A 57,671-nucleotide genomic window follows, 5' to 3' on the forward strand; every position below is an offset into this window, starting at 1 on the left:
ACCGCAGCGCAGCCGAACAGGGGGGATCGATGATCGACAGCGTGTGCGGGATGGTCCGCAGCGTGCCGGCGCGTCTGGCACGCCGGTCGCGGATGCGTTTGCAGTGTTTGCGCGTGCAGCGGGGGCGTGTGCGTCATGCACGCTGACCTGGACGCGTCCGCCGAGGACATCGCGGCAGTCTTCGCTGCCCAGCAGCCGGTGGCCGCTGCCTGGCGCAGTTCCACCGCCGCACAGCGGCGCGAGCGCCTGCGCGCGTTGCGCAGCGCGCTGCTGGCACGGCGGCAGGCCCTGTATGCCGCCTTTGCCGGCGACTTCGGCAAACCGGCGCTGGAGGTGGAGCTGAGCGAGCTGTTGCCGGTGGTCGACGAAATCGCCGCCGCCATCGCCGGGCTGCCGCGCTGGATGCGCCCGCGCAAGGTGGCGCCCACGTTGCTCACGCTGGGCACGCGCGCGCAGATCGCCTATCAGCCCAAGGGGCGCTGCCTGATCATCGGGCCGTGGAATTATCCGGTTGCCACCGTGCTCGGGCCGCTGGTGTCGGCGCTGGCGGCAGGCAACACCGCCATCCTCAAGCCGTCCGAATTCACCCCGCAGGTCAATGCGGTGCTGCGCGCGCTGCTGGCCGAGGCATTCGACCCTTCCGAAGTGGCGATGGTGCAGGGTGGCGTGGCCACTGCGCAGCGCTTGCTGGCCTGCCCGTTCGACCATGTGTTCTTCACCGGCTCGCCGGCAGTGGGGCGTCAGGTCATGGCCGCCGCCGCCGCCCAGCTGGCCTCGGTGACGCTGGAGCTGGGCGGCAAATCGCCGGCCATCGTCGACCGCAGCGCCAACCTGGAGCGCGCCGCGCAGGTGCTGGTGTGGGGCAAGCTGGTCAACGCCGGGCAGACCTGCATCGCGCCCGATACGCTGTTCGTGCATCGCGAGGTCCGCACGGCGCTGCTGCAGCGGTGCCGCGAACTACTGGCGCAGCGCTACGGCAACAGTGCTGCGGCGGTGGCCGCCAGCCCCGATCTGGCGCGCATGATCCATGTCGGCCATGCGGCGCGCCTGGCGACCCTGATCGATGAAGCGCGCGCGGCCGGTGCCGAGCTGGTGGCCGGCGGCGAGCATGACGTAGCGCAGCGTTTCATCGCCCCGACGGTATTGGCTGATGTCCCGGAACACGCGCGCATCGCGCAGGAAGAAATCTTCGGCCCGGTGCTGCCGGTGGTGACCTTCGACCACATCGACACGCTGCTGGCCGGGCTCGACGCCGCCGCCAAGCCGTTGGCGCTGTACCTGTGGAGCAACGATGCCGCACAGGTCGCCCACGTGCTGGCGCGCAGCAGCTCCGGCAGCGTGGTGGTCAACCACTGCCTGCAGCAGTTCATGCACACCGGCTTGCCGTTCGGCGGCATCGGCCAGTCCGGGATCGGCAGCGCGCATGGCGTGCATGGATTCAAGGCGTTTTCGCATGAGCGTGCGGTGTTGCGCGGCGGCCGCCTGCTGATCGCGCGCGCCTTCTTTCCGCCGTATCGGGGCTGGCAGCACCGCGTGGCCACCGCATTGACCGCCTGGCTGGCCCGCCGATGACGCGTGCGGCACAGATCGCCCGCGACGCAGCGCGTATGATGTGGCCCTGGCAAACACCGGCCGTGCAGGCGCATGGCGTGGCGGTGGCATGGCGCTACTGCAGACGATGGACGCCGCCTGGCCGGCGCGATGCAGCAGCGATGCAACGGCGCAGGTGCAGTCGCGGTGGTCTGGCCGACGCATCACTCCGTGTTCGAGGAATTCCCTGCCCATGTCCACGACCAAGTCCCGTCCGCGCGCGCCGCTCAAGGCGCCCGCGCCCAGGCTGACCGGCAACAAGCTCCCGGCCCAGCATCGCGCGACCGAGACCTACGAACATATCTTGGCGGTGACCGCGCAATTGCTCGGCGATGTCGGCGTGGAACGGCTGTCCACCAATCTGGTCTGTGCGCATGCCGGACTGACGCCACCGGCGTTGTACCGCTACTTTCCCAACAAATATGCCTTGTTGTCCGAGCTCGGCACGCGCCTGATGCAGCGGCAGAACGCGCTGGTGCCCAAGTGGATCACGCCGCAGGCTATGTCCGGTTCGCGCGACCAGGTGCAGCAGGCGCTGACCGGCCTGGTGCTGGACACCTACCGGGTGACCAAGGCCACCGAGGGCGGGGTCTGGATCCTGCGCGCGCTGCGTGCGGTGCCGGCCTTGCAGCAGGTGCGGCTGGACTCGCATGCGCAGGTCACCAAGGCGCAGGTGCGCATGCTCGCCGATTTCTTTCCCGATGCAGACCCGCGCCAACTGCGTCTGGTCAGCCGCATCGTGGTGGACCTGATCTATGCGACCGTGGAGCTGCTGTTCGATGTGCGGCTGAGCAGCCGCGCGGTGGCCGAGACAGTCGGCACGATGATCGCCGGTCACGTCGAGCAGTTGCGCGATGCAACGGCCGATGCGCCGACGGGCAGCGCTGCGGAGCATCGGCGGCGTGCGTCACAGGCGCGGCGTTCAACACGCGCCGGGTGATGGGCCGGCAGCGACCGCGTCGTCAGGGCATGGATGGGCGCACTTTCCAGGCGCAGGGGTAGCTGGCCGGTTGTCATGTGACTGCCTGCAGGCGCTGGATGGCGCGGGCAGGCACGCGCCACAGGCAACGCTCAGGGCACCGGCGGTAGCACGAGCAGATCCTGCAGTTCCGGTCCGCCGCCGCGGTTGCCGCTGCCTGCGGCGATGTAGAGATCCTCGCCCACCTGTGCCGCCTGCGTGCCGTGCCTGCCGCGTGGCAAGGCCGGATCGGTGTCCCATCGCGCGGTGGCCGGGTCGTAGAACTCCACCTCGGCATGGCCGGCGACCTGGGCCGTGCTTTCGCCGCCCAACAGCATGACCCGGCCGTGATACGCGATGGCCGCCGCGCCCGCGCGCGGGGTCGGCAGCGTGGCATCGGCCACCGACCAGGTGGCCTGGCGCAGATCGTAGATATCCAGCTGCGGAATCGTTTGCGACAGCGTGTCGCCGGTGTCGTGCGAAGAGCGGCGCCCGCCGCCCGCGTAGAGCTTGCCGTCGAGCACCACGGCCTGGAAGTGGTCGCGCGCATGCGGTGCATCGGGCAGGCGCGTCCAGCGCTGGGTCCGCGTGTCGAAGGCATCCAACCAGGGCACATAGCCGCTGTTGTGGCCACGCGTATTGCCGCCCACCAGATACAGCACCCCGTCGTGCGCGACGGTACCGGCCGAACCGCGGCGGCGATCGGCAGGAATTTCTGCGCCCACCTGCCAGCGGTCGGTGGCCGGGTCGTAGATCAGCAGATGCGTCAACGCCGCTTCGTCGGGATAGTCGCCGGTAAACCCGCCCACCAGATAGAGCTTGCCTGCCCAGACCGCCGCCTGGGCGTGGTTGACGGCCAAGGGCGGCGCGCTGCCGCGCGACCAGCGCCGGGTGCGGGTATCGAAGATATCCAGCGGGCGTTCACCGCGACCCCCGAGCACATACAGGCGCTCGCCGATGGCGACCATGCTGTTTTCGTGGCGTGCATGCGGCTCGCCCTGCGCCTGTACCGCGCGCCATTGCTGCTTGCTGGTTGGCCCGGCTGATTCGAGGTCACTGGCCTGCCCGCGGGCAGGCACGCTTGCGGTCACCACGAGCAGGAACACCACGCAGAACGACATTGCCAAGCGATGCATCGGTGTTCCTTCGGTTGCCGAGAGCCGCCAGTCTACGCACCGATCGACGCACCGCCACGGCAGGAAGCGGACGCAGCCGCGACGCATCTAGCGATCACGACAGTGCAGCGCTGCCATGGTCGGCGATGGCAGTGGTCGATCAACTGCACTGACGCAGTGCCGCCGTAGGCGCAGCGCGCTTCATCAAACGCAGCGTCTTGGCCGCATGCGAGTGACCAGGTGGACGCCGCCTCTTCACGTCCGACAGCAGCGCGTATGCAAACACTACCGCTACCGCAATGACAGGAGACCTGCGTGACGCGTTCCTCGACAACTTCCCGTTCGGCGACAACGCCGCCCAAGAGCGTCGCCGCTGCAGCGGCGCGTGGGCTGCGCCTACGCGCGCAGCACGGCCGTGGCGGTACTGCCGTTGGTGTGGCGCGTGCGCGCGACCTGTCGGCGCAAACCTCGCTGTCTGCACAGACCATTGGACGCATGCATGCGTACTTCGCGCGACACAGCGTGGACAAGCGCGGCAAGGGCTGGGCGGATGCCAAGGCGCCATCGGCTGGCTACATCGCCTGGCTGCTCTGGGGCGGCGATGCAGGCCAGCGCTGGGCAGCGCGCGTGTACGCGCGCCTGCACCAGGCAAGCCCGACCAAGGGCGCCAGCAGTGGAGATGGCTCGAAAAAGACTGCTGTAAAGAAGACCGCAACCAAGCAAGCGGCGGCAAAAAAAACGGCGACCAAGACGTCGGCAAAAAAGACAGCTGCGAAAAAGACCACGCCGACCAAGCGCGCCACGAAAAAAACGGCGGCCGCAAGCGCCTCCGCCAGAAAGACTGCATCGTCCAGGGTCGCAAGCAAGGCAACCAAGAAAGCTGCAGCAAAGAGCCGCGCGGCTGAGAAGAAAGGCGCGACCAAGAACGCGCCATCAAGGCGCACTGCGGCGAAGAAGAGCACCTCCACAGCTGCGAAAAAGCGTGCAGGCAAGACGTCCGCGCCCTGGAACACGTCCAGCCCGAAGGGCGCTTCGCGCTCCAAGCCACTGTCGCCATCGCAGAAGACCCAGGCACGCAAGCGCGCAAAAGCCGCGGGCCGCCCATATCCGAATCTGGTGGACAACATGGCCGTCGCCAGCAAGCGCAGCACGACCAAGCGAGCGAACAAGTCCAGCGGCACGAAAAAGCCTGCGGGAAAGAAATAGCGGTATCGGTCGCGCGCCTTTGTGCATGCTGGGATCAGAGGTGTGCGGCACATGCCCGACTTTGCATGCCGCTGGGTCTGAAATAGTGCCGACTAGACTATGGGGCGGTGACGCTTGCTGTCGCCCCGGCATCGGTCCGAGCAGTACTTCACCGCATCCCAGACACGCTCCCACTTCTTGCGCCAGCGGAACGGCCGCCCGCACTGCACGCAGATCTTCTCTGGTAGATCGTTTTTTTTTTCGCATCGCCATAGGCTGGGAGGAACTGGGAAATACGTCGATGAAGCGGGATGCAAGCATAGCGATCTCCAATGCAAAACGCCGTCTCGACTCGGGCGGCCAACACAACTGCGGCGCAGCCGCCAGACGGGCGCGGTGTGTGCTCGGAATCGGCATGGCCCACTCCTACACTGCGGTCTGAAGGCCTCGTCCGCATCACCGGGCGACCGCTCGCTACGTTTTGCTAGCCGCGCTTCATGCAGGTAGCTGCACAGAGCACGGTAGTACATGGAGTGGGAAGACCGCCGCATACGCTTTGCTATAGTGCGCAGCAAGCGGTGTGGCGGCACGTCTCCGGCATCGCAAGGCGCCACGCTCACACTCTCAAACAAGGACGTTCGTGAAAGCATTGTTGCTGGTCGTGTCGGCGCTCTTGTACGTTGCCGCACTCTGCCTTCCTGCACTGCATGGCGGTGCCGAACATGTGAGCGGTATCGTGCTGCTCATGCTCGGCTGGATTCAGGTGCTCGATGGCCAATGCGTCGCCTGGTTAGCCAACCTGTTGTTCTTCGGTGCGTGGCTCTGTTACCTCTTCAAATCCGATAGGACGGCATTGGGCCTGCTGCTGTCGGCATGCCTGATCGGCATGGATACCTTTCGTGCCACCCGCTATCTGAAAAACGAAGCCGGGCACGAAGTGATGATCGACCGGGTAGGCGCAGCCTTCTACGTGTGGGAGCTGAGCTTTCTGGCACTGGTGATCGTGGTGCTGGTGCGGCTGTCGAAGAAACGTGGCGTCAAGCGACCGAAGACGGTTTGATCCTGCAATCGCCTTTTGAAGGCGAGTGTGCGAACGAAGCTGCCACTCCCATTGAGCGCCCACACATGTGGCAAGCAAGTGCAACCGCACGTTGCTCTTCGCGCTGACTGCGGTGGTCATTGCCTGTATCGCTTCGAATGCGGAAGTTGCCGCCCGGGGTGCATGCGGCGGGGCGGCAAGCTGGCGCTGGCGTTGGGTGACCTCTTCAACTGCTGCGTTGGCTGCTATCTGCACCAGCTGAGCTGGTAGGTCAGACACATTGGCTGTGCAATTGCCGTCGCCGGCGTGCGATTCTAGGGTCCAGACCCGACGGAGGTTGGTCATGGACACCAGCACCAACGTAGACACGCAAACCATCCCGACCCTGCCGAGCCGTTCGATTCCGCAGACAGTAGCGTTCTATCGGCAGCTGGGCTTTGTCGGCGATGCGCATCCGCACGATGCAGGTTACGCAATCCTGCGACGTGGCGAGGTGGAACTGCACTTCTTCGCGCATCCGGATCTGGATCCGGCCGCCTGTTATGCAGGCTGCTACATCCGGGTAGGCGATGTGGATGCCGTCCACGCAGCGATGAAGCACGCCGCCTTGCCCGAGCGAGGCATTCCCCGGCTCGACCCGGTTGGCGACAAGCCGTGGGGCATGCGTGAGTTCGCCATTGTCGATGAGAGCGGCAATCTGCTGCGGATTGGGCAGGTGCTCGCGTCAGGGTGATGCATTGCATGCGCGAGGTGACGGCAATGGTCGCCCGCCTGATGGCACCCGCGCGCGCAATGAGATGGTGCCGTGCAGCGTCTTACACCTCACCCATCGATCCAAGTGCCCGTGTCACTTCCGTCGGGGTGGCCGTACCGAGCGCGGCATAAGCCGCCTGCAAGGACGCACAAAAACGCGCGTCTGCGGACAGTGATCCGAACACCGCCTCCAGTGTCAGGAAGGTAGCGACATCATGACCTGCATCGCCAGTGGCGTTGCGTCCAAGCGCGCTGAGCGCATCGTGCATTGGGTCGGTCAGCGGGACGCCGTTGTGCGCCTGCCTGCGGACGAAGTGCAGCCACGCCGCAACGGCCAGGCATAGGCGCTGGATCGGTCGGCCGGTAGCGAGTGCATCGCCGATCGTGCCGAGCAGTCGCACCGGGATTTTCTGCGAGCCATCCCAGGCAATCTGCGTGAGCAGGTGACCGATGGCGGGATTGCGAAAACGGGCCAGGATGGCGTCGCTGTAGCGTTGCGCATCGAAGCCCTGCATGGCCTGCAGGGTGGGCGCGATCTCCGCGCGCATCAACGTTTCCACGTACGCGGCAAGTTCGCGGTGACGCATGGCCTCGGCCACGGTTTCCAGGTCCAGCAGGCTGCCGAGATACGCCAGCGCCGAGTGCGGCGCGTTGAGCAGACGCAGCTTGGCGCGCGCGTAGCCGGCGATGTCTTCGCTCAGGGTGACGCCAACGCGCTCGAATGCGGGGCGCCCATTGCAGAAGCGGTCTTCGATCACCCACTGGCTGTAGCGCTCGCGCTGGATCGGCCAGGCATCGCGCACGCCAAGATGATCGTGTACGCGCATGCGCAGCGCGTCATCGGTGGCAGGCGTGATGCTGTCGACCATCGAGCGCGGGAAGGCTGCGTGCTGCGTGATCCATTGCGCAAGCGCCGGGTCACGCTGCGCGGCGAGCCGCACCACCGCGCGCTGCAGCAGCGTGCCGTTGTCGGTCAGGTTGTCGCAGCTCAGCGCAGTGAACGGCGCGGTGCCGTCGTGCCTGCGTTGCTGCAGCCCGGCGACGAGGTAGCCGATGGCGCTGCGCGGGCGCGCGGGATGGGCGATGTCGTGCACGATGTCTGGATGCGAGAGGTCCAGCGTGTCGCCGGCCAGGCAATAGCCCTTCTCGGTGATGGTCAGCGTGACCAGGCGCACTGCCGGGTCGGCAAGGCGCGCGAGCACGGCAGCGTGTTCGTCTGCGGCGCAGAGCACCTCGCCGATGGCCCCGATGACGCGTAATTGCGGGTGTTCGTCGAGCAGGGCGAGGGTGTACAGACCATCCTGTGGGCGCAAGGCATCGCGCACCTGCGGGCGATGCAGCGAAACGGCGCTGATGGCCCAGCTGGGGTCTTCGGCTAGCAGGTCATCGATGTAGACGGCCTGGTGAGCACGGTGGAAGGCACCTGCGCCCAGATGCACGATGCCGATGGAGGGGCTTGCCGGGTCATAGCTGGGCCTTGAAACCACCGGCGGCAGCGTGGCCAGGGTGTCGAGCGAAAGACGTGGTGCGTGCATCGTGTCGCCTGCGAGGTAGGGGTGTTTGGAGGGGCTGCGCCGAACCATCGCCCTGATCCGCCCCGCGCCCCGGCCCGCGTCGTGCGACGAGGGCGCTCCGAGGCACGCGCGCCCACGGCGCGCAAGCGATGCCCCTTCACCCCGGAAGGAGAGCGGCTTTCGGGTAATCGCGGCCGAAGGACTTGTCGATCCACGGCCGCATGGCGAGCGTGTCGGCTGCTGTTACTTGTCGGTCACGGTAAAGCGCTGCCTGGCGCGGATATCTGCACTGGAGGCGCCGATCTGCACTTCATAGGCGCCCGGGTCCACCGCATACGCCTTGCGTTGCGCGTCGTAAATGCGCAGCGCGTTGTTTGCGTTGAAGGTGAAGTGCAATTCGCGCTGCTCGCCCGGTTGCAGGGCGATCCGTTGGAATCCATGCAATTCCTTGCCGGCACGTTCGCGTTGCGGGGCGAGCGGATGCAGATACAGCTGCACCACCTCGTCGCCCGCGCGTTGGCCGGTGTTCTTGACCGTGACGGTGGCAGTGAGCGCGCCATCGGCTGCGATGGTGGTGCGGTCCAGGCGCAGACCGGAATAGGCGAACTGCGTGTACGACAGGCCGTGGCCGAACGGATACAGCGGCGTGCCGCCGAAGTAGCGGTAGGTGCGGCCGCGCATGGCGTAGTCGTCGAACGCTGGCAGGGTTTCGCTTTGCTTGTAGAACGTCACCGGCAACCGGCCGCCCGGATTGGCATCGCCGAACAAGACGTCGGCCACTGCCGAGCCGCCGCGCTGGCCCGGATACCAGGCCAACAGGATCGCCGGCAGGTGCTGCTGCGCCCAATCGATGGCCAGCGCCGAGCCGGTGGTCAGCACCGCCACCACCGGCTTGCCGGTGGCTTGCAAGGCTTCGAGCAGGTCGCGCTGCGGCTTGGGCAGGCGCAGGTCGGTACGGTCGCCGCCGGCAAATCCGGGGTAGTTCACCTTCATTTCCTCGCCTTCGACATCGCCGGTCAGGCCGCCGACGAAGACCACCACATCGGCGCTGCGTGCCACGTCCAGCGCCTCCTGCAAGGGCGGCTTGGCCCCGGGTTGCCGCCAGGCCAGGCGCACGGCGGCATCGCGCTCGGCTTCGAAGTATTCCAGCCGCAACTCGTAGGCACGGCCGGCCTGCAGCTGCACATCGACGCCATCGGCGTGCAGGCGGTCGGTGGTCGCCCAGCGGTCGATCACCGGCTTGCCGTCCAGGTACAGGCGCACGCCGTCGTCGGCGGCCGCTTCCAGGTGGTAGGCGCCGGTGGTCGGCGGGACCAGTTGGCCGCTCCAGCGGATGCTGAAGTTGTCCGCCGGCACCGCTTCGCCCGGGCCGGCTTCGCCACGCGCCAGCAGGTTGTCGGTCGGCGAGCCGCGGTCCCATTTGAAGCCGATTTGCGCATCCACGCGCACCAGGGCCGGCTTACCGGACAAGTCGCGATTGCGGAAATACTCGCCACGCAAACCGCGTTCGGGCGAGGTGGCCGACGGCCGCAGGTATTGCGGCTCGATCAGCGGCGTGGCGGCCGGATCGTCGCGCCCCTCGACCAGGTCGGCGCCGCGCGCGTACAGCACCTGCGCATTCGGGGCCGCGGCTCGGATGCCTTGCAGCACGGTGACCGGCGCGGCCGGCGTGCCGTAGTAATTGCCGAGCAGCGCCATGGTGTCGTCGGCGGTGGGGCCGATCACCGCGATGCGTTTGAGCTTGGCGCGCGACAATGGCAACAGGCCATCGTTCTTCAGCAGCACCAACGATTCGCGCGCGGTGCGGCGCGCCAGCGCATCGTGCGCCGGCGATTGGTTGACCGATGCGGGAATCTTCGACCACGGCAACTGCCCGGGCGGATCGAACATGCCCAGGCGCATGCGCGCGGTCATCAAGGTCGTCAACGCGGTGTCGATCTGCGCTTGGTCGATCAGGCCCTGGCGGACCGCCGCCGGCAGGGTGGAATACTCCTCCCCGCATTCCAGTTCGGTGCCGTGCTTGACCGCCAGCGCGGCGGCTTGTTCGCGGGTGGCGACGATCTTGTGGTGCTTCCAGATATCCACGATCGCCCAGCAATCGGACACTACGTAGCCCTTGAAGCCCCATTGCTGGCGCAGCACATCCTGCAGCAGGAACTTGCTGGCGCTGGCCGACTCGCCATACACGCGGTTGTAGGCGCCCATCACCGCATCCACCTTGCCGTCCTTGACCAGCGCCTCGAACGCCGGCAGGTAGGTCTCGTACAGATCGCGCTGCGAGGGACGCGCATCGAAGTGGTGACGATCGGCTTCCGGGCCGCTGTGCACGGCGAAATGCTTGGCGGTGGCGTCGAGCTTGCGGTAGCGCTCGCCCTGCGCATTCTTCGGCGCATCGGCGCCTTCGCCCTGCAGGCCCTGCACGAAGGTCACGCCCATGCGCGCGGTGAGGAAGGGATCCTCGCCGTAGGTCTCCTGGCCGCGGCCCCAGCGCGGATCGCGGAAGATATTGATGTTCGGCGACCAGAACGTCAGCCCTTGATAGCGTTTGTGCTGGTTCTGGCGCAGGAACTGATGGTGCTTGGCACGCGCCTCGTCGCTGATCGCGGTGGCGACCTCGTGCATCAGCGGCAGGTCGAAGGTGGCGGCCATGCCGATCGCTTGCGGGAACACCGTCGCCCCGCCGGCGCGCGCCACGCCATGCAGCGCCTCGTTCCACCAATCGTAGGCCGGCACGCCCAGGCGCGGAATCGCCGGCGCGGCGTTCTGCATCTGCGCGGCCTTTTCTTCCAGTGTCATGCGCGACACCAGATCGGCCGCGCGCGCCTCGAAAGAACGCTGCGTGTCCAGATACGGTGGCGGCGTAGCGGCCTGGGCAGCGCCTGCAGCGCACCCCACTGCGAGCAGGACACCGTGCGCGAGCGAACGAAGCGGAGCGGGCGGATGCGAAGGCATGGTCAGTCCTGTTGAGGGCGGTCGGGGTGCGATTGGGCGAACGGCCCGATCGTGCTGCCGACGAAGCCGCCGGCCTGTGCGGTGCTGAGAAAGCTGGCGTCGTCGTTGCGGCGTAGCGATTGCCAGCCGCGGCCATCGGCATCGAAGGCGAAGCTGTAGGCACCGCCATCGCCGCTGATTTGCAGCCGCAGCTGCGCAGTGGCCGGGATGCGGGTCTGCGCCAGCGTGGTGGTGACCGCGCCATCGCGCTTGTCCAGGAACACCTGCACGGCGTTGCCATCGCGACGAATGCCGAGCGCGTACCACGCGGTGGAATTCTGAAATGCGGCCAAGCCTGCACTGATGCCTGCCTGGGCCGGCACCTCCAGTGCGGTGCTGGCGGTGAAATGCAGATGTTGCTGGCGGCGTGCGAGAAACGCGGGCGTTCCGCTACCGTCCAGCCCTTGTGCGTTGGCGTGCAGCGTCAACCAGCCTGCCCGCGTACGCAGGTCGGCCACATCCTGCTTTGGCACGCGCACGGTCAGCCATTCGCGCTGCAAAGTGGCCTGATCGAAGTCGTCGTGCCAGACGAAGTTGCCCGACAACGGCGCCTGCGTGGCACCTGCCTTCATGCCAGTCGGCGCCTTGGCGATGTAGGGGATTGGCTGCCTGGCCGGCAGGATCGAGGGCCAGCCATCGCGCCACTGCACCGGCAGCAAAAACGTTTCGCGCCCGGTGTTGTAGCGATCGCCCGCGTAGGGACGGCTTGCGAGAAACACCGCCCACCACTGTCCGTCGGGCGTATCGACCAGATCCACGTGGCCGGCATTGCTGATCGGGTGCGCGCGCTCGGCCGGCAGATCGCGTTGGGTCAGGACGGGGTTGTTCGGTGCGGGTGCATACGGCCCCCACACGTTGCGGCTGCGCAACACCACCTGCGAATGCTGCGGCCCGGTGCCGCCCTCGGCACACGAGAGGTAGTACCACCCGTCGCGTTGATACAGGTGCGGGCCTTCGATCCAGATCGGCTTGCTGGCCAGATCCACGCCGCCATTGAGCAACACCTTGCGCGGACCGACCGGCGCATTCTTTGCGATATCGAAACGCTGCATCCAGATCGCGCGATGCCCCTCGTACAACGGCGTGCCTTCCGGCGGGCCGTTGTTGAGCAGGTACGCGCTGCCATCGGTATCGAAGAACAGGGACGGGTCGATGCCGTCGATGCTGGGCAACCAGGTCAGTGCCGACCATGGGCCCGCCGGATGGCTGGCACTGGCGATGAAATTGCCGCCGCTGTCGACCGAGGTGCCCACCACGTAGAAGCGCCCGTCATGATGGCGGATGCTGGCGGCATACATCCCGCGCGACATGCGCAGCCCGTCGTAATCGAGCTGCTCGCGGCGTTCGACCACGTTGCCGATCTGCGTCCAATGCACAAGATCGGTACTCTCGAACACCGGGATCGCCGGAAAGTACGTAAACGTCGAATTGACCAGGTAATAGCGCTCGCCCACGCGGGTGATACTGGGATCGGGATAGAACCCAGCCAGCACCGGATTGCGGTAATGCCCGGCCGGCAGCGGCGTGGCGAAGACCGCATCGTCGCCGCGGTACTCGAACCAGTCGAACGCGACATCCGCAGACGTTTGCGACTGCGCCTGCGCGTTCGCAGGCGCCGCCAAGGCCACCAGCAGGGCCATACACGTGGCAGATAACGCGCGCATCACCAGTCCCACATCGCGCCGTCTTCCAGTCGCGCGATCGGCAGCTGCTTGGGCACGTAGGGATACTTCGCTGCAAGCGCTTCGTCGATGTCCACGCCATGCCCCGGTGTCTCGCCGCAGTGCAGGCGGCCATCGCGGAATTGGCAGTCGTGCGGGAACACCGCATTGGCCTCGTCGGAATGGAACATGTATTCCTGGATGCCGAAGTTGGGCACCCAGGTGTCGAAGTGCAAGGCGGCGCCCATGCACACCGGCGACAGGTCGGTGGCGCCGTGAAAGCCGGTGCGCACCTGATGCAGCGCGGCGAAATCGGCCAGCCGGCGCACATGGGTGATGCCGCCGGCATGGACGATCGTGGTGCGGATGTAGTCGATCAGCTGCTGCTCGATCAGATGCTTGCAGTCCCAGATCGAATTGAACACCTCGCCCACTGCCAGCGGCGTCACGGTGTGCTGGCGGATGAGCTCGAACGCACGCTGGTTTTCCGCCGGGGTGGCATCTTCCAGCCAGAACAACCGGTACGGCTCCAGGTCGCGGCCCAGCCGCGCCGCTTCGATCGGGGTGAGCCGGTGATGCGCGTCATGCAGCAGTTCGATCTCGTCGCCATGGTCGGCGCGCAGTTGCTCGAACAGGCGCGGCACGACACCGAGGTAGCGCGGCGTGGACCACACGGTTTCGGTGGGCAGCTCGCTTTCGGCCGGTTCGTACGGCTTGCCGCCGACAGAAATGCCGTAGGTCTTCTTGATGCCGGGCACGCCGCATTGCGCGCGGATCGCGATAAAGCCCATCTCGCGGAAGCGGCCCACTTCGTCGCTGGTTTCGGCAATATCGCGCCCGTTCGCATGCCCATATACCAGCGCCCCTTCGCGTGAGCGTCCGCCAAGCAGCTGATACAGCGGCATGCCGGCCATCTTGCCCAGGATGTCCCACAACGCCACATCCATTGCGGCAATCGCGCTCATCGTCACCGGCCCGCGCCGCCAGTACGCGCCGCGGTAGAAGAACTGCCAGATGTCTTCGATGCGTCCGGCATCGCGACCAATCAGGTTCGGCACCAGGTGTTCCTGCAGGTAGGCGGCCACTGCCAGTTCGCGCCCGTTGAGCGTGGCATCGCCTACGCCGGTGACGCCCGAACGCGTGCGGATCTTCAAGGTGACGAAATTGCGCCCCGGGCAGGTGACGATGACGCGCGCCTCGACGATCTCGCGGTCGCGGGCAGAACCTTGCAGCGGTGCAGGGGAGTCGGAAGTCTGTGACATCGTGATCTCGCTCAGGGGGAAGAGGTGGCAGTGATGGGAAGTTCGAACGGGCCAGCCGGCAGGCCGCTGCGGTCGTACAAGGTGCACACCGGGCTGTCGGCCCAGCAGTAACGCACCCGCGTGGCCTGCACGCCGGCGGGAACACCCAGGCTGATCTCGCGCCCGGACAGCGTGGCACTGGCATAGCGGCAGCTGCCGGCCGCATCGCCGCAGAGCTCGAAGCCGATCGGCGCGTCGTTGCCGTAACTCACCAGCGTGATGTCGACATCGTCGAAGCCGATGCGCACGCTCTCGCCGGCGCGGCGTGCGCTGCGCGGCACCGGCCCGGAAGGCGCAATCGTCTCGCCATACACCACATGCCGCGCGACGCGTGCCAGGCGCCGGCCCAGCTCCTGTTTGTTGGCCGGATGGATGTCGTAGCGGTCGCCGATATCGATCGCCACCGCCAATCCTGCGTGCGCGTCGTTGGCGACGAAACGCCGCTGCGCTTCGCGCAATTGCGCCCAACCGCTGTCGGTCGGCTGGGTAGGCGGTGCGCCGTAATTGGCCAGCTGCACCACCAGCAACGGCAGGACTGCGCCGAAGCGCTGCCGCCAGTCGCGCTGCCAGGCCGTGAGCAAGGCCGGATAACGCGCTGCATCGCCGGTATTGGATTCGCCCTGGTACCACAGCACGCCACGCAGGCCCAGGTGTTCCAGCGGCGCGATCATGCCGTTGTACAAGGTGGTCAGCCCGGCCGCCGACGACCACGGTGCGCGCGGAGGCATGCCCACTGCCTGCGGCACGATGCGGTATTGCCAGGGCGCGTCCAGCGCCACGGTGCTGCCATCGGCAAATTGCAGTGCGCGCGATGGCGCGTCGCCCAGCAGCCCGTCGCGTCGATAGGTATTGAGCACATTGAGCACGATGCTGTTGCGCCCGGCATGCAGCCGTCCGCGCGGCAGCGCGTAGCGACGCGGCTGGTCCGCGCCATAGCTGCTGCCCACGCCGCGTCCGTTGACCCAGGTCTGATCCAGCTCGTCCACTGGCCCCAGCAACAACGTGGCGTCCTGCGCGGCCTGTGCCGGTGTCAGCTCCACGCTGGTGCGGTACCAGACCATGCCGTTGAAGCCGACCAGTTGCGGCACGCCCCAGTCGTCCCATGCGCCCAAGGCCGGCGGCGCGTTCTGCCAGTCGCCGGGCGCATCCGGCTGCCACGGCTCGCCTTCGCCATGCGCATGCCACCAGGTTTCCCACAGCGCGGCCCAACGCGGTGCGGCCGCGACCGGATCGGTTGCATAACGTGCCAGCACATCCAGTGCCGGACCATCGTCGCCAGCGGCACGCAAGGCCTTGTCGCCGATCCAGGCCTGCAGTTGCGAACCGCCCCACGATGCATTGATCAGCCCCATCGGCACGTCGACTTGCTTCTGCAACTCGCGTGCGAAGTAGTAACAGGCGGCCGAAAAATCCTTCACCGTCTCCGGTGTGGTGGGCTGCCAGGTTGCAGTGCCGCCGAAACCGCGTTGCGGTGTCGGGCTGGATCGCGCAGGCACCTTGAACATGCGGATGCTGGGGTGGTCGGCATCGGCAATCTCGCTGCGCGAATCCAGCGTGCGATGCACCTGCAATTCCATGTTCGATTGCCCCGAACACAGCCAGACATCGCCGATCAGCACATCATCGATCTGCTGCATCGCACCGTTGCCCGTGCTGGCCTTCAGGCTGTACGGGCCGCCGGCAGCGTGCGCGGGCAAGCGCGCTTCCCAGTGACCTTGCCGGTCTGCGCGAGCCTGCACCTGCGCACGCTCCAGTTGCACGGTGACTCGCGTGCCCGGCGCCGCATCGCCCCACAGGCGGATCGGCGCATCGCGCTGCAGCACCGCATGGTCCTGAAACACCGGATGCAGCAGCGGCGCATCCGCTGCGCTGGCAAGGTATGGCAGCAGCAACGCCGACAGCGTGCCGATCACTCTCTTTACGCGATATGCGCTCACTTCGGATTCCCCGGTGCATACGGAAATGTCAGTGCCTGGTAATACGCCAGCGGCTGCGCCGGCGGGCTGACGCCTGCAGGCAGCGAGCGCCCGGACACGCTCTGGAAATAGGCGATGCTGGCATCGCGCCACCACTGCGCCTCCCGTTGCTGGATCGCCAGGAAATCGGCGACCTGCTGGTAGCGCTGTGCATCGATCTTCCCGGCCAGACCCTGCCAGGTCGTGCGCATCGCAGTCACCTCGGCCACGCCATGGTCGTAACGCCACACCAGTTCGTCCCACAGCGGCCTGCCGGAGGCCATGCGGTGATCCCACGGCACATGATGGAACCACAGCAACAGCTGCTCGGGTACGCGCTGCACGTCGCCGAACACGCGCGCCACCGGCGGGGCATATTGCGCAACGGCATTGCTGCCGCTGGCACTGCGGTCGAAGCCAATACCATTGCGGTCGGCGCGGTGGTAATACACCGGGTCCCAGTCCGGACGTTCGCTGCCTGTATCCCACGGCGCCGGGCCGTAATGGTGGCCGCGCCCCATCAGGTGGTGCAGGCCGAGCGGGGTCATGTAATCCACCACCGCCTCGCGCGAGCGCAGCATCATGGAAACCACCGGCTCGACCACCGCCGGATCGTTGGAAAACGTCATGCGCGCCCATTCCTGCGCAATCGCGCGCGGCGACAGCTGCGGGTCCCACGCCAGCCGCCCGTATGCGTACCAGTTGGCCTGATCGAAGATCGAGCCGCTCCAGTTGCGATCGGCGCCGATATTGGCCACGCCGGCGATACCGGTCAGCCGTGTGCGTTTGCTGTCGGTAAACAAGCGGCCATCCACTGTCTTTGCAACGGTCGAGCCCTTGCCGCGCGTATAGGTGTCCGCTTGCAAGGTCTCGGAAAACAGCGGGCCCAGATAGGCCAGGTGGGTGGAAAAGCCCAGATATTCCTTGGTGATCTGGAATTCCGGCATCAATGGCGTCTTGCGCATCGCACCGAACAACGGGTGAAACGGCTCGCGTGGCTGGAAGTCGATCGCCCCGTTTTTCACCTGCACGATCACGTTGTCGGCAAAGGCGCCATCCAGCGGCACGAACTCGCTGTAGGCCTGCTTGGCGCGGTCGTCCGGCTGCTCATGCGAGTAGACGAAGGCACGCCACATCACCACCCCGCCATGCGGCGCCAGCGCATCGGCCAGCAGGTTCGCGCCATCGGCGTGGCTGCGTCCATAGTCCTGCGGACCGGGCTGGCCTTCGGAGTTGGCCTTGACCAGGAACCCGCCGAAATCCGGAATGCGTGCATAGATGGCGTCGGCGGTGTCGCGCCACCAGCGCTGTACCTGCGGGTCCAGCGGGTCGGCGGTGGTCAGGCCACCGATTTCGATCGGCGCGCTGAAGCGCGCGCTGAGGAACACACGAATCCCGTACGGACGAAACACCTTCGCCAGGGCGGCCGCCTTGTCAAGGTAGTCCGGCGTCAGGCTCCAGGCCTTGGCGTTGACGTTGTTGAGCACGGTTCCATTGATGCCCAGCGATGCATTGGCACGCGCGTAGTCGGTGTAGCGCGGATCCAGATAGCCGGGCAGCGTCTGCCAGTTCCACAGCGAAGCGCCGGCATAGCCGCGTTCCACCAGACCATCGAGATTGTCCCAATGATTGAGCATGCGCAGCTGCAAGCGTGGCGATGCGCGCACATCCACCGCTGTGAGCGACTGCCCGGTCTGCAGCAGACGCAACAGGTGGAATGTGCCGTACAACACGCCGATATCGCTGCCGCCGACAATGGCGGTGACCTGATGCCCATTTAGGTCGGCGCGACGAATCAGGTAGCCATCGCGGCCCAACTGGCCTGTATCGAGCCGCAGGGCGGCAATCTGTGGCGCGCTGGCGGCGCCCAAGACGATGGCGCCATCTTGCGTCACCGCGTCCACGCGTGGCGGTGTGCTTCCCAACAATCCCTGCAGGCCGCGCGCCAGTTCATCGCGTGCTGCGTGCACGGTGGGCGATTGGCCGACGATGACCAGTTCGCTGGCGTTCTGGCGCAATTGCGCGGCATTGGCCAGCGGTTGGTAGCGCAACCATAGATCGTAGCCATCTTCTGCGTGCGCGTTGATGGTGACCAACACGCCGCTGCATAACAGTGCCAGCCACATGCCGGCCTGCAGCGTAAATGCGCCGACACCCGTGTCATGCCGCGGCATTGCAGACCGGCTCATGCGGCATGCTCGAGCGTCACCGGCGCAGGCAGGCGCATATCGCCGCTCTGCCTGCTTCCCGGTACCATGGCTCGCACCGGCATACCTGCACTCGGCGTCCGCGTTACCGCAGCAGCGCCCGTGCATCCCGCAGCTTTCGCACGCATTTGAAGAGGCCACGCTTGGAGAAGGTCAGGAAATCGGTCCGCCGCACCAGCCGCGCGACCACCATCGACGAGGTGGCAGCGCTGGCAAAGGTCTCGCCGATGACAGTCTCGCGCGTGGTCAACAACACCGGCAGCGTGCGCGATGCCACCCGCGAGCGGGTCATGCGCGCGGTCGACAAGCTGGGCTACACGCCCAATCTTGCCGCCAGTGCACTGGCAGCCGCGCAGAGCACGCGGATTGCGTTGATCTACAGCGATCCCAGCGGCGCCTACCTGCGCGAGTTGCTGCTGGGCGTGTTGCGGGTGGCATCGCGTACGTCGATCCAGCTGGTGATCGACTGCTGGGATGACCTGGACGCCGATGCCGAACGCAAGGCAGCGCGCAAGCTCGCCAAAGGCGTTGCCGGTGTGATCCTGCCGCCGCCGTTGTGCGAATCCAGGGCCGCGGTGCTGGAGCTGGTGCGCGCCAAGGTGCCGGTGGTGGCGATCGCCTCCAACCATTTCAGTCCGGATGTGGCGTGTGTGCGCATCGACGAATTCGCTGCTGCCAAGGAGATCACCGAGCACCTGATCGCACAGGGGCATACGCGCATCGGCTACATCGCCGGGCATCCGAATCTGTCGGCCAGCACGCGGCGTTTCGAAGGCTTTCAGGCGGCGCTGGCCGACGCCGGTTTGCGCCTGGATCGACACCTGGTGCAGCCGGGCGACTACACCTACAAGTCCGGCCTGGTTGCCGCGGAAAAATTGCTGGCGCGCAAACGTCGCCCGAGCGCCATCTTCGCCAGCAACGACGACATGGCCGCCGCGGCAATCTCGGTCGCGCACCGGCGTGGCCTGGATGTGCCGCGCGACCTGTCGGTGGTCGGGTTCGACGACACCTCTGCCGCCACTGCGGTGTGGCCCGAAATCACCACCGTGCAGCAGCCCATCGCCGCCATGGCCGACGCCGCGCTGGATATCTTGCTGAAGACGATTCGGGCCAAGGAGCGTACGGCAAGGATGGTCGATCATGTGGTCGCGCACCTGCTGGTCAAGCGGGATTCGGTGGCCGCACCGACAGCGGACGATGCGGCCGAGTCAACGTAGCGATCAGACCACTGCATGCCGCAAGCCGGATGTGGTCGCCTCGCAGGCTTGCATGCAACACACCAAAATTGCCGGTGTGCGCTCATGTGTCTGGTGAGCACGCATCACGTCGGCAGCCAGTGCTGGCCGCCGCGGTGTGGTCACTGGCTCACCGTCGCCATGCAGACAGTCATGGCACGCGCCAGGTGATGCCAAGCGCGTGCAGCGGCAATGCTCAACGCGTCAGATACTGATTGATCAGGTTTTCGTGCGCTTCCTGGCGGCCGCTGATCTGCTGGGGCGCATTGCCGGCCGCATGCTTGGCCAGATCTGCCAGCGTGGTCTTGCCTGCGGCAAAGTCCGCGCCCGCGCCGCTGTCGAAGCTGGCGTAACGCTCGGCGCGCCATTGCTCCAGCGGCGAAGACGTCAGCAGTGCGTTGGCCACTTCCAGCCCGCGCGCGAACGCGTCCATGCCGCCGATATGCGCCAGGAACAGGTCCTGCGGGTCGGACGATTCGCGCCGCACCTTGGCATCGAAGTTCAAGCCGCCCGGTGCCAGCCCGCCCTGCCGCAGCACCACCAGCATCGCGCCGACGGTGTCGTACAGGTCGGTTGGGAACTGGTCGGTGTCCCAGCCGTTCTGCGGGTTGCCGCGGTTGGCATCGATGCTGCCGAGCAGGCCGGCATCAGAGGCAACCTGCAGGTCATGCTCGAAGCTGTGGCCCGACAGCGTGGCGTGGTTGGCTTCGATGTTGAGCTTGAAATCCTGGTCCAGGCCATGCTGACGCAAGAAGCCGATTACGGTGGCGCTATCGAAATCGTACTGGTGCTTCATCGGCTCCATCGGCTTGGGCTCGATCAGGAAGTTGCCCTTGAAGCCGATCGCGCGACCGTAATCGCGTGCCAGGGTCAGGAAACGCGCCATGTTGTCCTGCTCGCGCTTCATCTGCGTGTTGTGCAGGCAGGCATAGCCTTCGCGGCCGCCCCAGAACACGTAGTTCTCGCCGCCGAGTTCAACGGTCGCATCGATCGCGGCCTTGACCTGCACTGCCGCACGCGCCACCACATTGAAGTCCGGATTGGTCGAGGCACCATTCATGTAGCGCGGGTGCGAGAAGAGGTTGGCGGTGCCCCACAACAGCTTGACGCCGGTGTCGGCCTGGCGCTGCTTGGCGATGCCCACCATGTGCTTGAGATTCTTTTCGTACTCGCCGATGTCATCGGCATCAGGCGACAGGTCGATATCGTGGAAGCAGTAATACGGCACGCCGAGCTTGGTGAAGAACTCGAACGCCGCGTCGGCCTTGGCTTCGGCGCGGTTCAACGCGGTAGTGCCCACGTCCCACGGATACGCGCGCGTGCCCGGGCCGAACGGATCGGCGCCGTTGCCGCAGAAGCTGTGCCAGTAGGCCACGGCAAAGCGCAGGTGCTCGGCCATGCTCTTGTCGCCGATGGTCTTGTTGGCGTCGTAGACCTTGAACGCGAGCGGGTTGTCGGAGTCGCGGCCTTCGAAGCCGATCTTGCCGATGCCGGGGAAATATTCCTTCGCGCCGATGTAAACGGTGTTGCTCATGGGGTGAACTCCTGCAGAAAGGGGGTGTCATGGGGGAGGGGGTTGGCATCGACACACTGCGACGCCGGCACGCGCAACGACTAGTGGCGCCGCGTCGCTGCAGCGCATCTGTGCATGCGTGTACCGCTACGCACTGCACAGAATGTTAGCGCTATCAAAAAGCCGACTGAAAAAAGCCGCGCCATATAGCGAAGCCGAAGGTGTCATGCCGATCCCAGCTGAAACGGTCTTGCAGACTTTACCCAGCCCGCCGCCGAAAGGCTTGCTGCGCTGCGAGATGCGAGCTGTTGCGTGGCGGCGGGGTGCGGTGATGTCTGGTGGGTTGGGGCGTACGACCCTCACCCGCCCTTCGGGCACCCTCTCCCGCGCGCGGGAGAGGGGACTTGCAGAGCGATTGGACGGTCGCGTCTTCTTCGGCGGGCACCCGCGCGCCCGCACGGGCGGCGGGACCGTCAAGAGGGAGTCGCCAAGAACAGGAGATCGCCAGGAGAGGGCACTGACGCAGGAGATCGCTAGCAGAGGACACTGACGGAAACGGGCTGGGTGGAAGCGCTCCCCCCTTGGACGAGGGCTTGCTTCCTTCCCCCGTTCACGGGGGAAGGTGCCCGAAGGGCGGATGGGGGCAGCCACCTCCGGCCTCACGACCAAGTCTCAACCCCAATCCCCCCGGCAGCTACAATGGGCGGCTCATGACCGCTGTCCTGCCGCTGCCGCAACCCCTGGCCGACCCCGCGCCGCGCACCGCGCGCCCGCGGTTGCCGTCCGATCAGCTGCGCCTGGGCAAACGGCTGCAGCGCCAGGTGGGCCAGGCGATCGCCGACTTCGGCATGATCGAGGCCGGCGACAAGGTGATGGTGTGCTTGTCCGGTGGCAAGGACAGCTACACCTTGCTGGACATGCTGCTGCAGTTGCAGCGCAAGGCGCCGGTGCCGTTCACGCTGGTGGCGGTGAACCTGGACCAGAAGCAGCCGGAGTTTCCCGCCGAGGTGCTTCCCCGCTATCTGCGCGAGCAGGGCGTGCCGTTCGACATCGTCGAGCAGGACACCTACTCGGTGGTCAGCCGGGTGATCCCGGCCGGCAAGACGATGTGTTCGCTGTGCTCGCGGCTGCGGCGCGGCGCCTTGTACGCCTACGCGCAGGCGCATGGGGTGACCAAGATCGCGCTCGGCCACCACCGCGACGACATCGTTGCCACGTTCTTCATGAACCTGTTTCACCACGCGCGCCTGGCCGCGATGGCGCCCAAGCTGCGCAGCGACGACGGTGCGCATGTGGTGATCCGCCCGCTGGCCTATGTGCGCGAAGCCGATATCGCCGCCTACGCACAGCTGCGCCAGTTCCCGATCATTCCGTGCAACCTGTGCGGTAGCCAGCAGAACCTGCAGCGCCAGCAGGTGGGCCGCATGCTGCAGCAATGGGACCGCGACCATCCGGGGCGGGTGGAACAGATTGCGCGCGCGCTGGGCGACGTACGGCCCGAGCAACTGGCCGACCGCGCCTTGTTCGATTTCCTGGCGCTGGGCCGCCGCTCCGACGCCAGCGCGCCCGATCCCATCGCCTGGCACGCCGCCGGCGACAGCACACACGATAGCGACTGACGCGCCCGCTCGGTCGCCGTCGGTCTTCCACCTCCACGTTTGTCTTCTTCGGTCCAACGCATGTTCTTTCGCAATCTCACCCTGTTCCGTTTTCCCACCACGCTGGATTTCTCCGAGATCGACACGCTGCTGCCGCAAGTGCAGCTCAAGCCGGTCGGCCCGCTGGAAATGAGTTCGCGCGGTTTCATTTCGCCGTTCGGCCGCGACGAGCAGGAAGTGCTTTCGCACCGTCTGGAAGATTTTCTGTGGCTCACCGTCGGCGGCGAGGACAAGATCCTGCCCGGCGCGGTGGTCAACGACCTGCTCGAGCGCAAGGTGGCCGAGATCGAGGAAAAGGAAGGCCGCCGCCCCGGTGGCAAGGCACGCAAGCGCCTCAAGGACGACCTGATCCATGAGCTGCTGCCGCGCGCCTTCGTCAAGAGCTCGCGCACCGACGCCATCCTGGACCTGCAGCACGGCTACATCGCGGTCAACAGTTCCAGCCGCAAGAGCGGCGAGAACGTGATGAGCGAGATCCGTGGCGCGCTGGGCAGCTTTCCGGCGCTGCCGTTGAATGCCGAAGTGGCCCCGCGCGCCATCCTCACCGGCTGGATCGCCGGCGAACCCTTGCCCGAAGGCCTTAGCCTGGGCGAAGAGTGCGAGATGAAGGACCCGATCGAAGGCGGCGCGGTGGTCAAGTGCCAGCACCAGGAACTGCGCGGCGACGAGATCGACAAGCACCTGGAAGCCGGCAAGCAGGTCACCAAGCTGGCGCTGGTGCTGGACGACAATCTGTCGTTCGTGCTCGGCGACGATCTGGTGATTCGCAAGCTCAAGTTCCTCGACGGCGCCCTGGATCAGCTCGAACACAGCGAAGACGACGGCGCACGCGCCGAACTCGACGCGCGCTTTGCGTTGATGAGCGCCGAGATCCGCCGGTTGTTCCTGTTGCTGGAAACCGCGTTGAAGTTGAGCAAGGCCGAGTAACCGGTTTTCCAACTGTGGCGGCGTTGTCAGGCGCGATTCGATACATGAGTGAAAAGCGGTGAGTCGACGGTGCGGTGGGCTCACTGCGCGCAGGACACGCCGTGAGCCCTCTCTGAGAGTCGATGGCGGCATCCGCACCGCCATCGGTCCCGCCAGCGGTCAGTACACCGCGCCAAGGCGTTCTTGCGCTGCTTTCGTGAAGGGCATACGTGGGATGTGTCCTGCGACGGTGGTGGACACGGACCGGGCGCGACGCAGATCGGCTGCTCTGCGACTGATCCATCGGTTGGCCAATCGCGCCCAGGCAGGGCATCGATCACGGTCTGGCCATCACCGCGTGCGGCAGTCAACGCGTCTCACCGCCTGACACATCGCGGCGGTATCCTGTGCGCATGTTCAAGCCCGTCCGCCGCCTGATTGTTCCGCCCTCGCAGGTTGTCGAACGCGACTGCGTGCACGTGCAGCTGGACGGCCGCGATATCGCGGTGCTGCGCGTGCGCGACCCGCGTGCGCGACGCATCAAACTCAGCGTCGACGAGCGCGGCGCACGGCTGACCTTGCCGCTGCGCGCAAGCCTGATTTCCGGCGAACGGTTTCTGCATGCGCATCTGGACTGGCTGACCACGCAGCTGTCGCGGTATCAGCAGGTCGATGCGTTTCCTGCGCTTGAGCGTGGCGTACCCGGGCAACTGCCGCTGCGCGGCGCGTTGCTGCCGTTGAGCTGGCACGAAGGGCGCTACGCACGCATCGATATCACCGACGACGGGGCGCAGTTCCATGTGCCCACCCGTGTGGGCGATGCCGGCTTGCGCCGCACCTTGAAGGAATTCTACGAAGCGCAGGCGCGCGCCGATGTTGGTCGCTGGTTGCCGGGTTATCTGCCCGGCCTGCCGCGCGCACCGGCACGACTGCGGCTGAAGGTGATGTCATCGCAGTGGGGCTCGCTCGCACCGGATGGCTCGATGGCGTTGGACCTGGCGCTGGTGCTTGGTCGCCCTTCCGCGTTCGAATACGTGCTGGTGCACGAGCTCTGCCACCTGGTACAGGCCAACCACTCGCCCGCGTTCTGGGCCGAAGTGGAGCAACGTTTTCCCAGTTGGCGCGAAGAGCGCAGTTACTTTCACGAACACGGCCGCCAGCTCAAGGCGCAGCTGCGGCGGCTGCTGCAGGCGCAGTGACCCAGGCGTAGCGCGCGGCTGCGATGACGTGCCTTCGCGGCAGTGGCAAGGCTGCGGCAACAGCAACGGGCGATCGGTGCGGCCGGCATCAGCGAGTGGTCAACGCTGCAGCGAAGACGCCGCTAGCGCCACGCGTAGGAGGCAGCCCGGGCAAGTTGCCGGCAGGCCAGCGGCGACAGCCAGGCAACGCGTTTTGACAGGGCGTGTTCTGCAGCCGCAACGCCTGCGTCCAGGGTGCGCGCCGACATCCAGTGGTCGGCGTGACACGCCGCTGCCCACGCCTGGTCCAACAGGACGCGATCGCCTGCATCCAGGTCGGCAGCGGCGCGCACGGCCTGGAGAAAGGTCCACGGCGCATGCCACCGATCGAAGGATTCAAGTGCGCTCACGACACGGGCAGCATCGGCCATGGGTCTAGTTCGCCTGCACGATTCGCCTCTGCGCATCACACATGGCGCACATCATCCAAGAAGCCATTGATCACCGCCGCGACTGCTTCGGGCATTTCCATGTGTACGTGGTGGGTGCCGGGCAGCAGCTGCAAGCGTGCATCGCGCATCATCGCCACGCGGTGGTCGCGCAATGCGTCCGGGAAATACGGCTGCGCGGGCGTGGCGAAGATCGCCTGGGCGGGGCAGGCGATGGAGGCCAGCAGCACGTCGATCTGCGCTTCGGTCATGCGGATGGCGGTGGGCAGGGTCAGGCGCGGGTCGCTGCACCAGCTGTAGCCACCTTCCACCACGCGGACGCCGCGTTCGACCAGCAGCCGTGCAGCCGGTTCGGTGAGTTGGTTGGCCATCATGCGCGCGCGCACAGGCATCTCCATCGACGGAAACACCCGCAGCGGCCGCTCTGCCAACGTGCGTGCCGAGGCGACGGCATCGCGCAGGCGGGTGGCGGTGGTTTCCACGGGCTCGGCCAGTGCGCCCAGCGCCTCGATGGCGATCAAGGCTTCCACGCGCTCGGGCGCAGCGGCGGCCAGCAGGCTGGCAATGCCGCCTCCCATCGAGTGGCCGAGCAAGGTGAAGCGCTGCCAGCCCAGGGCATCGGCGACCTGCAACAAGATGGCGATCGCGCTGCTGAGCGTGTATTCGGCGCCTACCGGCAGCCAAGCGCTGTGGCCATGGCCCGGCAGATCCAGCAGCACCAGATCCAGCTCCTGCGCGGGCAGATGCGCGCTCAGCGGCACGAAGCTGGCCGCATTATCCAGCCAGCCATGCAAGGCCAGCACCCGGCGCGGGCCGCGATCTTGGTTGCGCAATCCGGTGACCCGGCCGATGGCGAGGTCGCACGCAAACGGCTCCAACCTCACGCGCGGCGCGCCACGGCGGCCAGCGCGTGCGCGTGCGCGTCGCTGGCGTTGAGGCAGGGGATGTAGCTGAGCGTGGCACCACGTTCGGCCAGCGTTTCGGCAAAGCCCAGCGCCACTTCTTCCAAGGTTTCCAGGCAATCGGTGGCAAAGCCCGGGCAGACCAGGTCGAAGCTGCGCACACCGCCTTCGGCCAACGCCCACAGCGTGGGTTCGGCGTACGGCTGCAGCCAGCGTTCGGCGCCGAAGCGCGACTGGTAGCCCATCTGCCACTCGTCCGCTCCCAGTCCCAGCGCTGCCACGATGGCCTGCGCGCTGCGTTCGCACTGCTGCGGATACGGGTCGCCGGCATTGGCCACGCGCTGCGGCAGGCCGTGGAAGGAGAACATCAACTTCTCGCTGCGGCCATGCACCTGCCAGTGCGTGCGGATCGACTCGGCGATCGCGGCCACCCAGCCGGCGTCCGCGCAGTAGTCCTGGATCACCTCCACCGCGATCTCCGGCGCGCTGGTGCGCCACGCATCCACCACGTCCTGGATCGAGGCGGTGGTGGTGGTGGAATACTGCGGATACAGCGGCAGCACCACGATGCGCTTGATGCCGCGTGCGCGCAGCCCTTCCAGCGTCTTGCGCAACGCCGGCTCGCCGTAGCGCATGGCCCATTCCACGTGCCAGTCGGGCATGACCGCTTGCAGGCCTTCGGTCAGGCGGCGCGTGTAGACCGCCAGCGGTGAGCCCTCCGGCAACCACACCTTGGCGTATTTTTCGGCCGATTTCGGCCCGCGGATCGGCAGGATCACCCCGTACAGCAGCGGCTTCCAGAACAGTGGTGGAATCGCGACCACGCGGCGGTCGCTGAGGAACTCGGCCAGGTAGCGGCGCACGGCCGGGGCGGTCGGCGATTCGGGAGTGCCCAGGTTGACGACCAGCAGGGCGGTATCGGGTGTCGTGTTCATGCGCACCATTCTGGCAGAGCCGGGCAGCGCTGCCGACAACAGCGCAACGATCGCTGCGATCGGCCCTGTCTTGTATGCCGGTTGCGCTCACCACCGATTCATTGCGCCGGCACTAACGTCGCGGCATTGCTATCTTTAACGGATTCTTCCTTGGAGCTTGTCATGCCTCGTTTGTCGCGCCTGGCCCTGTTGTTGTCGCTGACGTTGGTCGCCGGCCATGCCGTCGCCGGCCCGGAAGAAGACCAGCGCGCACGCAATGCGGTGCGGGTGCTGACCGAGATCATGAAGATCCCCGAGCAGGCCATTCCGGACAAACTGCTCGACGAGGCGCGCGCCATCGTGGTCATTCCCGACACGCTGAAGGCCGGCCTGGTGATCGGTGGCCGCCGCGGCCACGGCCTGATGTCGATGAAGAATCCCGACGGCAGCTGGTCGCAGCCGGTGTTCGTCAAGCTCACCGGCGGCAGCATCGGCTTCCAGGCCGGCGTGCAATCGTCCGACGTGGTGCTGGTGTTCCGCAATGACCGCAGCCTGGACAACATCGTCAACGGCAAGTTCACCCTCGGTGCCGACGCCGGCGTGGCTGCAGGTCCGGTTGGCCGGAACGCCGCCGCGGCCACCGACGGCCAGCTCAAGGCCGAAATCTGGTCGTGGTCGCGTGCCCGTGGCCTGTTCGCCGGCGTTGCGCTGGATGGTGCGGTCCTGCAGATCGACGATGCCGCCGACCTCAATGCCTACGGCAGCGGCGCGACCCCGCGCATGATTTTCGAAGGCCGCACCAACGAACGTCCGTCCACCGATGTGATCGCCTTCCGCGACCGGCTGGAAGAGGCGACCTACACCGCACGCGCCAATCGCAGCACCGACGCCGCCGCCGATGGCGCGCCGCCGGTACCGCGTCCGCAGACCCCGCCACCGGCGCAGGCACAGCAACCGGCCAACGTGCCGCCGCCGGCCAGCGAAGCCAGCACCGTACCGATGCAGCCGAGCACCACGCCGCCCGCCCAGCAAGGCTTCCAGCCGGTTTCGGAGGGCGAAATCCGCACCGAATCCCTAGACGGCAACCGCTGACGCACTGTCATCCCCCTGCGCGGTGCGCTGGGGTATCCTGCGCGTTCCATCTTTCAAGCAAGCGAGCAGATCATGGGCGGTTTCAGCATTTGGCACTGGCTGATCGTGCTGGTGATCGTGTTGCTGGTGTTCGGTACCAAGCGGCTCACCAGCGGTGCCAAGGATCTCGGCAGCGCGGTCAAGGAATTCAAGAAAGGCATGCACGACGACGACAAGCCGGCCGGCAAGCTCGGCGACGACTCCCGCACTGCCGAGCAGGCGCGTGAGGCGCAGGCCGAACGCGACCGCGACGCGCGCTGATCCGGAGCGGCGTCGGTGTTTGACATAGGTGTTGGCGAACTGACGCTCATTGCGGTCGTCGCCCTGGTGGTGCTCGGCCCCGAGCGTTTGCCCAAGGCGGCCCGGTTTGCCGGATTGTGGGTGCGCCGTGCCCGAATGCAGTGGGATTCGGTCAAGCAGGAACTCGAACGCGAACTCGAGGCCGAAGAGCTCAAGCGCAGCCTGCAGGACGTGCAAGCCTCGCTGCGCGAGGCCGAAGACCAGCTACGCACTACGCAGCAGCAGGTCGAGCAGGGCGCCCGCGCGCTGCACGAGGACGTCGGCCGCGATATCGACATCCGCGCCAGCGCCACGCCGGTGGCAACGCCGCTGGAACTGGCGCATGCGGATTTGTCTGCCAGCCTCAATGTCGATACGGCAGCAGGCGCCACCGAAGCGGCTGGAACTGCACACACCGCGCCGGTGATCGCGCAGGCTCAACCTATTGCGCCAGCGCCGCAGCAACCCTTGGTCCCGGCTCCCCACGACACGAGAGTGCCCGCGCCGCACGCCGCGCATCTTGCCAGCGCGCCTGAGGCGGTCGCCGTCGCGCCAGTCGATGCGGGCACACCGGCCGCGTCGATACCCAACGCGCCAGCCAAGATTCAGGAGAAACAGCCGTGAGCCTGTTCGACGACGCACAGGCCGAAAGCAGTCTGATCGAGCATCTGGTCGAATTACGCGCCCGCCTGGTCCGCGCGCTGATTGGCCTGGGCGTGGTGCTGCTGGCCCTGCTGCCGTTTTCGCGGGCGATCTATTCCTGGCTGGCCGCACCGCTGATCTCGCAACTGCCGCTGGGGCAGACGATGATCGCGATGAATCCAGCCGGCGCCTTCTTCGCCCCGCTCAAGCTGACCTTCTTCGTGGCGGTGTTCTTCAGCGTGCCGTGGCTGCTGTATCAGGCCTGGGCGTTCGTGGCGCCGGGGTTGTACCAGCGCGAAAAGAAGCTGGCGTTTCCACTGCTGGCCTCGGCGGTCGCACTGTTCTACATCGGCTGCGCGTTCGCCTATTTCCTGGTGTTGCCGGCGGTGTTCCACTTCCTGACCACGTTCAAGCCGGACGTGATCGCCATTACCCCGGATGCCAATTCGTACCTGGATTTCGTCCTGGCCATTTTCTTCGCCTTCGGTGCCAGCTTCGAGCTGCCGGTGGCCTTGGTGATCCTGGTGCTGCTGGGCTGGGTCAGCCCCAAGCAGCTCAGCGAAGGCCGCGGCTACGCCATCGTCGGCATCTTCATCCTGGCTGCCGTGCTCACCCCGCCGGACGTGGTCTCGCAGCTGATGCTGGCCATCCCGATGTGCCTGCTCTACGAGCTGGGCATCATTGCGTCTCGTGCGGTAGGGCCGAAGGAAAACTAGATGTCATGGAAAGCTCACAGAAAGCGCCCGTGAGGGACATGGCTGTTCTGTGCAGTCTCGCTGAGTTACCCGACGGCTCGCTGAGGGTGATTCTCGATGACGTCCGCAAAGGTCACGGGCCTGGCACGTGGGTATCCGAGAGCCTTTTTACCTTCAACGACTATCCTTCTGGTTGCCTCAGCGACTTGGCATCAGTGCCTGAGGCGGAGCTGGCAGACGTTGGTTATAACGTGTTGGCGCGCTTGCTTGCCAATAACAGGCTTGGCACCTAACAGCTCAGGCCTCTAGCGTGGCGGGGCCTTCAATTCAGCCAGCCGACGTTTGCTGACTTCATTGTCGCCCCACAATCCGGACTTATCGTCGCGGTCATGGAGAATCCCTATGACTTGCCTTGGGTCCTTATCGGCATCGCCACCGGCATTTTTTCAGGTTCATTGCATACAGCAGGCAGGTTCCGTCTGCTGATTCAGATGCTGGTACTCGCTCTTGGCACCTTACTGTGCTGGCGCCTGACGTCTCTGTCAGTCGCGTGGTCCTACGAACATCCCTTCAACCCCAACGATGGAGCAGCGAGGGCAGTTGCCCACTTGTTCGGCTGGATCGTCGGTCTTGTGTTTTTGATCTTGCCGAGTTTCTTTCTCACGCTGTTGGTACGCACCTCTTATGTGCGTCGCAAGAGGCGAGGCAGGTAGCAACATCCACGCAGCGCAATCGGTTTTCCATGCAACGTGCGATCGCGATTAAGTGCGCTCCTAAGGCTCGCAAGATCAAGCTGCAAACACATCCGGCCGGGATGGCGGGGCTGGTTGGGCGGCGGCGCCGTCGTGGGTGAACATCTGCTTCCATGCGGCGTAGACCGAGCCGGCGAATACCGGCATCAGCACCGCCATCAGCAGCAGCTGGGCCAGCCACATCGCCACGGTCTGGCCGGCGATCAGGCCGACGATCAGCGCGACGATCATGACCGCGAAATAGATCGCGAAAATGGCGATGAAGGCCAGCACGAAGAACACCAGCATCGCCGGCAGGTTGTGCAGGCTGGCGCGCAGGCTTTCGCGCAGCGCGTGGCCGCCGGTGCTGCGGTCGAACATCACCTGCGGCGGCATCACGAACAGCGCCAGCGTCATTGCCGCGAAGGTGGCGATGGTCAGCAGCAGCCACAGCAGGATGCGCCCGGCCGGCAGGCTGGCGGCCAGCTGCTCGATCTGCACCGGATCCGGCTGCGCGCCGGACTGGCTGATCTGGTTGATCTTGACCATCACTTCGGACAACTGCTGCAGCCCGCTGGCGCCGATCATCGCCAGCAGCAGCACGCCCAGCAGCAGGCCGGCGATCAGCTGCGGCAGCAGCGACACCAGCAGATGCGGCGCGCGGCCGTCCTGCAGGCCGTGCAGCAGATGCGACGGTTTGGCGACGCGGCCTTCGTCCACTTCACGGATGGCCCACAGCAGGCCGCCCATGAACAATGGCCCCGCCAGCACCAGCAGGAACTGCAGAGCCGGACCCAACAGCGGCACCAGCACCGAGAGCGACACCACCAGCGAGGCGGCCACGCTCCAGATCACCCCCATCGAGCCAAGCGCCAGCGGCGCCCGCTTCAACAGCGAGAAACCGGTCAACAGCCACTCTGCGCCGGCAGATGCCGGCACCTTACGAATTTCGCTCATTCCCATTCCGGATCGATACGCGCGCCGGACCATCCGGCGTCACGCGATTATCGCTGCTTTTACGTGTGCGCGGCGGGACGAGCGCTCACGGTTTGCAACCGGCGTGCATGATGCACGAAGCGGCGCAACAGCTTGCGGGCGATGGGGGCGGCGGTGACCTCGCGGGCGACCGTGCGGGCGCAACGCCCGTGGCGGGCGATGCAGTCGGCACGCGCCTGCACATAGCCGCGCATATGGTGGGTGGCGAATTCGGGGTGGAACTGGACGCCCCAGGTGGCCCGGCCCCAGCGGAAGGCATGGCAGCGGTCCTGCCGGGAGTGCGCCAGCACGATGGCGCCATCCGGGGCACGCACGACCGTCTGCAGATGGGTGGCATGGGCCGGGAACTGCGGCGGAAGCCCTGCGAATAAAGGATCCTGCTCAGCCGGCGGGTGCAGCTCCAGCGCGATGGTCCCGGATTCGCGCCCGGCCGGGTTGTAGTCGACCTCGCCGCCCAGCGCGTGCGCCAGCAACTGGTGCCCGTAGCAGATGCCCAGCAGCGGCATGCCCTGATGGGCGGCATGGCGCAGCCATTCGGCACTGCGTTCGCTCCAGTCGGCGCGGTCGGTGACGAAGGCCGCCGAACCGCTGACGATGATGCCGGCAAAGTCGGCCGGATCGGGCAGCGCGTCGCCATTGGCCACGTCGATGGCCACCGTTTCCTGCTCGGCCAGCCCGGCCGCCACGCGGATCCAGTGCGGAAAACGGCCGTATCGCCTCATCTCCGGCACGGGCTGCCCGGTTTCGATGATCAGGAACGGCAAAACGGACATGCGCGAAGATCCGGACACGACAGATGTCCCCGATTGTAGGCGGCAGCGACGCATCTTTTTCAAGCTGCGCTCCAAGACGCGCGCTGCCGGTCATTGCCAAATGACATGTGCTGATTCCCTCGCAGGGAGATGCCGATGATGGTAGCGGTGGTCGTCGACGGGTGCATGCCCTGATATCGGCCGAAAAACGCACCGCTGCAATGACAGTGCCCGCGCGCCGTCGCTGTGGTCAGGTCGAGGCGAGGTTCGGCTGGATTAGGATGGAAAAACATCGAATCGTGCATAACCACCCGAAGACGGTGCTTGACGGCTGCGCAGCACGTCGCCGCGCCGGCGTGCTGCATCCCATACGTTCAATCCTTCAATGCGTTGGGGCCATCGGCCCAACGCGCAGCGCGCGTCGCACACGTCGTCGATGCTTCGTATCGAACAAGTCGCTCGCGGGTAGATTGACTAAAAATTTCGGGCATGAAGACCCATGCCGCCAATCCAAATGCGTTCCGCACAAACCCGCCTTTCGCTCATGAAGAAAAGCCCAGGCTAACGAAGGATCAGGCAGCGGCCAGCACTAGCGGCACGCATCAACGGCTTGGACTGCCGCCTAGAAAACGGCGGAGGATGGAGTCGGATGACCCAGGGGCATCGACGCGCGACAGGCAGCCCTTGACGGCAAGTGCCGTAAAACAAAGAGCAACGCGATGCCAGCGAAGGTGCACGCGACGGGCGCTTTCGGCACTGGCAGCCGGCGACCGTCAAAAACGAGTGCATCGAGACCGAGCGGTACCCGGACAAGGTGAGCGCCGACGTCGGCGCCTCTTCGTCGCATCGTCGGCCGCAACGACCGACGCAGCATGGTTGGGACGCGCGGGAAAATGTTCGACCGAGCGAACGGCAACCCGACCGAATCGGAGGAAAACGATCGCGCGAAGAGCAAGAGCCCGCTCGGCAGTCAAAGCGGTCAGTCCATGGCACCAGGCTGACATCCGAACTGCGCAGGGCCGAAGAGCATCTGGACGCGGCGGCACAAAAACGGCTACAGGCGCAGCGACAGCAACAGCAGCGGCAATTGAGCGAGCTCCATGGAATCGGGCGGAATCACAACGCCAGCCTGTGCGTGTCGATGGCATACGACAACGAGCTGGCGCATTGCATGCGCGGCGAGATGGCGTTGCCCTTCCTGGAAGAAAGTCTCCATGCGCAAGTCAACGCCAATCGGCTCGACAAATACCTCCAGCTGGTTGCTAGTGCACAGCGCGCCAGGGGAGCAACCTTACGCGATATTGATCGTTGCACCGAGCTTGCGGCGCAGTACCTCTACCAGACCGGGTGGTTCGAAGGCGCATCGCTGAAGCAGCTGGCGCATGTGGGCAACAAGCTGAGCAAGCACCCGAACCAGCCCGCCTGCTTGGAGGCAATCGCGTGGATCGCCGGGCAAGTCGATCAGGCCGACGATCTGCGGGGGCTGGCTGGCTACCCGTCCGCCCTGCTGCTGAACGCCTTCGCAAAAAATACCGACAGCGGTCGGTGTGAACGCGCGGTGGCGCGTGTGGCACGTCACCTGCTGCGTGATGACCAAGCCTGGCACTCTCTGGGTGCGCAGAACATCAGCCTGGCACTCAATACCTTCAGCAAGTGGCCCGATCATCCGGATTGCCAGGCCGCGGCGCATCGGCTCGCCGCACGTGTCGCCAGCGACAACCGGTTGCGTTATGCGATGGATGCGCAGAGCGTGGCGACCACGCTCAACGCCCTGAGCAAATGGCCCGACACGCCGGCCTGTGCAGCCGCCGCCAGCGCGCTGGCCGCACGGGTGGCCGCCGATCCCTGGTTGCGCGACGGCTTCGACGTGCAGCAAGTAGCGACTGTGCTCAACGCGCTGAGCAAGTGGCCCGACAACGCGGCCTGTGCGGCCGCCGCTGGCGCGCTGGCCGAGCGGTTGGTCGATGAACCGGAGTTACGCCACGCCCTGACCGCGCATGGCGTGGCCACCGTGCTCAACGCCCTGAGCAAATGGCCCAACATGCCGGTCTGTGCGGCCGCCGCCAGTGCGCTGGCCGAGCGATTGGTCGACGAACCGGAGTTACGCCACGCCCTGACCGCGCATGGCGTGGCCAGCGCGCTCAACGCGCTGAGCAAATGGCCGGACATGCCGGTCTGCGCGGCCGCGGCCAGCGCGCTGGCCGAGCGGTTGACCGACGACTTCGAACTGTGCGCGGCGCTGGACGCTTCCAACCTGCCCCAAGTGCTCAACGCCGTGAGCAAATGGCCGCACCTGCCGGTCTGTGGCGAGGTGGTCGACGCGCTGGCCGAGCGATTGGTCGACGAGCCAGAGTTCCGCAATGCGCTCGACCCGCTCGGGGTGGCCAGTGCGCTCAACGCCATGAGCAAATGGCCCGAGATGCCGGTCTGCGCGGCTGCCGTCGACGCGCTGGCCGCACGGCTGGCCAACGAACCCGGGTTGCGCAGGGATCTGGATCCGCAAGGCGTCGGCAACGCACTCAACGCCCTGAGCAAATGGCCCAACACGCCGGTCTGCGCGGCCGCCGCCAGCGCGCTGGCCGAGCGGCTGACCGACGATGCCCGCTTGCGTCATGCCTTCGACCCGATCAACGTGAGCCAAGCGCTCAATGCCCTGAGCAAATGGCCCGGCACGCCCGTCTGCGAGACAGCCACCGACCTCTTGGCTGCGCGGCTGTCCAACGATGCCGCGTTGCGCAAAGGCCTGGACCCGCAAGGCGTGGCCGTCGCGCTCAACGCGCTGAGCAGATGTCTCGCCAGGCCGGCGTGCCAGTCGGCATTCGTGCTGCTCGCCGAGCGCGCAGGCTCGGCCGAGCAGCCGTGGCGGCACTTCCAGATGCGTGGGATCGCGGTGATGGCCAACGCGATGTCACGGCTGTTGCATCTGAATGATGAGGACGATGAACAGTTCCAGACGTTGGGTGTCGCCAAGCTGCAGGCGATGGCCGGGCACCTGGACCTGCACCGCGAGCGGTTTGCGTCCGCCTCGGCCGCCGATATCGGCGTGCTCTTCAAGGCCCTTGCATCGGCGCGGCTGCAACGCCAGATGCGTCCGCTGGGCGAGCCGGCGCTGGAGCGGATGTCGGCCCTCATCGGGGACGATGGATTACGCCAGACCAGCCTCGAGGCGATCGGCAGCCTGTGCATGGGACTGTTGCCGCTGATCCGCAGTCCGGAGCTCAGGCCCCGCCATCGGGGCCAGGCATTGCGCGTGTTCGATGCGTTGCAGCCCATCGTCGCGCGCAAGATCGACCTGTACCTGCGTGGCGGCGAGGAGGGCGCGTCGGCCGACATCGAAGAACATGCGACACGCTGCCCGGCGCTGACCTTCTACCAGGTGCTCAAGGCCTACGCGGTGGTGAGCCGGCAATGGAAAGCGCGCCATCTCGACGGCCCGCGCAAGCAACTGCGCCAGCGCCGCGACGAGCTGGTGAAGTGGGTGGACCTGACGCTGGCGCGCACGCGCGAGGCGATCGAGGCGGACCTGGGCGAGATGAGCTGGAACCTGATCGCGCAGATCGAGGCCGGCGAGCAGGTGTTCGACGCCCTGGACCTGCGCATGGCCAAGGAAGCGCCGACGATCACCCAGGCCCATCCACCGACCCGCTTCGACCTGGACAGTGGGCGCTTGAGCATGTCCACGGTTCCCGGTCGGCCGGTGGCGCCGGCACCGGGCCGCGGCAGCACGACCCATGTGGTGGTCGATCTGGTGGGCAAGGAGCTGTCGACCAATCGGTCCGAATCGGACAAGCCGTATTCGCTGTTTGCGCGCCTGACCGGACTGCCGCTGGTGGAGGTGCAATTGCCTGGCGACCTATCGACCTTCATGCTCGCGCGGACGTTCAACTACAACGGCGAGCCCTGGCGCTTCGACCTGTTCGGCGGCAGTCGCGCGGCGCGCAGCAAATCCGGCAGCAGCAGCCTGGTGATGTCCCAACGCAAGGAGTCGGCGTCGCTGTTGCCGGCGTTCCGCTATGCCGACACCGCCCCGGGCAGCGGCCTGATGCAGCTGGCCGCCAAGCTCGCTCCGCAACGCGAGGACTGGTCGCGCATGCAGCGCTCGCTGCTGGAGATGGTGCCCAGTGACCATGTCGTGGAGGGCACGCTGCGCCTGGGCGTGTTCGATGACGTCGAGGGTCCTGAGCATCCGTTCAAGCCGTTGGCGGTGGATGGCACTGCGCTGGCGCTGTGCCCCAACGATGGCTGCGGTTTCCTGAAACTGGAGGTGGCCTTGTCCATTCCGGCCTTCCGCAAGCACTACGAGGCCTGGCACGCCGTGCAGGCCAACCAGGCCACCGAGGAGCAGCGCGACCTGGTGGCCAAGGACAAGGGCCCTTCGCTGATGCCACCGCAGGCGCTGCATCATTACCCGCGCGATGCCGCGGCACTGGAAGAGGCGCACGCGGCGATGCAGGGCCGGTTGCAGACACTGGAGCCGACGGGCGATGACCCGTTGTGGGTGTACCGGCCGCTGATCAGCGGCGGCTACCAGGGCCAGCGGGTGCGGGCGGTGCCGTCGGCCGACGACAAGGTGCATCTGCCGCAGCAGCGCAGCCAGGCCTTCGACCTGGCCGGCGGCCCGTTGCTGCTCGGCAAGCCCCCCTACGACAAGGAGAATCTGCTGCCGGTGCCGGAGCAACGCATCGCCACCATGGCCAAGGGCGACGCCACCGCCGCGTTCCTCTCGCAGTGCTTCGGCATCCAGTACAGCTACACCGGTTTCGACGATCGCTCCGGTGTCGATCCGCAGATGCTGCACAGCAAGGGCATGCTGGTGGTCGTGCCCGAGAAGCAATGGCCGGCCGCGTTTGCCGACACCGACCTGGCCTGCTCCAAGGAAGATCTGAAGACGCTGTCGTGCTGGACCAACGGCCGCGACCGCGGTGCCTTGCCGCGCGACATCCTCAGCACCGGCAGCCTGCGGCTCAAGGACATCGTGGAGCCTGGGCGCCTGGGCGCACTGCCGATCGACGAGTTGCGCAAACGCGACATGGACACCGACGGCGACGACGCCTTCATCTACGCAGGCTACCCCAAGCTGGCCGCGCTGATTTCGCAGGTGATGGACCGCAAGGCCACGCTCGGTCGGCAAAAGTCCTTTAAGCCGCCGAAGACCGCCACGCCGGCCATCGACCCGGCCACCGGCCACTACCAGCCCGGGCGGCTGGCCGAGATCATGGCGCTCAAGCGCGGTCAGCGCATCACCTCGGCGGCGGCCACGCTGGCGGCGCGTTTCATGGCGCAACCGGACGCGCTGCGCGCAGCGATGGCGCGCGAGATGATGTTCGGCACCTACGATGGCATCGAGCGCGAGTTGCGCAACGGTTTGCGCGAGCTGCTCGAAGAGCCGGCCCGCGATCCGCTGGTGTTGGCCACGCTGCGCGTGCAGGCACGCGAAGCGATCGAGCGCGCGCATCTGCCCGAAGCGCGGGAAGCGGCCGCATTGCTGCACGCGCAGCTGCTTGCGCTTGAGACGGACCCGGCCGCCGACAGCGCCGCGCCGGCGTTGCCCGAGGCCGTGGCCGAAGCGTTTCCCGGCCTGGCCAAGGCCTACGCGGCCGCTTCTGGCGTCGAGGCGCGCATCCACGCCATCCTGGACAACTACCCGGTGCGCCGGCTATCGCATGCGCAGTTCCCGGACGGGCAACCCGGGCTGGTCCCCGGCGAGCCGGAACTGACCATGCGCAACCTGTTCACCATTGCGGTCAAGGTCGGCACCGATGCGCTGAAGTCCGACACCGGCACGGCGTTGTTCGCCAAGATCGTGGAGGCCTGCGAACGGTCCGAGCGCAGCTTCGCCGAGCGGATCCGTGTCCCGCCGTACAGCAGGGCGACCGCCCGGGCCATGCAGGATGGGCGCTTCGATCCCGAACAGACCAAGCTGCTGCTGCAGCGCATGCCGTCAATGGCCGCCGGCGTCATGGAAGACGCGCTGGAGGCGCTACAGCAGGCCGGCTGGATCGCCCGCTCGCAGCCGCCGGCCGAGCGGCTGCGCGCGGTGCAGCCGCAGGACATTGCGGCTGAGGCACAGGCCTTGCTCGGGCGCGCGCGCCAGATGGAGCCGCAGGTCACCGACATGCTGCAGCGCATTGCCGCCCGCCATGGTGGGCAACTGGCCGGCACGCAGCATCAACTGAAGTCCTACGGTTCGTTGCAGGAAAAGCTCAAGCAGCGGGTGGCACTGAAAAAGCAGACGCTGGAAGAAGCGGCGGCGGGCGTCAACGATGCGCTGCGCTACAGCGTGGTGCTGGAATCGCAGGACTTCACCGCCGGTCTGCGCGCCACGCTGGCTGCACTGGACGATGAGGGCCATGCACGGGTCAAGCTGACCAATCAATTCACCGATTACCCGCCAGTCTTCAAGGCCATCAATGTCACGCTGCGCAGCCCGGAGGGTGCGCTGTGGGAGATCCAGTTCCACACGCCGGAGACCTTCGCGCTCAAGGAGCGCTTCCACGATCTGTACAAGCGCGCCCATGCGCTGGCGGTTGGCGGGGCGTCGCGGGCCGAGCAACGCACCCTGCAGGCGCCTGCACTGGAGGCCTTCAAGCGCGTGGCCTCGCCGCCAGGATGCGAGGAGATCGACAACTGGCAGGAAGAGACCGTGCCGGCGTTGCCAAGCGCCACGCCCACGCCCGGCGCCGAGCAGACTGCCGGCACTGCAGACCCATCGTCGGCATCCGCTGTGTTCGACACCGCCGCAAGCAAGCAGGCGGCGCTGACCCCGGTGCTCGACACGCTGGCCGAAGGCTTGGGCGCGCGGCTCTGGGGCAACGTGCGCTACGACGCCAAGCAGGGTCGGATCGAGCAGGTGCAACAGGCCCCGTTCCAGAAATCGGTCGCCTCGATCAAGGACAAGATCCGGCGCCATCTACGCGCCGGCATGACTACCGAACAGGCCGCGCAGAGCGTGGGCGATGCGCTGCGCTATGCGCTTGAGCTGCCGCCCGAGGGTTTCGTGATCAAGGTGCTGGCGGCACAGGACGCACTGCGTCGGCAAGGAATCACGTGCGTGAAGCTGAAAAATTACTTCACCTCGGGAGACGGCACCTACCGGGGCATCAATGCCAGCTTCACCGACGCCGAGGGCTACGCGTTTGAAGTGCAGTTCCACACGGCCGAGAGCTTCAACGCCAAGGCGCAAACGCACCTGCCGTACAAGCGCATGCAGTTGGCGCAGACACGACTGGACAGGGAGCGGCAAAAACCTCAACCCGATCCGGTCAGGCAGGCAAAACTGACGCAGGAGATCGCCGCGCACCAAAAGGCCATGCACGAGATGACCGCCAAGGTGCGCAAACCCGCCGGGGTCGAGCGTCTGGGAGCGCGCGCATGAGGGCCAATCCATCTTCCGCAACGTGGACAAGTGCGACAGTTGGAAAGATCGAGCTGCGGGCCAGATGGCGTCTGCACCATGACGGCACGAGCGCCGAGTTGCACTGGTGCGGCAACATCGAGCGCGTGCGGCGCGCATTCGCGGCCGGGTGCGTCGGTCGCCGTCATGGCGATCGAGCGCTTGGCGTACGAAAACGGCGTGGAAACCGGACGTGTTTCTGCGTGCGTGCCCACCGACAACGTGCCTGAGCGAATGGGCGATCGGCAGGGATCGGTCCCACCGTGCGCAAAAAATTTTCTACGCAATCCCCGACCCTCGATGCCTTGCGGCCGCGGGAATCCCCCCGATCATGCACGCGCGTGCCGCCCGCCAACCACGCCCAAGCGGCGTGCTCACCAGCACGGAGGATTCGCTTACTCCCGCGGCGGCAGCACCGACAGCACTTCCTCGATGGTGGTCAGCCCGGCGGCGACCTTCTCCAGGCCGGTGCGGCGCAGCGTGCGCAGGCCTTCGCCGCGGGCCGCCTGGCTGAAGCTGGCTAGTTCGGTGTCTGGACGGATCAGGGTACGCAGGCGCGGGGTGACCGGCAGCAGTTCGTACAGGCCCACCCGGCCCAGGTAACCGGTGCAGCGGCATTCCAGGCAACCGACCGGCGCGTGCACGTTAAGCGTCTCCGGCAGCGCTTCGCCCGGCTCGCGAATCGCCGCCCAGTCGGCGTCGCTGAGCGTGTGCGGGCGCTTGCAGTGCACGCACAACGTGCGCACCAGCCGCTGCGCCAGTACGCCGTTGAGGGTGGAGGCCACCAGGTAATGCGGCACGCCCAGATCGAGCAGGCGGGTGATCGCCGACGCCGCATCGTTGGTGTGCAGCGTGGACAGCACCAGGTGCCCGGTGAGCGAAGCCTGCACCGCCATCTGTGCGGTTTCCAGGTCGCGGATTTCGCCGATCATGATGATGTCCGGGTCCTGGCGCAGCAGCGTGCGCACGCCGCTGGCGAAATCCAGGTCGATGTTCTGCTGCACCTGCATCTGGTTGAATTCCGGCGCGATCATCTCGATCGGGTCTTCCACGCTGCACACGTTCACGTCCGGCGTGGCCAGGCGCTTGAGCGTGGAATACAGCGTGGTGGTCTTGCCCGAGCCGGTGGGGCCGGTGACCAGCACGATGCCGTGCGGTCGCTCGACCAGCGCGCTCCAGCCGGCGGCTTCTTCGGGGCTGAAACCGAGCTGCTCGATGCTCTTGAACGCCGAATCCGGGTCGAAGATGCGCATCACGCACTTTTCGCCGAACGCGGTGGGCATCGTGGACAGGCGCATTTCCACCTCGCGCCCGCCCGGCGAGCGGGTCTTGATGCGGCCGTCCTGCGGGCGGCGGCGTTCGGCCAGATCCATACGCCCGAGCACCTTGATGCGGCTGACCACTGCGGTCATCACCGACGGCGGCACTTCCAGCACCTTGTGCAGCACCCCGTCGATGCGGAAGCGCATGCGCCCGGCCTCGCGCCGCGGTTCCAGATGGATGTCGCTGGCCCGCTGTTCGTAGGCGTACTGCAGCAGCCAGTCGACGATATGCACGATGTGGTGATCGTCGGCATTGACGTCGCCGGCACGGCCCAGTTCCACCAGCTGTTCGAAGCTGGGCAGGCCGGCATTGGGTTCGGTGCTGCGCGCATCGCTGCGCGCGCCGCGCACCGATTGGGTCACGCCGAAGAACTCCATCGTGTAGCGATGCAGGTCCAGCGGGTTGATCAGCGCCAGCTCGATACGGCGCCGGCTCAAGTGCTGCACGTCGGCCAGCCACTCCAGCGCCAGCGGCTCGCTGGTGGCGATCAGCACGCGCTCGGCATCCAGCGCCAGCGGCAGGATGCGATGGCGTCGCGCATACGCATGCGAGACCACGCCGGTGACCGCGGCCACATCGATGCGGGTGGGGTCGATGCGCAGATAGCGCAGCCCGGTGCGGGTGGCCAGCCATTCGGTCAGCCGTTCCAGGCCCAGCTCGCCGGCCGGCGGCTGGGCGGCATGCAATTTCAGATTGGCCAGCAGCACCAGCGGATGCACATCGCTGGCGGTGCGCGCGCCGCCAGCGGAGAACTGCACGCGCTCGTGTTCGTGCGGTACCACCATGCCGTCGGCCAGCAGGGCCGCGGCCACCGGGTCGAACATCAGCCGGCCGCGCGGCAGCAGTGCCACGGCGTTGTCCGGATCGGCGGTGCGCCGCTGTTCCATGCGTGTTCTTCCCCAGCAGCGGTGCTGCGCGGCAAAGCGCCGCGGGTCGGCCGGTATACTAGCGCACCCCTCCCGTACGGCCCTTGCTGCATGTCCGATTCCCGGCGCGTTCCAATCACTTTCCAGGGCCTGATCCAGACCCTCAACCAGTACTGGGCCGAGCAAGGCTGCGTGCTGATCCAGCCGCTGGACCTGGAAGTGGGTGCGGGCACGTTCCACCCGGCCACCTTCCTGCGCGCGCTGGGACCGGAGCCGTGGAATGCCGCCTACGTGCAGCCCTCGCGCCGCCCCACCGATGGCCGCTACGGCGAAAACCCCAATCGCCTGCAGCGTTATTACCAGTACCAGGTGGCGATGAAGCCCAACCCGGACAACATCCAGGACCTGTACCTGGGCTCGTTGAAGGCACTGGGCATCGACCCGTTGGTGCACGACCTGCGCTTTGTCGAAGACAACTGGGAATCGCCCACGCTCGGCGCCTGGGGCCTGGGCTGGGAGGTCTGGCTCAACGGCATGGAAGTCACCCAGTTCACCTACTTCCAGCAGGCCGGCGGGCTGGAGTGCAAGCCGGTGCTGGGCGAGATCACCTACGGGCTGGAACGGCTGTGCATGTACCTGCAAAGCTGCGACAACGTCTACGAGCTGGTGTGGACCTACGGCCCGGACGGCGCCGCAGTGACCTACGGCGATGTGTACCACCAGAACGAGGTGGAGCAGAGCACCTACAACTTCGAACACGCCAACGTGGCCGAGCTGTTCCATCGCTTCGACGCCTGCGAAGCCGAAGCCAAGCACCTGGTCGAGGTCGGCCTGCCGCTGCCGGCGTACGAGCAGGCCACCAAGGCCAGCCATGCCTTCAACCTGCTGGATGCGCGCCGCGCGATCAGCGTCACCGAACGCCAGCGCTACATCCTGCGCGTGCGGGCGCTGGCCCAGGGCGTGGCGCAGGCGTACTACGCGCAGCGCGAGAAGCTGGGGTTTCCTGGTGTCAAACGCTGATGCCGGCGCCTTGCTGATGCAATGCCCTTCCCCCGCATGCGGGGGAAGGTGCCCGCAGGGCGGATGGGGGCGGTCCGCCATCCGACCTGGCACCACCCTCATCCGGCGCTGCGCGCCACCTTCTCCCGCCAGCGGGAGAAGCACATCCTCCAGTCACCTTCGTCCGTTGACGGCAGAAGGAACAAGCAAGGTCCACCTGACATGAGCGAACACTTTCCCCTGCTGATCGAACTGGGTACCGAAGAGCTGCCGGTCAAGGCGCTGCCGGGCCTGGCGCAGGCCTTTTTCGATGGCGTGCTGAGCGGTCTGGAAAAGCGCGGCGTTGCCATCACCCGCGGCGATGCCAAGCCGCTGTCCACCCCGCGTCGTCTGGCGGTATTGCTGCCGGGTGTGGCCACCGAGCAGCCGGAGCAGCGCTCCGAAGTGCTGGGGCCGTATCTCAACATCGCCCTCGACGCCGAGGGCAAGCCGACCAAGGCGCTGGCCGGTTTCGCCGCCAAGGCCGGGATCGACTGGACCGCGCTGGAGCGCACCAGCGACGCCAAGGGCGAGCGCTTCGTGCATCGCGCGGTGACGCCGGGCGCGCGCACGGCCGACTTGCTACCGGAGATCCTGCGCGAGGCCATCGCCGCGATGCCGATCCCCAAGCCGATGCGCTGGGGCGCGCACGAATATGCCTTTGCACGGCCGGTGCAGTGGCTGGTGCTGTTGTTCGGCAGCGAAGTGATTCCGGCCGAATTGCTGGGCGTGCGCGGCGACCGCATCACACGCGGGCATCGCTTCATGCATGAGGGCGCGGTGTTGCTGGCGGCGCCCGGCGAGTACATCGATGCGCTGCGCAGCGCACATGTGCTGGTGGATCCGGACGCACGCCGTGCCCGCATCGTCGACGAAGTGCAGGCGGCCGCCACGCAGGCCGGCGGCAGCGCACGCATCAGCGACGACAACCTGGAGCAGGTGGTCAACCTGGTCGAATGGCCGGCGGCAGTGCTGTGCAGTTTCGAACGCGATTTCCTGGCGGTGCCGCAGGAAGCGTTGATCGAAACCATGGAGATCAACCAGAAATTCTTCCCGGTGCTGGATGACGGCGGCAAGCTCACCGAGCAGTTCATCGGCATCGCCAACATCCAATCCAAGGACGTGGCCGAAGTGGCCAAGGGCTACGAGCGCGTCATCCGCCCGCGCTTTGCCGACGCCAAGTTCTTCTTCGACGAAGACCTCAAGCAGGGCCTACAGGCGATGGGCGAAGGCCTGTCCAGCGTCACGTATCAGGCCAAGCTGGGCAGCGTGGCCGACAAGGTCGCGCGCGTGGCGGCGCTGGCCGAGGCGATCGCACCGCAGGTCGGTGCCGACCCGGTGCAGGCGCGTCGCGCTGCGGAACTGGCCAAGAACGACCTGCAATCGCGCATGGTCAACGAATTCCCGGAATTGCAGGGCATTGCCGGGCGCCATTACGCCAAGGCCGCCGGCGAGCCCAGCGAAATTTCGTTGGCCATCGACGAGGCCTACCAGCCGCGGTTCGCCGGCGACGACATCGCGCTCTCGCCGTCGGGCAAGGTGCTGGCGATTGCCGAGCGGCTGGATACCTTGGCCGGTGGCTTTGCGGCGGGGTTGAAGCCGACCGGCAACAAGGATCCGTTTGCGTTGCGGCGGAATGCGCTGGGGTTGGCGCGGACCATCATCGAGAGTGGGTTTGATCTCGATGTGCGCGGCGCACTGGCTGCCGCTGTCCATTCTTCCAGTACTGCGATCTTGTTTACCAAGGCAGCCAAGCAACAAGCTGACGCCGCCGTTGCCGAAGGTAAGGGTGTCAAAGTTGCAGAGGTACAGGTTGGGGGCGGTCACATGGCAAATGACCACGAAACCGCGGACGAAATCTTCGACTTCATCCTCGACCGCCTACGCGGCTACTACGCAGATAAAGGCGTCCCTGCCACGCACTTCAATGCCGTCGCAGCCTTGTTTTCCGCCGCGCCCGAAGGCGCCCCTTCACCGCACGGCGTAGGAGCGCACCTGGGCGCGACCCTTGGGTCCCTCTACGACTTCGACCGCCGCATCGACGCCATCGGCATCTTCGCCCAGCTGCCCGAGGCCGAAGCGCTGGCCGCAGCGAACAAGCGCATCCGCAATATCCTGCGCAAGGTCGAGGGCGAGATCCCCGGCGACATCGACACGACCTTGCTGCGCGAACCGGCCGAAGAAGCGCTGGCCGAAGCGGTGGAAGCAGCCATTGGCGACACCGGCGATGCCTTGCATCGTCACGACTATGTCGCCGTGCTCGCACGCCTGGCACGCCTGCGTCCGCAGGTGGATGCGTTCTTCGACAGCGTGATGGTCAATGCCGACGACCCGCAGCTGCGTGCCAACCGCCTGGCGCTGCTCAAGAAGCTCGGCGAGCGTCTCGGCAGCGTGGCCGCCATCGAGCATCTGTCCAGCTGATGTCCAGGCCGGCGGGCGCGCTGCACTGGCAGACCGCCCGGGCTGCGTTGGCGCGGCGCGACCTGGGCGTGGCAGCGTCTGCACTGCAGGCGCTGCTGGAGGCCGAACCGACGCATGTGGCTGCACGCGTGTTGCTGGCCGGCACCGTGTTGGCCAACGGCCGCATGCGCGACGCAGTGACTCAGCTGCAGCTGGCCGCCCGCGATGTGGGTGACGACGTGGCGATGCGTTGCCGTGTGGCGCAGGCCTTGTTGCGCGTGGGCGAACATCACGTGCTGCATGCGCTGCTGCGGCATCCCTCGGTGATGCAGTGCCGCGACGGCGCGACCTTGGCCTTGCTTGCCCACGTGCACCAATCCCTGGGCGAACACGTCGAGGCATTGGCGATGATGCAGCGCGCGCAGACTTGCGGATTCGATGGCCCGGACTTCCGTTTTTTTCTTGCGGTGCAACTGCAGTTCAACGGTCGCCTGGATGACGCCGCGCAGGCGTTGGAGCAGACCCTGGCGCTGTCGCCCGGCTACGGCCGTGCAGCGCTCACGCGTGCGCGGCTGCGCCGTCAGACCCCCGGCAGCAACCATGTCGCGCCATTACGTCAGCAGTTGCAGCTCGCCAGACCCGACAGTGAAGATCGTGCCGGGCTGGCGTTTGCGTTGTACAAGGAGCTGGAAGACCTTGGCGACACCGCTGCAGCCTGGGACGCGCTGCAGCACGGCAATGCCGTAATGCATGCACGTCTGCGCCACGATGCCGATGCCGAAGCCGCGCTGTATGCGCAACTGGGTGCGTTGGCTGCGCGGGGCGTGTTCGCAGCGCAGCAGGCTGGTAACGGACAAGGTCCGCAGCCGATTTTCGTGCTCGGCCTGCCGCGTTCGGGCACCACGGTGCTGGAGCGCATGCTGGGCAATCATTCGCAGATCGTGTCGGCCGGCGAGTTGAACGACTTCGGTCATCAGTTGCGCTGGGGCGCCGACCAGGCCGGCCGCAGTCTGCTCGACGCGCAGTTGCTGCAGGCGCTGCCCACGCTGGATTACGCACAGATTGGTGCGCGATATCTGCAACAGACCCAGTGGCGTGCCGGATCGGCGCGCTGGTATATCGATAAATTGCCGGCCAATGCGGTGGCGATCGGCGCGATTGCGCGCGCACTGCCGGGCGCGCCGATCGTGCACCTGGTGCGCGAGCCGATGGCGGTATGTTTTTCCAATTACCGCGCGCTGTTCGGCGATTCGTATGCCTACAGCTACGACCTGCACACGTTGGCACGTCACTATCAGGCGTATCACGGTTTGATGGCGCAATGGCGCGCGGCATTGCCGGGCCGGGTGATCGATGTGGACTACGCGCAGATGGTGCGCGATCCCTCCACAATGCTGCAGCAGCTGATGGCACATTGCGGGCTGGACGTCGAGCCGGGGCAGATCGACATCACGCGCAATGCCGCAGCGTCTGCCACGCTGAGCAGCGTGCAGGTGCGCGAGGGCGTGCACAGCCGCAACGTGGAGGAATGGCGCCGCTATGCAGTCCAGCTGGAGCCTTTGCGGCAGGCGTTGTCGCAGGCAGGTCTGCTCGATGCTGGCGTGCATTGACAGCGGCCATTAGGTCTTGGGCGGCGCACCAGGCGCGCTGCGAGCACGTTTCATCGGCCTCCAGTTCGATGCGCACCGAAGCACTCGCCCCGATGGACGGCGGTTGCGCCAGCCGGGTCTGCTTGCGCAACGCCATCACTGCACGCTCTGGCCTGCAGGCGGGCAACACTGCCGCAGCTGCCTCGCAAGTCCAAAAACGCCAGCGGCAGCCGTGTTGGCTGCCGCTGGAGGTACGCATGCACAGTGCTGTGAATCAATGCGCGCCGAAGCGCCAGTTCAATTCCAGCATGTAGGCGCGGCCGTAGCCGGTGTAGTTGAAGATGTTGTAGTACGGGTAGCTGGTGTAGGTGCGGTCACGCGGCGGGCGGGTATTGGCGATATTGTTGACCGTTGCCGTCAGCGAGATATCGTCGCTGATCGCGTAGTCCAGCGTTGCATTGAACGTGGTCCACGCGCCGACCTTGCGTGCTCCTTCCACTGCGTAGCCGTCGGTACTCTGCTGCGACAGAAAGTTCGGGGTGCGGCCGTAGCGCTGGCCGAACAAGGTGGTCGTCCACGCATCCTTCTGCCAGGTGACCGAGGCATTGGCGATGGTGCGGAACTCGGAGGAGAAGAACGGTTCGCTGAGCAGGTCGCGTACCGGGTCCTGGGGGAATTGCTGGCTTTCGTGCTTGAGGGTCACGTTGTACTGCGCGTCGAACACGAACAGGCCCCAGGATTCGGTCGCCAGGTTGTACGTCGCCTTGGTGAGCACACCGGAGATTTCCTCGTTGGAAATATTCACCGGATTGATGCGGATGCTACTCAGGCGATTGGGCACAGGTGCATCGGGCCCGGTCCGATCGATCCGCGAAAGCGCGTCCACGCAGGTAGGCGAATTGATGTCCAGGCTGCCCAGGCGGCACGCCGATTCGGTTTGCAGCAGATTGTCGGTGCTCAGATCGCTGACCTTCTGGTCGATCTTGATATTGTAGTAGTCGGCATTGACGCTGAAGCGTGCGCTTGGCGACCACACCACGCCGGCGCCCCAGGACTTGGCCGTGATCGACTTCAGATCGCGATTGCCGGCGCGGCGTCCTGAAATCGTGGTGCCAGCGTAGGTGCAATCGGCGATCGGCACGCCCGGTTCTTCCACCGTGCAACGGTAGTAATCGTTGACGCCCTGGAAGAAGCCGCTGTCGCCGGCAAAGCTGAAGGCCATGTCCGGCGCCTTGAAGGCGGTGGCGTAGTTACCGCGGAACAACAGCGAGTCGATCGGGCGGAATTCCAGTGCAGCCTTGTAGGTGAATTTGGAATCCCCACCGCCTCCCTGGTTCTTGTAGTCGTCGTAGCGACCAGACAGGTTGGCGGTCAACGTGCTCAGGATCGGGATCCGCGTTTCGAAGGCTGCCGCCCAGTTGTCGCGCTTGCCGCTGCCTTGGGTGCCGGTCAGCTGGTAGAAGTCGCCGGCGATGACGCGCGGGTCGGTCGGGTTGGTCCAGTACTGATTGCCTGCCTGCAACACGCCGGCGATGCCCACAGCGCCGGCAGGCAGGTTGAACAATTCGGTATTGGTCAGCTGCAGGTTGACGTTCTGGGTCCAGGTTCTGGACTTGGTACGGATTTCGTCGTTGAAGCTGCGGTACTGCGCCGGCGTCAATGCGCGATAGAAGTTGGCATCGGTGGGCGAGTAGATCGGGTAGCCGTAATACTCGCCTTGCGGTGCGCCAAGGAATTGTTCGCGGAAGAAGTCTTCGATGCGATCGGCCAGCGGCCATTGCTGGCGACTGTCGATGCGGTATTCCGAACGGGCGTAATAGGCGTCGTAGGTCCAGTTGCTGGCGCCCAGGCCGCCCTTCAGGCCAATTGCGATGTTGTAGGAATCGGCGGTCTGGCGCTGATTGTTGAAATTCAGATTGCCGGTTTCTTCCGGCGCAAAGATGCGCTGATAGCTTTCCAGCTGCTGGCTGTCCTGGTTGTAGAACAGACCGCCGGTGTCAGAAGAGGACTGCCAGAACTGCGAGCCACTGTTGACTTCGACCTTGGTGCGGTTGAGCAGCAGGGTCGAATACAGTTCGGCGTTGTCGTTGAATGCATAGCTCAGGTTGGCATAGCCGCTGGCGCTGCGCTCCTTGTTGAGGATGCTGGCATAGCCAGGCTCGGCACGGCTGCTGCAGAAATTGCCACGGTTGGCACGGTTGTCGTATTGCACCGAACCGTTGAACAGCGCGCCCAGCGCGGCGCAGTTGTCGGCACCGGGGTCGATGTAGGTGCGCGGTGTGTTGTGCAGCGCGATGCGCGAGCCGTAGCGCAGGGTCGGGTCCGGGTTGTCGTTGGTGGAATCGAAATCGCGCCGCTGAAAACCGTAGATCGGGTCCTGATTATTGAGCTGCAGCCCCACACGATATTGGCGCCGCCGATCTCGTTGCCGCCAGTGAGCTGAAAGCGCTGGTTGTTGCCGCCGCCACCATCGTAGGTGCCCATGCGGTAGTTCATCTGCACGCCGTCCATGCGCTTTTTCAGGATGATGTTGACCACCCCGGCGATGGCGCTGGAACCGTAGATCGAGGACTGGTTGCCGGGCGCCACATCGATACGCTCGACCATGCCGACCGGCACGCTGGCCAGATCGACGAAGTTGCTTTGGCCGTTGTAGAGCAGCGGGTAGTCGGCCATGGGCCGGCCATCGATGAGTACCAGGGTGAAGCCCGGATCCAGCCCGAGCAGGCTCAATGACTTGGCGCCCGGAGTAAAGCCGCCACTGAACTGACTGTCCTGCACGGAGCCAGTGGCCATCGGCTGCGAGCGCAGCACGTCGTAGACGTCCTTGAAGCCGCGGCGCTGGATGTCCTGGGCAGTGATCGAAAACACCGGGGTCGCGGTTTCGATCTGGGAGCGGGGGATCAACGAACCTGTCACGGTGACCTTGTCCAATTGGGTCACGTCACCTTGGTCCTGCGCCATCGCAAGCGATGGCATCGTTAAGGCGGTGCATACGGCGGTAACCAGCAGACGACGCTTCATGAAACGAACCTCTCTCTCAAGGTAAACGGGCAAGCAGCAATTGGGGGGCCGCTCGCAATCAGTGCCAACGAAACGTTAACAACACGCCGAATGTGACCACGTCACTCGGTCCCCGTATAGTCGGGTTTGCTTAGATTTTTTGTCCCTTCACGCCGAGGCTGGGTATCCTTTGACGATGCTTAAAGTCGCGTTTGCTCTTTCCTTGCTGTGCACCCTGTTCGTTCCGCTGCAAGCGGTTGCTCGGGCAACCATCGACAAGATCGAAATCAAGGGCTTGGATGGCGGCGGCGACGCCGAGATGATCGAGAACATCCAGGTCTCCCTGTCTCTGTATGAGGCCGTGGGCAAGGAGCAGGGCGAGTCGCGTCTGGAATATCTGTTGGCACAGGCCGAGCGGCAGACGCGCGAGGCGTTGGAGCCGTTTGGCTATTACTCGCCAACCATTACGCTGGCTGCACCGCGCGCCGGCGACAAGGTGACCGTGGTGATCACGGTGGATCGCGGCGAGCCGGTGCGGGTACGCACCTCGCATATCTCGATCACCGGCTGGGCCGAGCAGGACCGCTACCTGGGCCAGGACCTCAAGCAGTTCGAGCCGCGCGAGGGCCAGGTCTTCAGTCATCCGCAATACGAAGCCAGCAAGGTGCGCATCACCCGGCGCCTGGCCGAGCGTGGTTACTTCGATGCCGACTTCACCCAGCGCCGCGTTGCGATCACGCGTGCCGAGCATGCGGCCGACATCGATCTGAACTGGGACAGCGGCCGCCGCTACGACATGGGCAAGGTGCGCTTCGACTACGACTACTTCCGCGACGGCCTGTTCGACCCGCTGGTGTACTGGGAAGAGGGCAGCTACTACCACGAAGGCAAGCTTGACCGATTGCGCGAGTCGCTGACCAAGCTGGATTACTTCAGCACCATCGACATCCAGCCCAAGCCCGAAGAGGCAGACGACCAAGGCCGCGTGCCGGTGGACGTCAAACTTACCCGCGCCAAGCGCACGGTCTACACCGCCGGCTTGAGCTACGGCAGCGAAAGCGGCGCCGGTGTACGCGGTGGCGTGGAGCGGCGTTACGTGAACTCGCGCGGCCACAAGATGGACACGCAGCTGGATTACGCGCAGAACCGCAAGAGCCTGACCACCAGCTACCGCGTGCCGGCGTTCCGTTGGCTGGATGGCTGGTACACCGCCTCGGCGCGGCTGTACGACGAGCAGACCGAGTACATCGACCTGCGCAACGTCAAACTCACCGGCAGCCGCAGTGGCCAGATCAACGAGCGCTGGAGCGCGATCGCCTCGATCAACGCCTTGCGCGAGCGGTGGCGTTTCAGCAGCGGCGACGATTTCGAAGGCGCGGTGTACGAGACTTCCACCTTGATCTATCCGCAGTTGCAGGCCAACTACGTCAATGTCGACGACCGGCTGTTTCCGCGCAGCGGCGTGTCGGCGCAGATGTTCATCCGCGGCGGCGCCGAAGGTGCCGGCTCGGACACCAACTTCGGCCAGCTGTATGGCCAGCTGCGCTGGTTCCTGGGCGCCGGCGACAACAGCCGGTTGATCCTGCGCGGCGAAGGTGGCACCACCTGGACCAGCGACCTGGTGGCGATGCCGCCGAGCCTGCGCTTCTTCGCCGGCGGCGCGAACAGCATCCGTGGTTATGCGTTCCGCGAAGTCGGCCCGCGCACGCCCAAGCCCGACGAATTCGCGCTGGGTGCCAAGAACGTGGTCACCGCCAGTGCCGAATACGAGCATTACCTCAAGGGCGGCCCCTGGGGCGGCGCGGTGTTCGTCGATGGCGGCAGCGCCTTCGATGACCGGCCCGACTGGCATACCGGTGTCGGCTTCGGCCTGCGTTGGCGCTCGCCGGTGGGCCCGGTGCGGGTGGATATCGCGCATGGCTTGAACGACCCCGACTCGCAGTTTCAGCTCTACATCGATATCGGGGCCAACCTGTGAGCACGCCCACGCCGCCCTCCGCGCCGCGCCGCGCACGCTTCTATCGCCGGCGCCGCTTCTGGGTGGGCTCGGGCCTGACCGTGCTCGGGCTGGTGCTGCTGGCCTTGATCGCGATCTACTGGCTGCTGCAGACCGTGGCCGGGCGCGATGTGTTGCTGGCGCAGGTCACCGCGCGCCTGCCGGTGGGCGCCACCTTTACCTACCGCGCCGTCGAAGGCCCGGTGGCCGGCCCGCTGACCCTGCGCAATGTCGACTTCAAGTATCAGGACATCCACTTCACCGCCGAGCGCGTGTATCTGGAGCCGGACCTGCGCCCGTTGCTGGGGCGCAAGCTGCAGCTGGACGCGGTGCAAGTGAGCAATGCCACGTTGAACCTGGGCAAGAGCGAGGAACCGTTCACCCTGCCCAGCTGGCCCGAGTCGCTACCGCAGATCAACGTGCCGCTGGCGATCCAGGCCGACAAGATCGATGTGCAGAACCTGCGCATCACCCAGCTGCAGCAGCCGATGATCGTGCTGCACACCGTGCAGGGCGGGCTCGAGGTCGCCACCGGCGAGCTGCGCACGCGCGATCTGGTGATCGACACCGACATGGGCGACTTCCGCCTGCACGGCGATTACCTGCCCAACGACGACTACCGCGCCGACCTGACCGCCACTGCCGTGCTACCGGCCGCACGCGGGCGCACCCCGGCCAGCCTGGGGCTGGTGGCCCGCGGGGATCTGGACAAGATGGAAGTGGCCATTGCCGGCCGGGCGCCGGCGCCGCTGCAGGCCAGCCTGGTGTTCACCGGTCGCGACGACCCGACCTGGGCGTTCAAGGCGGTGACCGAGGCGCTGGATACCTCGCTGTTGATTCCGGCCGCGCAGGGGCAAGCCAATCCGCCTGCCACGCCGATCGCGCTGAACCTGGAAGCCTCCGGCAAGGGCGGCAACGCCGATCTGCACGGCAGCATCAAGCAAGGCGAACTGAGCGCTACGCTGCAACCCTCGCATGTCCGCCTGGCCGAGCAGGTCCTCACCTTCGAACCGTTGGTGATCGACACCTTCGAAGGCCGCACGCAACTGCGCGGCACCGCCGATTTCCGCGATACCCAGAATCCGAGTTTCCGCTTTGCGGTCAACGCCAGCGGCCTGCGCTTCACTCCGGCCGCGGATCCGGCCACACCGGACGCGCCGCTGGTGCCGGTGGAGCTGAAAGACGCACGCCTGGGCGTGGCCGGCACCTTGAAAGCCTGGGCTGCGATCGGCCACGCCGCACTGGAGCGCGATGGCCAGCAGGCCGAGCTGGTCTTCGACAGCCGTGGCAACGACCAACGTGCACAGCTCAAGCAGGTGCAGGCGAAAACGCCGGGCGGTGCGCTGGATCTCACCGGTGAAGTGGCCTGGGCGCCGGAGCTGCAATGGGATGTCAGCGCGCAACTGGCCAAGTTCGACCCGGGCTATTTCGCGCCGGGCTGGAACGGCAACCTGTCCGGCAAGATCGCCTCCAAGGGGCGGCAATTGCCGGCTCCTGCCGGCGGTGTCTCGCCGGGGTTCGAGGCCACTGCGGCCATTCCCAGCCTGGCCGGCCAGCTGCGTCAACGCGCGCTGTCGGGCAACGGCAAGTTCGCGTTGCGCGGCGAACAGGGCGAAGGCGAGCTGCAACTGGCGCTGGGCAATAGCCGCATCACCGCCAAGGGCAAGGTGGGCGACCAGCTCGATATCGCCGCGCAGCTGCAGCCGTTGCAGCTGGACGATGTCTTGCCTGGTGCCACCGGCGTCGTGCGTGGGCAGCTGCAGGTCAGCGGCAAGCGCGACGCACCCGACATCACCGCCGACATTGCCGGCAACGGCCTGCGCTGGGACACCTATAGCGCCCAGAGCATCAGCCTGCGCGGCCGGCTGCCGTGGCGCGGCAGCGATGGCCAACTGGCCTTGCAAGGTACCGCCATCGAAGCCGGTGTGGTGCTCGACAGCGTGCGCGTGCAAGCGCGCGGCGCGGTGGAGGCCCTGCGGCTGGATGCGGACATCGCCAACAGCATGGCGACTGTCGCCCTGCAGGGCGATGTGCGTCGCAACGGCGAGCGGTGGCAGGGTCAGCTCGCGACCTTGCGCATTGCCCCAGCCAAGGGCGATGCCTGGGCACTGCGCCAACCGGCGCAGTTCGGCACCGATGGCGCGGCGTTTACCTTGTCCGACACCTGCCTGGGTGCGGCCACCGGTGGCGCACTGTGCGCCAGCGCCAACTGGCCGCGCGAGGGCATGGTGGTGCATGGCGACGCGCTGCCGCTGTCGCTGGTGCAGCCGTGGCTGCCCAAGCAGGAAGGTCGGCAGATCTATCTGCGTGGCGAGCTGTCGCTGGACGGTAGCTTCAAGCCGCGCGGCAACGCCTGGGAAGGCAGCCTGCGCATCGCATCGCCCGAAGGCGGCATTCGTTTGGGCGAAAGCCGCTACGCTGCAGTGGCCGGCAATCCCAATCGCGGCGAGTTGCTGCGCTACGACCAATTCAGCGTGCAGGCCGATTTCAGCCAGCAACAGATCCAGGGCAAGCTCGGTATCGGCTTCCAGGGCGCCGGCTTTGTCGATGCCAAGTTCAATACCGGCTGGGATGCGTACGCGCCGCTCAACGGCGAGCTGTATCTGAATATGTCGCGGCTGTACTGGCTGGAGCTGGTGATTGCCGACGTGGTGCGGCCGAAGGGGCTGGTCGAAGGCCACGTGAGCCTGCGCGGCACCCGCGACAAACCACTGCTCGGCGGCGACGCCACTCTGAGCGATTTCACCGCCGAATATCCGTCGATGGGTTTGACGCTGAGCGAGGGCAAGGGCCGCTTCGATGCGCTGCCGGATGGCTCGGCCAAGATCACCGCCTCGGCCAAGTCCGGCCCCGGCACGCTCACCGTCGATGGCGGGTTGTCGTGGTTCGGGACCAGCACGCCGTTGCTGCTCAATATCCGCGGCGACAACGTGCTGGCCTACAACACCAGCGAGTTGCGCATCATTGCCAATCCGGACATGCAGTTCGGCATTAGCGACAACACCATGCAGTTGCGCGGCAAGGTCACCGTGCCCGAAGCGGACATCGACCTGGAACGCCTGGACCGTGGCACCTCGGTGTCCGAAGACGTGGTGGTGCTGGACCCGGTGGACCCGGAACAGACGCCCGCATCGCCCTTGGATATGGACCTGGCGATCGTGCTCGGCGACAAGGTCAACATGAGCGGCTTCGGCCTCAAGGGCGGGCTGAGCGGGCAGATGCAGATCCGCGCGCGCCCGGGCCGCGAAATGACCGCCAATGGCGGGCTGGATGTGCGTGGGCGCTACAAGGCCTATGGCCAGGACCTGACCATCACCCGTGGCCAGCTGACCTGGAACAACAACATCGTCTCCGACCCGCGCGTGAGCCTGCGCGCCGAACGCAAGATCGGCGATGTCACCGCCGGCATCGATGTCAGCGGCCGCGCCGAATCGCCGCGTGCCGACGTGTGGTCGGAACCGGCGATGTCGCAATCCGAAGCGCTGTCGTATCTGGTGCTCGGCCGCGGCCTGTCCACTGCCAGCAGCGACGAAACCCAACAGGTCAGCGCCGCCTCGGCCGCACTGTCGGCCGGCAGCAGCCTGATCGCCTCGCAGATCGGCGCCAAGCTTGGCCTGGACGACGCCGGCGTCAGCCAATCCAGCACGTTGGGCTCGGTCGTCGGTTTCGGCAAGTATCTCTCGCCCAAACTCTACGTTGGCTACGGCGTGTCGATGGTCGGCGGCGGCTCGGTACTGACGCTGAAATACCTGCTCAGCCGCGGCTTCGATATCGAAGCCGAATCGAGCACCATCGAGACCAAGGGGTCGGTGAACTGGCGGCGGGAGAAGTAGGCGGCTTCGAGCTGGCAGAAACTGCTGGTCGTTCTGCTGCGTCTGCGGCCGTTAGCGTGCAGCGCTTGTTGCATGGATAGAGGATTACGCCGCTTGCATCTGCTTTACCTGCGCTGCGCTGCGCACCGGCATCGATGGCGCGTTGGATTGTTTCGACTGATGGAAAACGCGCCATTACGCACTCTTTATGCTCGCGCGCTGGCGCGCGAATAGCGCCTTTATGCCCGTCAGGCCTACCTTGGCACTCCCGCACTGTGGTGCGTTGAGTCGAACACGATGTGTATCCTGATTTTGCGCGGTCCTCAGGCCGATCCGGCGCCGTTGATGCCGATGCCATTGCCTGCGTGTGCCGGGCGTGCGTTGCGCACGCTGGCGTGTGCCGATGTGGATAGCTTGATTGCCGAGCTGCATGCGGCCGGTGGCAATGCCGAGGTGGAGCTGGTATTGCTGGATTCGGGCGATCTGCCGTTGTCCGAGCGCAGTTGCGCGCGCGCCTTGCGCGCTGCCGTGGACGCGTTGCCCACGCCGTATATCGAGCTGCATTCCGATTCGGCGCAGGAGTTGGAGCCGTGGCTGCATGCGCAGCATGCGCCGTTGGCGGTGGTGATTGCCCCGCACGATGCGCCGCGTGCATATGCGATGTCGCTCGGCATTGCCGCGCGGTGCCTGCCGCCGATGCACGCGCCGCTGCGCGTTGCTGCCTGAGGAGGCGCGATGTCGATCATGATCATGCGTGGGCCGGAGGCGGCGATGCCGCTGGTGCGTGGGCCGCAGCCGTTGCCGCGCGCCGTCATTCGCCAATTGGTGGCGTGTGCCGGGGACGCGGGCAAGACGGTGGCATTGCGTGCCTGTGGCTCGGAACAGGAACTGCTGGATGCGCTGCGTGTGGCCGGCCAGGCGCGGATGGAGATCGCGCTGATCGATCCGGGCAGTTGCGTGGATAGTGCGCGGTTGCATCGCGTGCTGAGCGAACTGCCTTACCCCTATGTCGAAACGCACGACGACAGCGTGGACCGTCCGGAACGCTGCCTGCCGCACGGTCTGGGGCAGTGCATCGCCACGGTGCGTGGGTATTGTGCGCAGAGCTATCTGCTGGGGCTGGAGATCGCGCTGGAATATCTGGGCTGCACGGAGATTCAAGGCGATGTCCACGTCGGGACCTGAGCGGCGCCAGCTGCATTACTTCGCCGATTACGAGGGCTACTGCGACGGTCGGCCGGTGCTGTGGGGGCAACTGGCACATAGCGTGGACGTACCAGCCGATGGCGAACTGGACGCAGCCGCGCTGGTGCGCGCACTGCGCCGGCGTGCGGCCGAGGCGCACGGCCTGGAAGCGGGGCAGATTCGCTTATGCCAGGTCACGCGACTGTAGTTGCGAGCCTGGAGCAGAAAAGGCTACGCGCACCGGCAGGCGCGCCATTGGCGCCGGCCAGATGGCGGCTCGCTGTCGGTGGGTCGCCACGTTCTGCGTTCAGCGCGAGGACGTCTGTTGATCGCTGTAGATGATGCGTTGCCGCGTTGCCGCCGACTTCGTGGCGCGCCTGCAGTTGCACCTGAGCAACCGGCAGCGCCCACGAAGACACCGCCGCCCGAAGGCGGCGGTGTCGTGCTGACAGGAGCCGGTTATGGCCGCCCTGCAGATCCTGCTTACTTGGCTGCTGCGTTATCCGGCACGAACTTGGTCAGCTGGTTGGCTGTTGCCGCGACACCGAAGTTGTTTCGCGCATAGCCGGAGCCCCAGTACAGCGCACCGTTCACGATTGCCGGCGCGCTCATCACCGAGCCACTGGCCTTGTAGTTCCACAAGGTGGCACCGGTATCGCTGTCCAGGGCAACCATATTGCCTGCCATCGATCCGGCGAACAGCAGGTTAGGTGAGACCGAGATCGGACCCTGCGCGCCGGCCGGCACCGTCGGATTGACGGGGTTGATCCCCGGTGCCTTCACTTGCCACAGGATCTTGCCGGTACCCGCATCCAG

Annotated in this window: 39 protein-coding genes and 2 pseudogenes (2 of these 41 only partly in view); 23 read left to right on the forward strand and 18 right to left on the reverse strand. The window is 66.1% G+C overall.

The window, feature by feature from the left end:
• The 3 genes from FLG15_RS21115 to FLG15_RS21125 form a co-directional block, all read left to right on the forward strand.
• Positions 1-33, forward strand: the 3' end of a protein-coding gene (locus tag FLG15_RS21115; protein ID WP_057687108.1) for an MFS transporter. Its footprint begins 1,110 nt before the window's first position; the window shows 33 of its 1,143 coding nt (coding positions 1,111-1,143); its start codon lies off the left edge, out of view; the stop codon is at positions 31-33.
• A gap of 102 nt (positions 34-135) precedes the next feature.
• Complete coding sequence (locus FLG15_RS21120; RefSeq protein ID WP_057678934.1) at positions 136-1,572, forward strand: aldehyde dehydrogenase family protein; 1,437 nt, start codon at positions 136-138, stop codon at positions 1,570-1,572.
• Positions 1,573-1,783: 211 nt separating this feature from the next.
• Positions 1,784-2,530, forward strand: a complete 747-nt coding sequence (locus tag FLG15_RS21125) for a TetR/AcrR family transcriptional regulator (protein ID WP_057678933.1) — start codon at positions 1,784-1,786, stop codon at positions 2,528-2,530.
• A 131-nt stretch (positions 2,531-2,661) separates the two neighbouring features.
• Here FLG15_RS21125 and FLG15_RS21130 read toward each other — a convergent pair whose 3' ends face one another.
• From FLG15_RS21130 to FLG15_RS23660, 3 genes are all read right to left on the reverse strand, one after another.
• Positions 2,662-3,684: a Kelch repeat-containing protein gene (locus FLG15_RS21130; protein ID WP_150147316.1), complete on the reverse strand. Its 1,023-nt coding sequence runs from the start codon at positions 3,682-3,684 to the stop codon at positions 2,662-2,664.
• Positions 3,685-4,235: 551 nt separating this feature from the next.
• The gene (locus FLG15_RS21140; RefSeq protein ID WP_057678935.1) at positions 4,236-4,742 is read right to left on the reverse strand and encodes a hypothetical protein; all 507 of its coding nucleotides are present in this window, start codon (positions 4,740-4,742) and stop codon (positions 4,236-4,238) included.
• A 219-nt stretch (positions 4,743-4,961) separates the two neighbouring features.
• Positions 4,962-5,084 carry a DUF2256 domain-containing protein gene (locus FLG15_RS23660; RefSeq protein WP_370512623.1) on the reverse strand — a complete coding sequence of 41 codons (123 nt, stop codon included), beginning with the start codon at positions 5,082-5,084 and terminating at the stop codon, positions 4,962-4,964.
• A 413-nt stretch (positions 5,085-5,497) separates the two neighbouring features.
• On the opposite strand from FLG15_RS23660, the gene FLG15_RS21150 reads away from it, so the two are divergent.
• Both FLG15_RS21150 and FLG15_RS21160 read left to right on the forward strand, forming a co-directional pair.
• Positions 5,498-5,908 carry a hypothetical protein gene (locus FLG15_RS21150; protein ID WP_057678931.1) on the forward strand — a complete coding sequence of 137 codons (411 nt, stop codon included), beginning with the start codon at positions 5,498-5,500 and terminating at the stop codon, positions 5,906-5,908.
• 322 nt (positions 5,909-6,230) lie between these two features.
• Complete coding sequence (locus FLG15_RS21160) at positions 6,231-6,620, forward strand: bleomycin resistance protein (RefSeq protein ID WP_017155220.1); 390 nt, start codon at positions 6,231-6,233, stop codon at positions 6,618-6,620.
• Between the two features lie 82 nt (positions 6,621-6,702).
• On the opposite strand, the gene FLG15_RS21165 is transcribed toward FLG15_RS21160, so the two are convergent.
• The 6 genes from FLG15_RS21165 to FLG15_RS21190 all read right to left on the reverse strand — a co-directional run bounded on the left by FLG15_RS21165 (position 6,703) and on the right by FLG15_RS21190 (position 18,236).
• A complete protein-coding gene (locus tag FLG15_RS21165; RefSeq protein ID WP_150147323.1) occupies positions 6,703-8,175 on the reverse strand; it encodes a mannitol dehydrogenase family protein in 1,473 nt (490 codons plus the stop codon).
• Between the two features lie 222 nt (positions 8,176-8,397).
• Entirely contained in the window at positions 8,398-11,106 is a 2,709-nt protein-coding gene (locus tag FLG15_RS21170) for a glycoside hydrolase family 3 protein (protein ID WP_150147326.1), read from the reverse strand.
• Positions 11,107-11,108: 2 nt separating this feature from the next.
• A complete protein-coding gene (locus tag FLG15_RS21175; protein ID WP_150147773.1) occupies positions 11,109-12,785 on the reverse strand; it encodes a glycoside hydrolase family 43 protein in 1,677 nt (558 codons plus the stop codon).
• A 23-nt stretch (positions 12,786-12,808) separates the two neighbouring features.
• Positions 12,809-14,068, reverse strand: coding sequence for a D-mannonate dehydratase ManD (gene manD / locus FLG15_RS21180; RefSeq protein WP_150147329.1), 1,260 nt, complete (start codon positions 14,066-14,068; stop codon positions 12,809-12,811).
• 11 nt (positions 14,069-14,079) lie between these two features.
• Positions 14,080-16,044 (reverse strand): sialate O-acetylesterase, encoded by a 1,965-nt coding sequence (locus FLG15_RS21185; RefSeq protein ID WP_150147332.1) that lies wholly within the window; start codon positions 16,042-16,044, stop codon positions 14,080-14,082.
• Positions 16,041-18,236, reverse strand: coding sequence for an alpha-glucuronidase family glycosyl hydrolase (locus FLG15_RS21190; protein WP_150147775.1), 2,196 nt, complete (start codon positions 18,234-18,236; stop codon positions 16,041-16,043). The genes FLG15_RS21185 and FLG15_RS21190 overlap by 4 nt, the downstream gene beginning before the upstream one ends.
• Before the next feature lie 176 nt (positions 18,237-18,412).
• Between FLG15_RS21190 and FLG15_RS21195 the strand changes: the two genes are divergently transcribed.
• Positions 18,413-19,486 (forward strand): LacI family DNA-binding transcriptional regulator, encoded by a 1,074-nt coding sequence (locus FLG15_RS21195; RefSeq protein ID WP_014091472.1) that lies wholly within the window; start codon positions 18,413-18,415, stop codon positions 19,484-19,486.
• 214 nt (positions 19,487-19,700) lie between these two features.
• Here FLG15_RS21195 and xylA read toward each other — a convergent pair whose 3' ends face one another.
• A complete protein-coding gene (gene xylA / locus FLG15_RS21200; protein ID WP_150147335.1) occupies positions 19,701-21,038 on the reverse strand; it encodes a xylose isomerase in 1,338 nt (445 codons plus the stop codon).
• A gap of 689 nt (positions 21,039-21,727) precedes the next feature.
• Here xylA and ttcA point away from each other — a divergent pair.
• From ttcA to FLG15_RS21220, 3 genes are all read left to right on the forward strand, one after another.
• A complete protein-coding gene (gene ttcA, locus FLG15_RS21210) occupies positions 21,728-22,636 on the forward strand; it encodes a tRNA 2-thiocytidine(32) synthetase TtcA (protein ID WP_150147338.1) in 909 nt (302 codons plus the stop codon).
• A 60-nt stretch (positions 22,637-22,696) separates the two neighbouring features.
• A complete protein-coding gene (locus FLG15_RS21215) occupies positions 22,697-23,602 on the forward strand; it encodes a recombination-associated protein RdgC (RefSeq protein WP_007974628.1) in 906 nt (301 codons plus the stop codon).
• A gap of 392 nt (positions 23,603-23,994) precedes the next feature.
• Positions 23,995-24,780 (forward strand): YgjP family zinc-dependent metalloprotease, encoded by a 786-nt coding sequence (locus FLG15_RS21220; protein ID WP_057679948.1) that lies wholly within the window; start codon positions 23,995-23,997, stop codon positions 24,778-24,780.
• Positions 24,781-24,902: 122 nt separating this feature from the next.
• Here FLG15_RS21220 and FLG15_RS21225 read toward each other — a convergent pair whose 3' ends face one another.
• The 3 genes from FLG15_RS21225 to hemH are packed head-to-tail and all read right to left on the reverse strand — an operon-like array spanning position 24,903 to position 27,054.
• On the reverse strand, positions 24,903-25,169 hold the full coding sequence (locus FLG15_RS21225; RefSeq protein ID WP_237377062.1) for a hypothetical protein: 267 nt from the start codon (positions 25,167-25,169) through the stop codon (positions 24,903-24,905).
• Between the two features lie 56 nt (positions 25,170-25,225).
• Positions 25,226-26,086, reverse strand: coding sequence for an alpha/beta fold hydrolase (locus FLG15_RS21230; RefSeq protein WP_057679946.1), 861 nt, complete (start codon positions 26,084-26,086; stop codon positions 25,226-25,228).
• 2 nt (positions 26,087-26,088) lie between these two features.
• Complete coding sequence (gene hemH / locus FLG15_RS21235) at positions 26,089-27,054, reverse strand: ferrochelatase (RefSeq protein ID WP_057679945.1); 966 nt, start codon at positions 27,052-27,054, stop codon at positions 26,089-26,091.
• Positions 27,055-27,207: 153 nt separating this feature from the next.
• On the opposite strand from hemH, the gene FLG15_RS21240 reads away from it, so the two are divergent.
• The 5 genes from FLG15_RS21240 (at position 27,208) to FLG15_RS21265 (ending at position 30,484) form a co-directional block, all read left to right on the forward strand.
• Complete coding sequence (locus FLG15_RS21240) at positions 27,208-28,116, forward strand: lipid-binding SYLF domain-containing protein (RefSeq protein WP_057679944.1); 909 nt, start codon at positions 27,208-27,210, stop codon at positions 28,114-28,116.
• A 72-nt stretch (positions 28,117-28,188) separates the two neighbouring features.
• Positions 28,189-28,416 carry a Sec-independent protein translocase subunit TatA gene (tatA, locus tag FLG15_RS21245; protein WP_003484969.1) on the forward strand — a complete coding sequence of 76 codons (228 nt, stop codon included), beginning with the start codon at positions 28,189-28,191 and terminating at the stop codon, positions 28,414-28,416.
• Positions 28,417-28,431: 15 nt separating this feature from the next.
• Positions 28,432-29,058 (forward strand): Sec-independent protein translocase protein TatB, encoded by a 627-nt coding sequence (tatB, locus tag FLG15_RS21250; protein ID WP_150147341.1) that lies wholly within the window; start codon positions 28,432-28,434, stop codon positions 29,056-29,058.
• Complete coding sequence (gene tatC / locus FLG15_RS21255; RefSeq protein ID WP_057679942.1) at positions 29,055-29,792, forward strand: twin-arginine translocase subunit TatC; 738 nt, start codon at positions 29,055-29,057, stop codon at positions 29,790-29,792. Before tatB ends, tatC begins: the two co-directional genes overlap by 4 nt.
• 368 nt (positions 29,793-30,160) lie before the next feature.
• Positions 30,161-30,484: a hypothetical protein gene (locus tag FLG15_RS21265; RefSeq protein WP_057679940.1), complete on the forward strand. Its 324-nt coding sequence runs from the start codon at positions 30,161-30,163 to the stop codon at positions 30,482-30,484.
• A 75-nt stretch (positions 30,485-30,559) separates the two neighbouring features.
• Here the strand turns inward: FLG15_RS21265 and FLG15_RS21270 are convergent, their stop codons facing one another.
• Both FLG15_RS21270 and FLG15_RS21275 read right to left on the reverse strand, forming a co-directional pair.
• Positions 30,560-31,459 carry a BPSS1780 family membrane protein gene (locus FLG15_RS21270; protein ID WP_057679939.1) on the reverse strand — a complete coding sequence of 300 codons (900 nt, stop codon included), beginning with the start codon at positions 31,457-31,459 and terminating at the stop codon, positions 30,560-30,562.
• A gap of 59 nt (positions 31,460-31,518) precedes the next feature.
• Positions 31,519-32,271, reverse strand: coding sequence for a glutamine amidotransferase (locus FLG15_RS21275; protein WP_039582685.1), 753 nt, complete (start codon positions 32,269-32,271; stop codon positions 31,519-31,521).
• Between the two features lie 793 nt (positions 32,272-33,064).
• On the opposite strand from FLG15_RS21275, the gene xopAD reads away from it, so the two are divergent.
• The gene (xopAD, locus tag FLG15_RS21285) at positions 33,065-39,625 is read left to right on the forward strand and encodes a XopAD/skwp family type III secretion system effector (protein ID WP_342343580.1); all 6,561 of its coding nucleotides are present in this window, start codon (positions 33,065-33,067) and stop codon (positions 39,623-39,625) included.
• A gap of 413 nt (positions 39,626-40,038) precedes the next feature.
• Here the strand turns inward: xopAD and FLG15_RS21290 are convergent, their stop codons facing one another.
• A complete protein-coding gene (locus FLG15_RS21290; protein WP_150147344.1) occupies positions 40,039-41,853 on the reverse strand; it encodes a GspE/PulE family protein in 1,815 nt (604 codons plus the stop codon).
• A gap of 90 nt (positions 41,854-41,943) precedes the next feature.
• Between FLG15_RS21290 and glyQ the strand changes: the two genes are divergently transcribed.
• From glyQ to FLG15_RS21305, 3 genes are all read left to right on the forward strand, one after another.
• Positions 41,944-42,852, forward strand: coding sequence for a glycine--tRNA ligase subunit alpha (gene glyQ / locus FLG15_RS21295; RefSeq protein ID WP_150147347.1), 909 nt, complete (start codon positions 41,944-41,946; stop codon positions 42,850-42,852).
• Between the two features lie 201 nt (positions 42,853-43,053).
• The gene (gene glyS, locus FLG15_RS21300; protein ID WP_057678001.1) at positions 43,054-45,291 is read left to right on the forward strand and encodes a glycine--tRNA ligase subunit beta; all 2,238 of its coding nucleotides are present in this window, start codon (positions 43,054-43,056) and stop codon (positions 45,289-45,291) included.
• A complete protein-coding gene (locus FLG15_RS21305) occupies positions 45,291-46,880 on the forward strand; it encodes a tetratricopeptide repeat-containing sulfotransferase family protein (protein WP_150147350.1) in 1,590 nt (529 codons plus the stop codon). The genes glyS and FLG15_RS21305 overlap by 1 nt, the downstream gene beginning before the upstream one ends.
• Positions 46,881-47,133: 253 nt before the next feature.
• Here FLG15_RS21305 and FLG15_RS21310 read toward each other — a convergent pair.
• Positions 47,134-49,823, reverse strand: a pseudogene (locus tag FLG15_RS21310) (TonB-dependent receptor plug domain-containing protein).
• 235 nt (positions 49,824-50,058) lie between these two features.
• Here FLG15_RS21310 and FLG15_RS21315 point away from each other — a divergent pair.
• From FLG15_RS21315 to FLG15_RS21335, 5 genes are all read left to right on the forward strand, one after another.
• A complete protein-coding gene (locus tag FLG15_RS21315; protein ID WP_150147353.1) occupies positions 50,059-51,840 on the forward strand; it encodes an autotransporter assembly complex protein TamA in 1,782 nt (593 codons plus the stop codon).
• Positions 51,837-55,691: a translocation/assembly module TamB domain-containing protein gene (locus tag FLG15_RS21320; protein WP_057678003.1), complete on the forward strand. Its 3,855-nt coding sequence runs from the start codon at positions 51,837-51,839 to the stop codon at positions 55,689-55,691. The genes FLG15_RS21315 and FLG15_RS21320 overlap by 4 nt, the downstream gene beginning before the upstream one ends.
• A 276-nt stretch (positions 55,692-55,967) precedes the next feature.
• Positions 55,968-56,396 (forward strand): hypothetical protein, encoded by a 429-nt coding sequence (locus tag FLG15_RS21325; RefSeq protein WP_057678004.1) that lies wholly within the window; start codon positions 55,968-55,970, stop codon positions 56,394-56,396.
• Positions 56,397-56,405: 9 nt separating this feature from the next.
• Positions 56,406-56,855 (forward strand): type II 3-dehydroquinate dehydratase, encoded by a 450-nt coding sequence (locus FLG15_RS21330; RefSeq protein ID WP_057678005.1) that lies wholly within the window; start codon positions 56,406-56,408, stop codon positions 56,853-56,855.
• On the forward strand, positions 56,836-57,063 hold the full coding sequence (locus FLG15_RS21335; RefSeq protein ID WP_005914565.1) for a hypothetical protein: 228 nt from the start codon (positions 56,836-56,838) through the stop codon (positions 57,061-57,063). The genes FLG15_RS21330 and FLG15_RS21335 overlap by 20 nt, the downstream gene beginning before the upstream one ends.
• Before the next feature lie 275 nt (positions 57,064-57,338).
• On the opposite strand, the pseudogene FLG15_RS21340 reads toward FLG15_RS21335, so the two are convergent.
• Positions 57,339-57,671: pseudogene (locus FLG15_RS21340) on the reverse strand (outer membrane protein assembly factor BamB family protein); it runs 1,397 nt beyond the window's last position.

The sequence above is a fragment of the Xanthomonas phaseoli pv. dieffenbachiae genome (genome assembly GCF_008639345.1).
Classification (GTDB): domain Bacteria; phylum Pseudomonadota; class Gammaproteobacteria; order Xanthomonadales; family Xanthomonadaceae; genus Xanthomonas; species Xanthomonas phaseoli.

Excerpts from the sequence above, each read along its gene's own strand:
- FLG15_RS21120 (WP_057678934.1), top strand. The coding sequence starts at position 136 with ATGCACGCTGACCTGGACGCGTCCGCCGAGGACATCGCGGCAGTCTTC.
- FLG15_RS21125 (WP_057678933.1), top strand. The coding sequence starts at position 1,784 with ATGTCCACGACCAAGTCCCGTCCGCGCGCGCCGCTCAAGGCGCCCGCG.
- FLG15_RS21130 (WP_150147316.1), bottom strand. The coding sequence starts at position 3,684 with ATGCATCGCTTGGCAATGTCGTTCTGCGTGGTGTTCCTGCTCGTGGTG.
- FLG15_RS21160 (WP_017155220.1), top strand. The coding sequence starts at position 6,231 with ATGGACACCAGCACCAACGTAGACACGCAAACCATCCCGACCCTGCCG.
- FLG15_RS21165 (WP_150147323.1), bottom strand. The coding sequence starts at position 8,175 with ATGCACGCACCACGTCTTTCGCTCGACACCCTGGCCACGCTGCCGCCG.
- FLG15_RS21170 (WP_150147326.1), bottom strand. The coding sequence starts at position 11,106 with ATGCCTTCGCATCCGCCCGCTCCGCTTCGTTCGCTCGCGCACGGTGTC.
- FLG15_RS21175 (WP_150147773.1), bottom strand. The coding sequence starts at position 12,785 with ATGGCCCTGCTGGTGGCCTTGGCGGCGCCTGCGAACGCGCAGGCGCAG.
- manD (WP_150147329.1), bottom strand. The coding sequence starts at position 14,068 with ATGTCACAGACTTCCGACTCCCCTGCACCGCTGCAAGGTTCTGCCCGC.
- FLG15_RS21190 (WP_150147775.1), bottom strand. The coding sequence starts at position 18,236 with ATGCCGCGGCATGACACGGGTGTCGGCGCATTTACGCTGCAGGCCGGC.
- xylA (WP_150147335.1), bottom strand. The coding sequence starts at position 21,038 with ATGAGCAACACCGTTTACATCGGCGCGAAGGAATATTTCCCCGGCATC.
- ttcA (WP_150147338.1), top strand. The coding sequence starts at position 21,728 with ATGACCGCTGTCCTGCCGCTGCCGCAACCCCTGGCCGACCCCGCGCCG.
- FLG15_RS21215 (WP_007974628.1), top strand. The coding sequence starts at position 22,697 with ATGTTCTTTCGCAATCTCACCCTGTTCCGTTTTCCCACCACGCTGGAT.
- FLG15_RS21220 (WP_057679948.1), top strand. The coding sequence starts at position 23,995 with ATGTTCAAGCCCGTCCGCCGCCTGATTGTTCCGCCCTCGCAGGTTGTC.
- hemH (WP_057679945.1), bottom strand. The coding sequence starts at position 27,054 with ATGGTGCGCATGAACACGACACCCGATACCGCCCTGCTGGTCGTCAAC.
- FLG15_RS21240 (WP_057679944.1), top strand. The coding sequence starts at position 27,208 with ATGCCTCGTTTGTCGCGCCTGGCCCTGTTGTTGTCGCTGACGTTGGTC.
- tatA (WP_003484969.1), top strand. The coding sequence starts at position 28,189 with ATGGGCGGTTTCAGCATTTGGCACTGGCTGATCGTGCTGGTGATCGTG.
- FLG15_RS21265 (WP_057679940.1), top strand. The coding sequence starts at position 30,161 with ATGGAGAATCCCTATGACTTGCCTTGGGTCCTTATCGGCATCGCCACC.
- FLG15_RS21270 (WP_057679939.1), bottom strand. The coding sequence starts at position 31,459 with ATGAGCGAAATTCGTAAGGTGCCGGCATCTGCCGGCGCAGAGTGGCTG.
- FLG15_RS21275 (WP_039582685.1), bottom strand. The coding sequence starts at position 32,271 with ATGTCCGTTTTGCCGTTCCTGATCATCGAAACCGGGCAGCCCGTGCCG.
- FLG15_RS21290 (WP_150147344.1), bottom strand. The coding sequence starts at position 41,853 with ATGGAACAGCGGCGCACCGCCGATCCGGACAACGCCGTGGCACTGCTG.
- glyQ (WP_150147347.1), top strand. The coding sequence starts at position 41,944 with ATGTCCGATTCCCGGCGCGTTCCAATCACTTTCCAGGGCCTGATCCAG.
- glyS (WP_057678001.1), top strand. The coding sequence starts at position 43,054 with ATGAGCGAACACTTTCCCCTGCTGATCGAACTGGGTACCGAAGAGCTG.
- FLG15_RS21305 (WP_150147350.1), top strand. The coding sequence starts at position 45,291 with ATGTCCAGGCCGGCGGGCGCGCTGCACTGGCAGACCGCCCGGGCTGCG.
- FLG15_RS21315 (WP_150147353.1), top strand. The coding sequence starts at position 50,059 with ATGCTTAAAGTCGCGTTTGCTCTTTCCTTGCTGTGCACCCTGTTCGTT.
- FLG15_RS21325 (WP_057678004.1), top strand. The coding sequence starts at position 55,968 with ATGTGTATCCTGATTTTGCGCGGTCCTCAGGCCGATCCGGCGCCGTTG.
- FLG15_RS21330 (WP_057678005.1), top strand. The coding sequence starts at position 56,406 with ATGTCGATCATGATCATGCGTGGGCCGGAGGCGGCGATGCCGCTGGTG.
- FLG15_RS21335 (WP_005914565.1), top strand. The coding sequence starts at position 56,836 with ATGTCCACGTCGGGACCTGAGCGGCGCCAGCTGCATTACTTCGCCGAT.